Source organism: Vibrio pacinii DSM 19139 (genome assembly GCF_000711795.1).
In the GTDB taxonomy this organism is placed as follows: Bacteria; Pseudomonadota; Gammaproteobacteria; order Enterobacterales; family Vibrionaceae; genus Vibrio; species Vibrio pacinii.
This window is the reverse complement of record NZ_JONH01000016.1, coordinates 57,672-99,485: the sequence shown is the minus strand read 5'-3', so window position 1 is coordinate 99,485 and position 41,814 is coordinate 57,672. Positions and strand designations below refer to the sequence as shown.

37 protein-coding genes, 1 tRNA gene and 2 rRNA genes (1 of these 40 cut by a window edge) are annotated in these 41,814 nt (G+C 47.3%); 21 read left to right on the top strand and 19 right to left on the bottom strand.

Features of this window, described 5'->3' with window-relative positions; all coding sequences use genetic code 11:
* From BS19_RS11660 to BS19_RS11650, 3 genes are all read left to right on the top strand, one after another.
* A 23S ribosomal RNA gene (locus BS19_RS11660) occupies nt 1-121 on the top strand; the annotation flags it as partial.
* Nucleotides 122-209: 88 nt separating this feature from the next.
* Nucleotides 210-326, top strand: a 5S ribosomal RNA gene (gene rrf, locus BS19_RS11655).
* Between the two features lie 70 nt (nt 327-396).
* Nucleotides 397-487: transfer RNA gene (locus BS19_RS11650), tRNA-Ser, on the top strand.
* Nucleotides 488-566: 79 nt separating this feature from the next.
* Here the strand turns inward: BS19_RS11650 and BS19_RS11645 are convergent.
* The 9 genes from BS19_RS11645 to glnA form a co-directional block, all read right to left on the bottom strand.
* Entirely contained in the window at nt 567-995 is a 429-nt protein-coding gene (locus BS19_RS11645) for a YqaA family protein (protein WP_245609278.1), read from the bottom strand.
* Nucleotides 992-1,657 (bottom strand): gamma-glutamyl-gamma-aminobutyrate hydrolase family protein, encoded by a 666-nt coding sequence (locus BS19_RS11640; RefSeq protein ID WP_038175462.1) that lies wholly within the window; start codon nt 1,655-1,657, stop codon nt 992-994. The genes BS19_RS11645 and BS19_RS11640 overlap by 4 nt, the downstream gene beginning before the upstream one ends.
* Complete coding sequence (locus BS19_RS11635) at nt 1,630-2,604, bottom strand: amidoligase family protein (protein ID WP_038175461.1); 975 nt, start codon at nt 2,602-2,604, stop codon at nt 1,630-1,632. Before BS19_RS11635 ends, BS19_RS11640 begins: the two co-directional genes overlap by 28 nt.
* Before the next feature lie 260 nt (nt 2,605-2,864).
* The gene (gene add, locus BS19_RS11630) at nt 2,865-3,866 is read right to left on the bottom strand and encodes an adenosine deaminase (protein WP_038175460.1); all 1,002 of its coding nucleotides are present in this window, start codon (nt 3,864-3,866) and stop codon (nt 2,865-2,867) included.
* A 98-nt stretch (nt 3,867-3,964) separates the two neighbouring features.
* Entirely contained in the window at nt 3,965-6,505 is a 2,541-nt protein-coding gene (gene gepA / locus BS19_RS11625; protein WP_038175459.1) for a phosphodiesterase GepA, read from the bottom strand.
* A 154-nt stretch (nt 6,506-6,659) separates the two neighbouring features.
* Nucleotides 6,660-8,063 (bottom strand): nitrogen regulation protein NR(I), encoded by a 1,404-nt coding sequence (glnG, locus tag BS19_RS11620; RefSeq protein WP_038175458.1) that lies wholly within the window; start codon nt 8,061-8,063, stop codon nt 6,660-6,662.
* A gap of 26 nt (nt 8,064-8,089) precedes the next feature.
* A complete protein-coding gene (gene glnL, locus BS19_RS11615; protein ID WP_038175456.1) occupies nt 8,090-9,142 on the bottom strand; it encodes a nitrogen regulation protein NR(II) in 1,053 nt (350 codons plus the stop codon).
* 124 nt (nt 9,143-9,266) lie between these two features.
* Complete coding sequence (locus tag BS19_RS11610; protein WP_038175455.1) at nt 9,267-9,791, bottom strand: DUF4124 domain-containing protein; 525 nt, start codon at nt 9,789-9,791, stop codon at nt 9,267-9,269.
* 133 nt (nt 9,792-9,924) lie between these two features.
* Complete coding sequence (glnA, locus tag BS19_RS11605) at nt 9,925-11,334, bottom strand: glutamate--ammonia ligase (protein ID WP_038175454.1); 1,410 nt, start codon at nt 11,332-11,334, stop codon at nt 9,925-9,927.
* A gap of 475 nt (nt 11,335-11,809) precedes the next feature.
* Here glnA and typA point away from each other — a divergent pair, with 475 nt between their 5' ends.
* Complete coding sequence (typA, locus tag BS19_RS11600; RefSeq protein WP_038175453.1) at nt 11,810-13,642, top strand: translational GTPase TypA; 1,833 nt, start codon at nt 11,810-11,812, stop codon at nt 13,640-13,642.
* A gap of 66 nt (nt 13,643-13,708) precedes the next feature.
* Here the strand turns inward: typA and BS19_RS11595 are convergent, their stop codons facing one another.
* A complete protein-coding gene (locus BS19_RS11595; protein WP_038175452.1) occupies nt 13,709-14,350 on the bottom strand; it encodes a DUF2959 domain-containing protein in 642 nt (213 codons plus the stop codon).
* Between the two features lie 35 nt (nt 14,351-14,385).
* Here BS19_RS11595 and BS19_RS11590 point away from each other — a divergent pair, with 35 nt between their 5' ends.
* Genes BS19_RS11590 through BS19_RS11580 form a run of 3 tightly spaced genes read left to right on the top strand, consistent with a single transcriptional unit; the run spans nt 14,386 to nt 16,722 of the window.
* On the top strand, nt 14,386-15,330 hold the full coding sequence (locus BS19_RS11590) for a virulence factor BrkB family protein (RefSeq protein ID WP_391088772.1): 945 nt from the start codon (nt 14,386-14,388) through the stop codon (nt 15,328-15,330).
* The gene (gene dtd / locus BS19_RS11585; RefSeq protein ID WP_038175451.1) at nt 15,302-15,736 is read left to right on the top strand and encodes a D-aminoacyl-tRNA deacylase; all 435 of its coding nucleotides are present in this window, start codon (nt 15,302-15,304) and stop codon (nt 15,734-15,736) included. Before BS19_RS11590 ends, dtd begins: the two co-directional genes overlap by 29 nt.
* A gap of 56 nt (nt 15,737-15,792) precedes the next feature.
* Nucleotides 15,793-16,722, top strand: a complete 930-nt coding sequence (locus tag BS19_RS11580) for a bifunctional GNAT family N-acetyltransferase/hotdog fold thioesterase (protein ID WP_038175450.1) — start codon at nt 15,793-15,795, stop codon at nt 16,720-16,722.
* Here BS19_RS11580 and BS19_RS11575 read toward each other — a convergent pair.
* The 4 genes from BS19_RS11575 to hslR all read right to left on the bottom strand — a co-directional run bounded on the left by BS19_RS11575 (nt 16,719) and on the right by hslR (nt 21,996).
* Nucleotides 16,719-18,626 (bottom strand): AsmA family protein, encoded by a 1,908-nt coding sequence (locus BS19_RS11575; RefSeq protein WP_038175449.1) that lies wholly within the window; start codon nt 18,624-18,626, stop codon nt 16,719-16,721. The two genes, BS19_RS11580 and BS19_RS11575, sit on opposite strands and share 4 nt — an antisense overlap.
* A gap of 113 nt (nt 18,627-18,739) precedes the next feature.
* On the bottom strand, nt 18,740-20,368 hold the full coding sequence (pckA, locus tag BS19_RS11570; RefSeq protein WP_038175447.1) for a phosphoenolpyruvate carboxykinase (ATP): 1,629 nt from the start codon (nt 20,366-20,368) through the stop codon (nt 18,740-18,742).
* 337 nt (nt 20,369-20,705) lie between these two features.
* Nucleotides 20,706-21,581 (bottom strand): Hsp33 family molecular chaperone HslO, encoded by an 876-nt coding sequence (hslO, locus tag BS19_RS11565; protein WP_038175446.1) that lies wholly within the window; start codon nt 21,579-21,581, stop codon nt 20,706-20,708.
* A 28-nt stretch (nt 21,582-21,609) separates the two neighbouring features.
* Entirely contained in the window at nt 21,610-21,996 is a 387-nt protein-coding gene (hslR, locus tag BS19_RS11560) for a ribosome-associated heat shock protein Hsp15 (protein ID WP_038175445.1), read from the bottom strand.
* 248 nt (nt 21,997-22,244) lie between these two features.
* Between hslR and gspC the strand changes: the two genes are divergently transcribed.
* The 12 genes from gspC to BS19_RS11500 are packed head-to-tail and all read left to right on the top strand — an operon-like array spanning nt 22,245 to nt 33,466.
* Nucleotides 22,245-23,132 (top strand): type II secretion system protein GspC, encoded by an 888-nt coding sequence (gspC, locus tag BS19_RS11555; RefSeq protein WP_038175443.1) that lies wholly within the window; start codon nt 22,245-22,247, stop codon nt 23,130-23,132.
* Between the two features lie 42 nt (nt 23,133-23,174).
* Entirely contained in the window at nt 23,175-25,205 is a 2,031-nt protein-coding gene (gspD, locus tag BS19_RS11550) for a type II secretion system secretin GspD (protein ID WP_038175442.1), read from the top strand.
* Entirely contained in the window at nt 25,205-26,695 is a 1,491-nt protein-coding gene (gene gspE, locus BS19_RS11545; protein WP_038175441.1) for a type II secretion system ATPase GspE, read from the top strand. Before gspD ends, gspE begins: the two co-directional genes overlap by 1 nt.
* Nucleotides 26,695-27,912 carry a type II secretion system inner membrane protein GspF gene (gspF, locus tag BS19_RS11540; protein WP_038175440.1) on the top strand — a complete coding sequence of 406 codons (1,218 nt, stop codon included), beginning with the start codon at nt 26,695-26,697 and terminating at the stop codon, nt 27,910-27,912. The genes gspE and gspF overlap by 1 nt, the downstream gene beginning before the upstream one ends.
* A 59-nt stretch (nt 27,913-27,971) precedes the next feature.
* Nucleotides 27,972-28,415, top strand: a complete 444-nt coding sequence (gene gspG / locus BS19_RS11535) for a type II secretion system major pseudopilin GspG (RefSeq protein WP_038175439.1) — start codon at nt 27,972-27,974, stop codon at nt 28,413-28,415.
* A gap of 14 nt (nt 28,416-28,429) precedes the next feature.
* Complete coding sequence (gspH, locus tag BS19_RS11530) at nt 28,430-29,014, top strand: type II secretion system minor pseudopilin GspH (protein WP_038175438.1); 585 nt, start codon at nt 28,430-28,432, stop codon at nt 29,012-29,014.
* A complete protein-coding gene (gene gspI / locus BS19_RS11525; protein WP_038175437.1) occupies nt 29,001-29,357 on the top strand; it encodes a type II secretion system minor pseudopilin GspI in 357 nt (118 codons plus the stop codon). Before gspH ends, gspI begins: the two co-directional genes overlap by 14 nt.
* On the top strand, nt 29,344-30,012 hold the full coding sequence (gene gspJ / locus BS19_RS11520; protein ID WP_425425013.1) for a type II secretion system minor pseudopilin GspJ: 669 nt from the start codon (nt 29,344-29,346) through the stop codon (nt 30,010-30,012). Before gspI ends, gspJ begins: the two co-directional genes overlap by 14 nt.
* Complete coding sequence (gspK, locus tag BS19_RS11515) at nt 29,999-31,015, top strand: type II secretion system minor pseudopilin GspK (protein WP_425425012.1); 1,017 nt, start codon at nt 29,999-30,001, stop codon at nt 31,013-31,015. Before gspJ ends, gspK begins: the two co-directional genes overlap by 14 nt.
* Nucleotides 30,984-32,195 (top strand): type II secretion system protein GspL, encoded by a 1,212-nt coding sequence (gene gspL / locus BS19_RS11510; protein ID WP_038175436.1) that lies wholly within the window; start codon nt 30,984-30,986, stop codon nt 32,193-32,195. The genes gspK and gspL overlap by 32 nt, the downstream gene beginning before the upstream one ends.
* Nucleotides 32,196-32,205: 10 nt before the next feature.
* Nucleotides 32,206-32,697, top strand: coding sequence for a type II secretion system protein M (locus tag BS19_RS11505; RefSeq protein WP_038175435.1), 492 nt, complete (start codon nt 32,206-32,208; stop codon nt 32,695-32,697).
* 4 nt (nt 32,698-32,701) lie between these two features.
* Nucleotides 32,702-33,466: a type II secretion system protein N gene (locus BS19_RS11500; protein WP_038175467.1), complete on the top strand. Its 765-nt coding sequence runs from the start codon at nt 32,702-32,704 to the stop codon at nt 33,464-33,466.
* A 117-nt stretch (nt 33,467-33,583) separates the two neighbouring features.
* Here the strand turns inward: BS19_RS11500 and envZ are convergent, their stop codons facing one another.
* Both envZ and ompR read right to left on the bottom strand, forming a co-directional pair.
* Entirely contained in the window at nt 33,584-34,891 is a 1,308-nt protein-coding gene (gene envZ / locus BS19_RS11495) for a two-component system sensor histidine kinase EnvZ (protein WP_038175433.1), read from the bottom strand.
* Nucleotides 34,892-34,968: 77 nt separating this feature from the next.
* Complete coding sequence (ompR, locus tag BS19_RS11490; RefSeq protein ID WP_038175432.1) at nt 34,969-35,688, bottom strand: osmolarity response regulator transcription factor OmpR; 720 nt, start codon at nt 35,686-35,688, stop codon at nt 34,969-34,971.
* 168 nt (nt 35,689-35,856) lie between these two features.
* Here ompR and greB point away from each other — a divergent pair, with 168 nt between their 5' ends.
* The gene (gene greB, locus BS19_RS11485) at nt 35,857-36,336 is read left to right on the top strand and encodes a transcription elongation factor GreB (RefSeq protein ID WP_038175466.1); all 480 of its coding nucleotides are present in this window, start codon (nt 35,857-35,859) and stop codon (nt 36,334-36,336) included.
* A 95-nt stretch (nt 36,337-36,431) separates the two neighbouring features.
* Here greB and BS19_RS11480 read toward each other — a convergent pair whose 3' ends face one another.
* Entirely contained in the window at nt 36,432-38,330 is a 1,899-nt protein-coding gene (locus tag BS19_RS11480; protein ID WP_038175431.1) for a putative ATP-dependent zinc protease, read from the bottom strand.
* 238 nt (nt 38,331-38,568) lie between these two features.
* Between BS19_RS11480 and BS19_RS11475 the strand changes: the two genes are divergently transcribed.
* The gene (locus BS19_RS11475) at nt 38,569-40,887 is read left to right on the top strand and encodes a Tex family protein (protein ID WP_038175429.1); all 2,319 of its coding nucleotides are present in this window, start codon (nt 38,569-38,571) and stop codon (nt 40,885-40,887) included.
* A 107-nt stretch (nt 40,888-40,994) separates the two neighbouring features.
* Here the strand turns inward: BS19_RS11475 and BS19_RS11470 are convergent, their stop codons facing one another.
* Nucleotides 40,995-41,465: a hypothetical protein gene (locus tag BS19_RS11470; RefSeq protein WP_038175428.1), complete on the bottom strand. Its 471-nt coding sequence runs from the start codon at nt 41,463-41,465 to the stop codon at nt 40,995-40,997.
* Nucleotides 41,466-41,571: 106 nt separating this feature from the next.
* Nucleotides 41,572-41,814, bottom strand: partial view of a pimeloyl-ACP methyl ester esterase BioH gene (gene bioH / locus BS19_RS11465; RefSeq protein WP_038175427.1) — the 3' end only. Its footprint extends 576 nt past the window's final position; only the last 243 of its 819 coding nucleotides appear in the window; the start codon falls outside the window, past its right edge — the gene reads right to left on this strand; it ends in the stop codon at nt 41,572-41,574.

Genomic DNA, 41,814 nt, shown 5'->3' with positions numbered 1-41,814 from the left:
CTTCCCTGGCACTTTAAGTGTCCTAAAGGGTTGTTCAAGACTAGAACGTTGATAGGCAGGGTGTGTAAGTGCTGCGAGGCATTGAGCTAACCTGTACTAATTGCCCGTGAGGCTTAACCATACAACACCCAAAGGGTTTTGATTGGACTCAAAGCAAGAATATTGAATGTGTGACGAATTTTTACAGCTTTCCGAATTTTAAGAATTTGCTTGGCGACCATAGCGATTTGGACCCACCTGATTTCCATGCCGAACTCAGAAGTGAAACGAATTAGCGCCGATGGTAGTGTGGGGTCTCCCCATGTGAGAGTAGGACATCGCCAGGCTTTAAATATCGTTACTCGTATATACGCGTAACCACATCATCAGTGTACTAATCTGTTGATGACAATTTGTGGAGAGATGGCTGAGTGGTTGAAAGCACCGGTCTTGAAAACCGGCGTACGTTAATAGCGTACCTAGGGTTCAAATCCCTATCTCTCCGCCACATTAAAAAACCCACTGCTTGCAGTGGGTTTTTTTGTATTTGTATTGATTAGAATTTACTGCCAATCAAAGCATACGATTTAAGTCAGTGAACCTGCTAGGTAAACTACCGCAATATAACGTACGCATTTTCCGAGCCCAACTAACAACAAGAATGGTGCCAGCCGTACTTTTAAAATCCCTGCAATTAGAGTTAATGCATCGCCGCCGATTGGTAGCCATGCCAGCAGAAGGCTCCATACTCCATAACGTTGAAACCAACGCTGCGCTTTATCAATTTGATCTTGGCTAAAATAGAACCATTTCCTATTTTTAAAGTGCAGCAAGTAGCGTCCCAATACCCAGTTGACCACTGAGCCTAAAGTATTACCCAAGGTAGCAACCCCGATCAGTACCAGTGGATCGGCTCCTTGTTGTAGTAACAGGAATAACAGTACTTCAGAATAAAAAGGCAATATGGTCGCGGCTAAGAAAGCGGAGCCAAACAGCAGTAGATAACTAGTAATCACTCGCCAGCCTGCCTAAGCCAACGAAAGAGAGCGAATTGTGCTGGTAGATAGAACAAATATTCAGGGTGCCATTGAACACCAATAATCAGTTCTCCCTCTGAGCTCTCAATGGCTTGAGTTAAATTATCCAAGTCATGCCCCACCGACTTTAGCCCAATACCAAGACGCTTAACCGCCTGATGGTGGAGGCTGTTAACACGGAGATGATTTTTTCGACATAAGGTCGCGAGATGAGAAGTGTTTTTCAGGCGCACCTGTTTGGTTGGCAATAACCCGGGTCGATTGTAAGTTAACTTGCGTAGGTGACGAATATCGGAGTAAAGCGTGCCTCCTTTTACGACATTGATGAGTTGAGCACCTCGGCAAATACCAAGCAATGGGACGTGATGTTCTAAGGCCCACTCTATCCACTGTATTTCTAATTTGTCGCGTTCAGGATCGAGGCGCACTTTTTGATTGAGATCACCGCCGTAATGTTCAGGGCTAATGTCATCGCCGCCACTAATAATTAGCGCATGTAAGGGGACGCCTGACCACGGATGTCGGACACTGATTCGTACCGGTTCTGCCCCTGCTAACCGCAGAGCTATTTTGGTGCACCACCATGACGGTGACCACCTTCTACCATTTCCTGTTACACCCACTCGTGGTCGACGAGCCATTGTGATACCTCCTTAAGCCAAGCTTCGCGACTCACCCCGATTACAGGGCGTGTCATCTCGATAAATTTTTGTGATAGCGCTTCAATAGCCTGTGGATCGGCCGCTAAACGCTCGATTACACACCATAGGTTCCAACTATTGGCTAAGCTCCAGTCTTTGTCTTCTATTTGGCAATCTGGTAAACGGTAATGGAACGTCGGCCGAGAGTTGATGAGTTGGTCATTGACCACATCGAGCACACGGTCTTGGTTGATTTCAGTTAGCAATGGCAACAGATCGAGGGCGCGATTACGTGTCGGATTGTGCTTAAGGTAATGATCAGTCAGAGCGTTGATATTTGGGTATGACTGACTGAGTAGTTCATAAATATAGGTTTCTGGGTAGAGGTTAACATAGGGGCTTAGCTTTCGGGTTGGATCCACTTGATGCGCTTCGACTAACCACCACTGCAATAAAGAAAATGCTTTAACAAAGCGTTCAATTGTCGCGACATCAAGTTGTGGTAGCTCAGGGTTGATGTGAACACCATAAGCCGCAAGCAGTGAGCTGTCAGTGCCTTTTGCGCCAGCTTGTCGCAAGTTCGGTATTAACTCATTGAGGTGAGAAAGCTGCTTCATCGAGACCGGAGGACAGATGATTTCCAAAGGGACGATGGCTTGAGCGCCTTGCTGTAAAAAGTCGACCCATTCATGGCCGTCATCTTGTTGCTGCGCCTCGCTTGCTTTGCGTTTCAAGTAGTCCCAATCTAATTCAATTGTGAAGGTACCAAGCTGGTCGCTATGGAGTAAATATTCAACCGCTGAGCTCTGTTCGAGCTGCCCGCCAAACGTGGCTTGTACTTGTTTGGCTGCTTCTTCAAGAGTCAGTCCAGTAAATTCTAGTTCGAAGCCAACTCGTCTGGTTGCGTCATCTTGGGTTGTGAGGTGTGCTGGGAGAGTAAATTTCATTGATGGACACCGAGTTAGAGAATCAACTTATCAGTGTAGCAGACTGAGACAACGAGCTAAAACTGCTCACAATAACCAATGATGATGGGCCTAAAACTAATGATGCTCTAACTTACAGCGATTGATACTGGGTTGGAGCGCGATAAAAAAGAAAAAACCTCTTTGCCCGATTCTCGTGGGAGAGACAAAGAGGTTGCTGTGGTTGATGCTACTTTGACTGGGGCACTCTATAAGGAGCGCTCCGCTCAGCGTGTGCGCGGTTAACGTTGGCTTGCTTTGTCTTTAAGAGTTTGCTTTTCTTGTTCGGAAAGGAAAGCGAGCTCAAGGCCATTGATCTGCGCCTGACGGATTTGCTCTTGAGATAAGCCTGCTTGCGGCGCTGCGACTTCATATTCATATGGTAGCTCGATACCTTCCACCGCAGGGTCGTCAGTATTTAAACAAGCGAGAACACCGTGCTCAAGGAATTGCTTAAGAGGGTGGCTCGTCAGTGACGCTACTGTGCTGGTTTGGAAGTTTGAGGTTAAGCATGACTCGATACCGATGCGGTGCTCTGCAAGGTAATCCATCAGTTTCGGATCATGAACCGCTTTGACGCCATGACCGATACGTGTCGCTCCAAGCTCTTGGATCGCTTGCCACATGCTCTGTGCACCAGCGGCCTCACCTGCGTGAACCGTGACCTTAAGACCTGCATCTTGCACTTGTTTGAAGTGCTTAACGAAGCGTTCACCGGGTTGACCGAGTTCATCGCCAGCTAAATCTACGGCCACGATTTTATCTTTCTGAGTGAGGATCGCATCCAACTCTTGTTGGCAAGCGTCAGTGCCAAACGTGCGGCTCATAATACCAATTAGGTTTGCCTTGATACCGAAATCACGTACACCCGCTTGCACTCCATCGACAACAGCTTCAACCACGCCAGCAACAGGTAGCTTGTGCTTCATCGCCATGTAGTAAGGTGAGAAGCGCAGCTCTGCGTAATCGATTTGTGCATTGAGTGCATCTTCGACGTTCTCGTAAGCGACCCGACGACAGGACTCAAGATCACCCAGAACCGCGACTCCCCAATCAAGCTTAGAAAGAAATGCAACCAACGACGGTTCAGCTTCGACGATTTGAACGTGTGGGGTTAGGGATTCAACGTCATAAGCTGGTAACGCAACACCAAATTTCTGGCCTAACTCTAAGATGGTCTGGGTACGGATGTTACCATCAAGATGGCGGTGTAAGTCTGTCAGTGGAAGGTTCTTGGTTATCATTATCGTCATTCCAGTTAAATCGATTTTGCTAAGTATAAGAATCAATAAGACCAGTGTCAGTAGAATAAGCGCAGAAAGCCATCCATAAGCGTTGGTTTTTATTTCATGTTAACCAAATTTGTTGGCCATTCATCATAAGGCACAGGACGGCTATATAAGAAGCCTTGCCCTAATGGGCAGTTAAGATGAGCTAACATTTTTGCTTGTTCTTCGGTTTCAATGCCTTCCGCGACAATATTGACCTTCATACTGCGGGTCATATTAATGATTGCTGCGATGATAGAAGTGTCTAAATTATCAGCAGAGAGCTTATTGACGAAGGTTCGATCAATCTTTAAGCAGTTAAAAGGCAGCTTATGTAGATAAGCCAGAGAGCTGTAACCAGTGCCAAAATCATCTATCGCTATATGCACACCAAGATCATAAATAGCTTGCATATTTTCGAGAGTGATTGGGTCGTTATCGACAATGCGTGACTCTGTGATCTCTAAAGTCAGGTTGCTAGGTTGAAGTTGTGAGTCATCAAGTACCTTCATCAGAGTGTTGATAAAATCGGGCTGCGAGAGCTGATTTACCGACAGATTGACATGGATGTGAAAGTCTTTTGTCCACTTGCCTTCTTTAATGCCCCGCACCGTGTCTGTACAGGCTTGACGTAAGATCTGTTCACCAATGGCGCCAATGAGGCCACTCTCTTCGGCAATGCCAATGAACTCGATAGGTGGGGTCAATCCCGAGGATGGGGACAACCATCGAGCCAGTGCTTCGGCGCCGATGATCTCACCTGTTTTTAAATCAACCAGTGGCTGATAAAAGGGAATAAACTCATTGTGTTCAATCGCATCTTTGATCTTTGACTGCATTAAAGTACGTTTGCGCGAGACGTCAGCCATCTCTGGGCGGTAATAGCTAATGCCGGTAATCTCTTGCTTAGCATTACTCAAAGCGATACTGCCGTTGCGTAACCAATGCGTCATATTTGAGTCTGGGCCTTGTTCGACAATGCCAATGCAAACGCTAACCACTACACTCTCTTTTTCCATCAGAAACGGCGCTGCAAACATCTGCAAAATTCGATTCGCGGTCAGAATAGACTCCTGGTGGTCTTGCGTGTGTGGTAAATAGATCGCAAATTCATCCCCGCCAATACGTGCTAGGTGAACGTCCTCTGAAAATAATGACTGTAATCGCTGAGAAATAATCGTTAGCAGTTGGTCGCCTTTATAGTGACCTAGGCTATCGTTAATATCCCTAAATTTGTTGATACCAATAATCAGCAGTGTGCCGTCAATGTGTGCGAGCTTATCACAAGTATCAATCAACCCTTCTCGGCTATATAGCTTGGTCAGTGAGTCATAGAGCAGTTGTGAACGCAGTGCGCGAAAAGAGGCTTTGAGGTTGTTGGCCATTTCATTAAACGCATAAACCAATAGACTGGTTTCGTAAATATTACCTGGTTTAGGCATGTGACTTTCCCAGTCGCCTTTGGCCAGTCTTTTCGCTGCCGCTGCGGTTGTGGTTATCGGGGTCACAATGCGGTTAAAAGCCAGTAGCCCGAGTACGATGCCGATACCACTAGCGACAATACCAATAATCCAACTGTTGCGCTGAGACTTAGGAAGTTGACCAAGTAGATTGGATTCAGAAATCGCGACGCCGATAAACCATTTTAGGCCATGAGTATCAATATATGGTGTGAAGTGATTGAAATAACGTTCATTGTTGATATTGAGCGAGAAGCGTTGGGTTTGGTTTTCGGCAAAGAAATTATTTTGGACACCGTATTGAGCATTCGCTTCAATGATGGGATTGTCACTTTCAATCGCCAGTAGTCGATCGCCTTTTTTGCTCAGTGGCGTCCCCCAAGATACCACGCTACCACCAGTTGAGTGGGCGATTAAACGCTGTTGGTCATCGACGATATAAATGGTTGCATTGGTTTTGTTCTGTTGAGTGCGCAAGAAAGTATTAAACGTATCAATCTTTATATCCGTGACTACCACCCCCTGAAATGCTTGCTCGTAAAATACAGGTGTTAGTGCGGATAAGGTGATTTCTTGTCTTTCGTCTGCGTTGGCGTAAATCGAAGACCACATGGGTTCAAGGCTTTGTGCCACGGGGGCATACCAAGGACGAATTCGCGGATCGTAGTTGTCGAACACTGAACGAACATCATCACTGACTACTTGGCCTTTATAGATCACTAAGCGATTGTCGGTGCGCTCATCTTGAATCATTAACGTGTAATCGTTATTGGGTTCTTTACGAAAGCCAACATATTCAGCGGACTCGCCACCAAAACCAATCACATCAAGTTGCTGGATTGAGTTGTATAAGCCGCTAAATGAGGTAAGAAAAAAACGCTCAATGGCGCTGGTATCTCCAGGATGATAAAGACGATTGAAGCCGATCGAGTGGCTGAGGGCGAGGCTGGCTTGAAAAGGCTCTTCGAGAAAGCGATGAAGCTCAAGATCGACATTGTCGGTGAGTGCCGATAAGTGTTTGTCACTAATATCGGCAACCATCTCTTCGTAGTTGCTTTTTTGTACCGCAATGATAATGCCGATTGTAAAGATAAATATCAGTACAAAGGGTAGCACTACTGCTGTTCTCAGTGTTATTTGCGTCTTCGCTGGCATCTTTTCTTCAATTACGACAAGAGAGTGTATTTGTATATTCTAATAAAAGTCAGCGACTTTGCTGAGATATTTTCTGATTAACACTTCATTTTTAAATAATTTTTCTTTGTTCGTTTAACTAAAACAGGCTCTATCTTGAGCCTGTAATCAGTGGCTAGTAGAGCTCTTTGAGCTTACGAGTGAGCGTATTACGCCCCCATCCGAGCACTTTGGCAGCGTCTTGTTTGTGACCATTGGTATGTTCTAAAGCTGCTTCGAGCAGAATGCGTTCAAATTCAGGCAATGCATAAGCCAGTAATTCAGTGTCGCCTTGTGACAGAGCGGCTCTTGCCCAGCCTGAGAGTTGTTGTTGCCACGAACCGCCAACGGACGCGTCATTGTGTTTTTTCTCTTCGAGTAACTCGGTCGGTAAATCACTTGGCAGAACTTCGGTTCCGCTTGCCATGACCGTTAACCAACGACAAATATTTTCGAGCTGACGAACGTTCCCTGGCCAGTTGAGTCGGTTTAGTGTCTCGATCGTGCTTGGATGCAGTGTCTTCACGTCAACACTAAGCTCTTCAGCAGCGAGTGCTAAGAAGTGCAGGGTTAACTTTTTAATGTCTTGTTTACGTTCGCGCAGGGCTGGTATTTGAATGCGTATGACATTCAGGCGGTGGAACAAATCTTCACGAAATTTGCTTTTATGAACCAATGTTTCAAGGTTTTGGTGCGTGGCAGCCACGATACGGACATCAACTTTAATCGGAGAATGTCCACCAACGCGATAAAACTGACCATCGGCGAGAACCCGCAGTAAGCGCGTTTGAATATCAAGGGGCATGTCGCCGATTTCATCGAGGAACAGCGTTCCGCCATTTGCTTGCTCAAAGCGCCCTTGGCGCACGCTGTTGGCTCCGGTAAACGCGCCTTTTTCATGACCGAACAGTTCTGATTCGATCAAATCTTTTGGAATCGCTGCCATATTGAGAGCGATAAAAGGGTTACTCGCGCGCGGGCTGTGACGATGCAGTGCGTGTGCGACTAGCTCCTTACCTGTCCCTGATTCACCATTGATCAGTACCGAAATAGATGAGCGAGATAAACGCCCTATGGCGCGAAACACCTCTTGCATCGCGGGTGCTTCGCCAATGATTTCTGGTGGGGTGTAATTATCATCGACAAGGGATGCTTGCTCTTGTTTTTGCTCATGACGATGGGTGATGGCTCGCTCTACTAGGGTTAATGTTTCATCAACATCGAAAGGTTTGGGTAAATACTCAAAGGCCCCTTTTTGATAAGCATTAACCGCGGCATCAAGATCGGAGTGAGCGGTCATAATGATCACTGGTAAATCTGGAGAACGCTGGTGAACCTGCTTGAGCAGTTCGATACCATCAATGCCCGGCATGCGAATATCAGAGACCAGTACATCAGGCGTTTCTCGTTCTAGCGCCATTAAGACACTCTCCGCATCGGCGAAGGTTTCACATTTTATGTTGGCCGATGATAAGGTTTTTTCCATAACCCAACGGATGGAGCTATCGTCATCGACGACCCAAACGTATCCTTTACTCATAGTCTGCTTTCCTTACAGCAATGCCACTAACTTTGAATCGGCAAATAAATAGTAAATGTTGTTCGACCAGGCCAGCTTTCTACGTCTATTTTGCCTTGGTGTTGGTCGATAAGGTTTTGCGCAATTGATAGTCCTAGCCCGGTTCCGCCCTCTCGGCCACTGACCATAGGGTAGAACAGGGTGTCTTGTAGGTCGGTGGGAATGCCCGGGCCGTTATCGATAATCTCAATGCGCGCTGCGAGTTTGCAGCGTTGGCCATGAATATTGGCCTGGTGCACCGTTCTGGTGCGAATTGTAATTTGGCCGTCATCTTGGTTTTTGAGTATTTGCCCTGCGTTGCTGACAATGTTGAGCAGTGCTTGCTCTATTTGATCAGCGTCCATCACGATGTCTGGTAAGCTCGGATCGTAGTCTCGCTCGATCTGCACGCTTTGGTTGGCTTCGAGATCTACCAGTTGGCGTATTTTTTCTAAGATGAGGTGTAAGTTGGCTGGCTTTTTTTTGCCCGGTTTTTGCGGGCCAAGTAAGCGGTCAACCAAGGCGCGTAGGCGATCAGCTTGTTCAATAATGATTTGAGTGTACTCGGCTAAGCTGGCGTCAGGTAAGGCTCTTTCGAGCAGTTGCGCGGCGCCCCGCAGCCCGCCTAGCGGGTTCTTGATTTCATGAGCCAAGCCTCGCACTAACAGTTTCGCCGCTTGCTGCTGAGCATATTGGTTGAGTTCTTGCGACAGCCGACGTTGTTGGCCTATCTTGCGCATTTCGATCAGAAGCATTAGCTCTTTATTCCAAGAGATAGGGCTGACTGTCACTTCAAGCATTAAAGGTTTGCCATCGACCACAAACGTCACATCACTATCTGTAATGCTTTGACCACTCTGAAGCGGCTGAGACAAAAGCGCTAAATCCATCGAAGCATGCTGAATAAGGTGAGAGAGTGGGTGGTCAATGATGCGCTTGGCACTTTGCGAGAACAATTGCTCGGCAGAGGGATTAGCATAACGAACTTGCAGCGCTTCGTTCATGATTAAAATCGCGGTGACTTGGTGATTTAAAATAATGTCGTTGAGTTCGCTATCCACTGCTTTACCCTTTCCTTGAACCTGAATTGTGCAACGCACCAAAATGGTGCGTGAAAAAACTCAAGTATGGCGCATTGAATCAGATAACTGAAGGGAAATAGTCGCAGAGCGTAGTCTGAGCTGTTTATTTCACCGTATTGGCAGTTACTCGCAATAAATGCACCGTAATAGGTTGTGATAATGCAATAAGCTTGCCGTGTTGAAACGCTTGTACCTCTAATTTATGGGTTCCACGAGAAACATTGTTCAAGTGCCAGTTGGAAGCGGTTTGAGGTTGATTAATTGGTTGATTATTCATCATAAGTTGCAGTTTTTCATCAAGTTTAAGGGCTCGGTTTAACGCAACCATTATACTAAGTTGGCCAGAGTTGCTGCGGATAGCTTGTTCTTGAGTCGGCGCCTTAATCGTGATGGTTAATTTGCTATATTCGTGTTGTGATGCGATAGGTGAAGGGCGCAGTGGATTGGGTAAAGCCTGCGTCGACACCTGTGGGGGATCAGGAAAATGGATGCTACGTTGGCTGCGTGGTGTCGGCTGGTCGCTAAAATGTTCGACCCCTTGTTCATCGGTCCAATGGTAGATTGTCTTAGCTAAAACCTGAGCGGGAAAGAGGCTAAGGCAGAGTAGTAAAATAAACAGATTGCGCATTGGTTATCTCCAATCTTCGCCTTTAAGCTCCTATATTAACGCCAGTTCTATGTACTCTAAAATACAAAAGGCTCGCCTGAGAGGCGAGCCTTAAATTTATGCAACACAGTTGTGGACTGCGTAGGAGTATCGATTATACCGAGTAGTATAGTTCGAACTCTAGCGGGTGAGTTGCCATGTTCACGCGTTGTACATCGTCAGATTTCAGAGCGATGTAAGAATCGATAAAGTCGTCAGAGAATACGCCACCAGCGGTCAGGAATTCACGGTCTTCGTTAAGCGCAGCTAGAGCTTGTTGCAGTGATTCTGCAACTGTTGGGATTTCAGCTGCTTCTTCTGCAGGAAGGTCGTATAGATCTTTATCCATCGCTTCGCCTGGGTGGATCTTGTTCTTGATACCGTCAAGGCCAGCCATAAGCATTGCTGAGTAGCATAGGTATGGGTTAGCTGCTGGGTCACCAAAACGTAGCTCGATACGACGTGCTTTCGGGCTTGGTACTACTGGGATACGGATAGAAGCTGAGCGGTTACGTGCTGAGTAAGCAAGCATTACCGGTGCTTCGAAGCCAGGTACAAGACGCTTGTACGAGTTAGTTGATGGGTTAGCAAATGCGTTGATTGCGCGAGCGTGCTTGATTACACCGCCGATGTAGTAAAGTGCCAGTTCAGATAGGCCGCCGTACTTGTCACCAGCAAACAGGTTTACACCGTCTTTTGCTAGAGATTGGTGAACGTGCATGCCGCTGCCGTTATCACCTACAAGAGGCTTAGGCATGAATGTCGCTGTTTTACCAAACGCGTGCGCAACGTTGTGTACCACGTACTTGTAGATTTGAGTTTCATCAGCTTTTGCTGTTAGCGTGTTGAAGCGAGTTGCGATTTCGTTTTGACCCGCAGTTGCTACTTCGTGGTGGTGAGCTTCAACAACTAGGCCCATCTCTTCCATTACTAGACACATTGCTGAACGGATGTCTTGAGATGAATCTACAGGAGCTACTGGGAAGTAACCGCCTTTCACGCCAGGACGGTGACCTTTGTTACCGCCTTCGATGTCAGAACCTGTGTTCCAAGCTGCTTCTACGTCATCAATCTTGAAGAAAGAACCAGACATATCGTTTGAGAACTTAACGTCGTCAAATAGGAAGAATTCTGGCTCAGGGCCAACTAGAACTGTGTCTGCGATACCAGTAGAGCGTAGGTATTCTTCAGAACGTTTAGCGATAGAGCGTGGGTCACGATCATAGCCTTGCATAGTGGCAGGCTCAAGAATGTCACAACGTACGTTTAGTGTTGCATCTTCTGTGAACGGGTCAAGAACAGCTGATGATGCGTCTGGCATCATTACCATGTCTGATTCGTTGATGCCTTTCCAGCCAGCAACAGAAGAACCATCGAACATCTTACCTTCTTCGAAGAAGTCTGCGTCAACTTGGTGAGAAGGTATAGAGATATGCTGCTCTTTACCTTTAGTATCAGTAAAGCGTAGGTCAACAAACTTAACTTCGTTTTCTTGGATCAGCGATAGAACGTTTTCTACTGACATGTTGGATAACCTCCAGTGTTGTTAAATCGGTATTTAGCGTGATTTGCAATAAACCCAGCATTGATTAATTTCATTTCAAACTTATTAATCGATGCCAATTTTATTAAAGCTAAAACCATGCCAAAAAAATTAATCCATTAATTTCAATAAATTAGCGGGCTTGGTAACAAGATGGTGCAGACTATTGCACCAAAATGATCTTATTTCGCACTCATTTGGTGCGATGGTGGTATATTGCACCAAGATAAACAAAATCATCAGCCATTCAGCCCAGATTTAACGCTTATGTCAATGGGGATTTGCGTACACCTGGCTTACTATTGTCTTCAATCAAAAAATATCTGCTAATATTGAGCGAATCAGATCACATATTTCTGGGTTTTTCGCTAGAATCTGGTACATTATGGCCGTTTTTTTAATCAAATAGGTTTGCTGAAATTTTCGGCGAGCTGCTTATATCGAGTGAATCAAATCCATGGCTACTCCACAGATTGATAAATTAAGAAATATCGCGATCATCGCGCACGTTGACCACGGTAAAACTACACTGGTTGATAAACTACTACAACAATCAGGTACTTTAGAGTCTCGCGGCGAAGCTGAAGAGCGAGTCATGGACTCAAACGACATCGAAAAAGAGCGTGGCATTACTATTCTTGCTAAGAATACCGCGATCAACTGGAATGATTACCGTATCAACATCGTCGACACTCCGGGACACGCGGACTTCGGTGGTGAAGTTGAACGTATCATGTCGATGGTTGACTCTGTACTACTTATCGTTGATGCCGTTGACGGCCCAATGCCGCAAACTCGTTTTGTAACACAAAAAGCGTTTGCGCACGGTCTTAAACCAATCGTTGTAATCAACAAGATCGACCGCCCAGGTGCTCGTCCTGATTGGGTTATGGACCAAGTGTTTGACCTATTCGACAACCTAGGTGCTACTGACGAACAGCTAGACTTTAAAGTCGTTTACGCATCAGCACTTAACGGTTGGGCAACGCTTGAAGAAGATCAAACGGGCGAAAACATGGAACCGCTGTTCCAAGCCGTTGTTGATACCGTTGAAGCGCCAAACGTTGACCGCGAAGGTCCACTGCAGATGCAAATTTCTCAGCTAGACTACAGCTCTTACGTTGGTGTTATCGGTGTTGCACGTGTAACTCGTGGTAGCGTGAAATCAAACCAACAAGTTACCGTTGTTAGTGCTGATGGTAAGAAGCGTAACGGCAAAGTCGGTACGGTTCTTGGTTACCTAGGTCTTGACCGTCATGAAGTTGAGCAAGCTAACGCCGGTGATATTGTCGCCATTACAGGTCTTGGCGAGCTGAAAATTTCAGACACTATCTGTGACCAAAACCACATTGAAGCAATGACGCCTCTGTCTGTTGATGAACCAACCGTAACCATGACTTTCCAGGTCAACACTTCACCGTTCGCCGGTAAAGAAGGTAAGTTCGTTACGTCACGTAACATTCTTGAGCGTCTAGAGAAAGAATTGGTACACAACGTAGCGCTGCGCGTTGAAGAAACCGATAACCCAGACCGTTTCCGCGTATCAGGTCGTGGTGAACTTCACCTGTCTATCTTGATCGAGAACATGCGTCGTGAAGGCTTCGAGCTAGCAGTGTCTCGCCCTGAAGTTATCATCAAAGAAGAAAACGGTCAGAAGATGGAACCGTTTGAAACGGTAACGATCGATGTTCTTGAAGAGCACCAAGGCGGTATCATGGAAAACATCGGCTTACGTAAAGGTGAGCTGACTGACATGGCACCTGACGGTAAAGGTCGTGTACGTATGGACTTCATGATGCCTTCACGTGGTCTGATTGGTTTCCAAACTGAGTTCATGACACTGACTTCAGGTTCAGGTCTTCTTTACCATACGTTTGATCACTACGGCCCACACAAAGGCGGTAATATCGGTCAACGTAACAACGGCGTATTGATTTCAAACGCAACAGGTAAAGCACTGACTTACGCCTTGTTTAACCTACAAGAGCGCGGTCGTCTGTTTGCAGAGCACGCGGATGAAGTCTATGAAGGCCAGGTTGTTGGTATCCATAACCGCTCAAACGACTTAACGGTTAACTGTCTTAAAGGTAAGCAGCTAACCAACGTTCGTGCCTCTGGTACCGATGAAGCTCAGGTTCTGACTCCTGCTATCAAGTACACACTTGAGCAAGCACTAGAGTTCATTGATGATGATGAGCTAGTAGAAGTGACTCCAGAAAGCATTCGTATCCGTAAGCGATTCTTGAGCGAGAACGAACGTAAACGTGCAAGCCGTCCTGCGAAAGCTTAATTAGCGACGGGCAATTGCCAATAATAAAAAGGGTGAGAAGTTAACTTCTCACCCTTTTTTAATGCCTTATTTTTGACTCAGTTTTTGCAAAAATTTATCGGACTCTGCAATGGCTGCGTTCATTTGTTTAATTGCATACTGAATGTCTTGTTCTAGGCTTGAAAATTCGCCCTGCAGTGAGCCTATCGCGCTGGCATTAAGGTTATGCTTCAAATATAGGGTATTATCGCGCAGCGTGTTCAATACTGGCGTCATTTTGTTTTCCGCGCGCTTCATGGCATTGAGCATGGTCGTGTAAGACGTTTTGGTTTCGCGCAGTTTCTGTTCGCTAGAGCGACGCAGTTTGCTGCTGGTGTAGAGTTCAAGTTCGTCTTGCCACTCACTGAACAGCGCGCCAGAGACATCTTCAATGGCTGCAATTCGGTCTCGTACATCTTGCGCTGCGTTCTCGCTGTCTTGGTATTTTTCATTGATCTGGTTGTAAACGGTTTCCAGTTCACCACCGTCAAAGTTGGTCAAAGCTGACAGCGCCTCAAGTGCACTGGAAAACTCTTGTTGTGCGTCCTGTTGTGACTGTTTGGCGTCTTCAACGCGATCCACCATGATGTCACGTTTGTGATAGCCTACTTGTTCCATTGCAGAGTAATAGGCAGACTGGCACCCCGTTAAGGTGAAAATCGACAATACAATAGCCAGTAAGTGCGGCATGATGGGATCCTTTCCTTTAGAATTAGATTGTTAGGATGACTGAGTTGTTAGGGAGTTACAAGTTGAAAATCGAACCCTTGATCACGCAAGTGGTGTTGTTTACCCGTTATCTTTTCACACGAATGAAATATGACAGAGTGAATGTTAATGCCGGTTATCTGGCTTACATTACTTTGTTGTCCATTGTCCCTATGCTGACGGTATTGTTGTCGGTGTTGTCGTCGTTTGAAGTCTTTGATAACGCAGGTGACGCGTTGCAAAACTTTGTTATTACCCATTTTGTCCCTGCGGCTGGCGATGTGGTTCAAAAGGCACTGCTCGAATTTGTCGGTAATACGGGCAAAATGAGTGCGGTCGGGGGCGGCTTTTTGTTTGTTGCAGCATTAATGCTGATCTCCAATATCGATAAGAATCTCAACTATATTTGGCGAGTAGATAAAAAGCGCCGAGCGGTGTTCTCTTTTTCGATGTATTGGATGGTGCTGACTTTAGGGCCGATTCTAGTCGGTGCCAGCATTGCAGCAACGTCGTATGTCACTTCACTCAACATTATCGATAACGAAGCGATTTCAGGTGTCTATAATCAACTGTTACGCTGGTTGCCATTTTGGCTGTCATTCTTTGCTTTTGTCGGGCTCTATCTATTGGTGCCAAATAAGAAGGTGCGTTTTTCTCATGCTGCATTAGGTGCTATTGTGGCGGCGCTGCTGTTCGAAGCAAGCAAGAAAGGCTTTGCGGTTTACATCACTCAATTTCCATCTTACCAGTTGATCTATGGCGCTTTAGCGGCGATTCCAATCTTGTTTGTTTGGGTCTATTTATGCTGGCTTATTGTGTTGATAGGGGCGGAAGTGACCGCCACGCTCGGTGAAAGAGAGCGCTGGAGCGAGATGCCAGAAATGGTAAACTCACCCTCAATCATTAATCGATTATTGGCAAAAGGAAAACGCAGTGATAGCACTGATTCAGAGAGTGAGTGAAGCGGCCGTCCACGTAGAGGGTGAAGTGGTCGGACAAATCGAGCAAGGTTTACTAGTGCTACTCGGTGTTGAAAAAGACGATGACGAGGCGAAAGCCAAACGCTTAATGGAGCGCGTTACCACTTATCGCGTATTTGGCGATGAACAAGATAAAATGAACCTCAACGTAAAACAGGTCGAGGGTAAAGTGCTGGTGGTTTCGCAGTTTACATTACCGGCCGATACCAAAAAAGGTACTCGCGCTGGCTTTTCTCGCGGTGCACACCCGGCGGATGCTGAACGGTTATATGACTATTTTGCAGACCAGTGCGCGCAGGTGTTACCGACCGAACGTGGTCGTTTCGCGGCTGATATGAAGGTGTCGTTGGTCAATGATGGCCCGGTGACTTTCTGGTTGCAGGTATGATGAAAGGCAATGGATTTGACGTTAAGTATCATGCCAAAAATTAAAAAAGGACTTTTATGTTTAAGCTGATCACGCCGAAAACAGACAATCAACTCAATAAATATTATCACTTCCGTTGGCAGATGCTGAGGGAGCCTTGGCAAATGCCGATTGGATCTGAGCGTGATGAGTATGACCCGATGAGCCATCATCGTATGATCGTTGATGGCCGCGGGCGACCAATCGCGATAGGTCGCTTGTATATTACCTCTGATAGTGAAGGTCAGATCCGTTTTATGGCGGTAAAAAACAACCGTCGTAGCAAGGGGATGGGGTCTTTGGTGCTGGTGGCTCTAGAGTCTCTGGCGCGCCAAGAAGGCGCCAAACGTCTGGTGTGTAATGCTCGTGAAGATGCAATTTCATTTTACGAGAAAAACGGTTTTGAGCGTCGTGGTGAATTAGACGACGGACGCGGGCCGATGCGTCACCAACAAATGGTCAAACAGCTTGATCCGATGGCCAACGTATTGCGTAAACCTGAATGGTGCACCGAGCTACAAGAGCGCTGGGAGAATCAAATCCCGATCAGTGACAAGATGGGCATTAAGATCAACCAATACACAGGTTATCAATTTGAGTGCTGTGCGCAACTCAATCCCAACCTCAATCCCCATAACACTCTGTTTGCCGGATCGGCTTTTACATTGGCGACCTTAACGGGGTGGGGCATGACTTGGCTGTTGATGAAAGAGCGCAATTTAACTGGCGATATTGTCTTAGCGGATAGTCGAATTCGTTATCGACATCCAGTGACATCAACCCCGGTAGCGTCGACTTCTCTTGATGGCATTAGTGGCGATTTAGACCGTTTAGCCGCGGGACGTAAAGCGCGTATCGTGATTCATGTCACCATACACAGCGGCGATTTACCGGCGGTCGAGTTCATCGGTACCTACATGTTAATCCCAGATTACAAAGCGGTGATTGACAGCGATGCTAAGTCTTAATCGGCGTTCTGCGGCACTGCCTTGCTAGTATCACCGCAGGTGACGTTAATCACATTGGTTTTACTGATAACATCTGACCAAAGTTCAAGGCAGCGCTGCTGACTTTGCATCAACAAACTAGCATATTGGGGCTTGGTCAGATCAACCTGCCCCGCTAATTGAGTTTGGTTATTGCCACCTGTGATGGTGACTCTCCCTCGATCGGCGTTAAGTTGGATATTGTCCATATCAAAACCCTGCTGGAATTGCTGTTCGCCATCGGCGCTATTGGCGATGATCTCAGCCTGACGTAAGCTCGCTGACATGCGCCCAGAGACACTGTGCGCTAACATTGAGTAGTCACCAGAAAGTCCTGATAACTGCGCGTCGAGTTCCGCCAGTCCTGACAGCTCAAACGGTAACGCTTGTTGGCTGAAATAGTGCTTAAGCGGTAGGCCGTCGGCATGCAAAGTCAGCTGCCAAGGCACGCTAGGTTGTGTTCTATCCAATTGACCACTGGCTTCGATATAGCCTTGTTCAAGAGGAATGAATGCGCGTTGTATCACTAACTTGCCTTGGTTGGCACTGGCGTTCATTTTAGCTTGAGTGGTGATTAAACGGTCGATGTTGGCAGCACTGACACTTATCATCAGATCCCCCTGCCAAAGCCCGAGTCTTCCCTGTTTAATTAAATGCAGTTCACGGCCCTCAATACCCAGACCTGACACTTGCCAAAAAGGTTTACTCTCAACTTGAATCATTTGGCTGTTAGCAATGTCGAGTTCGTCTATCGTCAGGCTATTTATCGGCGTCATAAGAGCGCGGATATCGGCGAGTAACGGTTGGGTCTCTTCTAGCCACTTAACGCCGTCAATTTTGAGCTGTCGTAACGCAATGTTATGTTCGGAGACTGCTCCTTGCAGCTGAACTCTGCCCTGTTTGAAATCAGCATCGAATTCGTCAATCGACAAGGTGCGCTGCGCAAGACCGAGCTTGGCGCGTGGCGAGAGTAGCACAAAGCGCTTATTGCCTATGCTGTCAGCGTCAAATGACGCGTAGCCTGAAGATTGTTGCCACAATGCTTGAGCGGGTGAAATGTTTTCTAACGAAGCGTTGAGGTTCTCAAAGCGCCACTGATGGTAGCTAAACGAGCCGTTAAGTATGTCTAGACTGTTGATATGATGAATCGGTAGCGATAGGTTGCCTAAGGTTGTCAGCAGCTTCTCCAGCGATGTTGACGGGGGGAGCATCAGTTTGTCGATAGTGACATTGACCAAAGACCATCCTTCGCTATATTGCTCCGCTTGGCCAGAAAATTCGCCGCCACGCCAGTTAAATGAGGCGCCAAATAAGGTACTTTGCTGCGCTTGATAGCGCATATCGACCAGCAGGTTGTTGAGCGCTTCACCTTGCATATAAAATTGATCGGCAGACAGCTGAATGTCAGCGAAAGGAATCGACTGAGTGTCGTTGACCCAGTGCGGTTGCTCGATTTGCACATTGACGCCACGGGCGGACCATTTAGGTGCACTAATATCGACGTATTGCAATGCCAATTGATGGAGCTTAATTGATTTGAATAGCGGGTTGCCGAGCTGTTCTAGGTCAAGAGTTGCCCCCTCAACTAGGATTGAATCGAACGAGAGTTTTCCCTGTTGCCAGGGCATTTGGCTTAACCAAAGTGTGAGTTTAGGAATTTGCAGGTTGTGGTCACCTTCGCTCAGCTCGACGTTTGCTAACGTTAACTGCAATGGTGGTGTGTAGTGAGCTTGTGTGGTTGTGATGGTGTAGGCCGTCAATTGATTGACCGCAGTCGTTACGATTTGGGTGGCATAACGACTTTGCATTAGGCCGTACAATGAAGCTAACGACAAAACAACGGCCGACACGACCAAGATAACCAGCCACCACAGTGCTTTTTTCACCTTCACTCCCTGAACGAACCGAACCACGTTACTAGCTTGGAATACTTTTGCCTTTCAAGCAACAAAAAGCCCCTCACAAGAGGGGCTTAGCTAAACAAATGGTGCAGATATCACTAATCTAGCTGAGGTCCTGCACTGATCAAGGCTTTGCCTTCATCATTATCGGTGTACTTTTCAAAGTTGTTGATAAAGCGTCCCGCAAGATCTTTGGCTTTGCTTTCCCACTGCAGTGGATCAACGTACGTGTCACGAGGGTCAAGAATCGATGGGTCGACATCGTGAAGCGCAACAGGAACTTCCAAGTTAAAAATAGGGATGTGCTTGGTTTCAGCGTGTTCGATAGAACCATCAAGAATCGCATCAATGATCGCACGCGTATCTTGGATAGAGATACGTTTGCCGCTGCCATTCCAACCAGTATTAACCAAGTAAGCTTGAGCACCCGCTTGCTCCATTCGTTTCACCAATACTTCAGCGTATTTAGTTGGGTGAAGTGTTAGGAAAGCGGCACCAAAACATGCTGAGAAGGTTGGTGTTGGCTCTGTGATACCACGTTCAGTACCTGCCAGTTTAGCGGTAAAGCCTGACAAGAAGTGGTACTTAGTTTGCTCGGGCGTAAGTTTGGAAACCGGAGGTAAAACGCCGAAGGCATCAGCAGAAAGGAAGATCACCTTGTTGGCGTGGCCACCTTTTGACACAGGCTTAACGATATTTTCGATATGCTCGATTGGGTAAGAAACGCGAGTATTCTCGGTTTTCGAACCATCGTCGAAGTCGATAGAGCCGTCAGAACGTACGGTTACGTTCTCTAGTAGAGCATCACGACGAATCGCGTTGTAGATGTCTGGTTCTGCTTCTTTCGACAGTTTGATGGTTTTTGCGTAACAGCCACCTTCAAAGTTGAACACACCATCATCGTCCCAACCGTGCTCGTCATCGCCGATAAGAGCGCGTTTAGGGTCCGTGGATAGTGTGGTTTTACCAGTGCCAGAGAGACCGAAGAAAACCGCCACATCACCCTCTTTGCCCATATTGGCACTGCAGTGCATAGACGCGATGCCTTTAAGTGGCAAGAAGTAGTTCATCATCGCGAACATACCTTTCTTCATCTCGCCGCCGTACCAAGTACCGCCGATCAGTTGGGTGCGCTCAGTGAGGTTGAACACCGTGAAGTTTTCAGAGTTCAGACCATGCTCTTTCCACTTCTGGTTGGTACATTTCGCACCGTTCATCACCACGAAATCTGGTTCGAATGTCGCGAGTTCTTCTTCACTTGGACGGATAAACATGTTTTTAACGAAGTGCGCTTGCCATGCCACCTCAGTAATGACACGAATGCTCAAGCGTGTATCTGGGTTCGCACCACAGTAACCATCGATAACAAACACGCGTTTGCCTGAAAGTTGGTTGGTTACCAACTCTTTCAGATCGTTCCACACGGCTTGAGTGATCGGTTTGTTATCATTTTTTACCGTATCTGAAGTCCACCACATGTGTTCTTCAGTGGTGGCATCTTTAACAATGTATTTATCTTTTGGTGAGCGGCCGGTAAAGATTCCAGTATCAACAGCGACTGCGCCTAGCTCGGTGACGACACCTTTTTCATAGCCTTCGAGATCCGCGCGAGTCTCTTCTTCGAACAACACTTCGTAGCTTGGGTTGCGTAGAACCTCTTTTACGTCATGAAGTCCATGTTGGGTAAGATCAATTGTTGCAGCCTTTGTATGTTCCATAACGGTCATAGGTGCTCCTTGTAGGAATATTTTGTAGGGATTTTGTAATAATTTTTTTAATTTTATCTGCTCACCATGCTAGCAATGGGCTTTGAAGAAAACAGGGATATAGCTCAAAATTTATCCGTAATTTTCACAGGGGTTTAAGCGACACATCACATATTGGTGCAGTTAGTTTATCGTGCGCGCAAAGCTTTGCGCTAGAGCAAAGTTATTAATAATCGATTAAAATTAACAGGTTAGTTTATTACGAGAAAATTGAGGTTTATCGCGGGGTTGGTCACAAAAAGGCCCGCATGTGCGGGCCTTTTGATTGGTAAATTACGGGCTTGGTGTGCCGTAAAAATTAATGCAGCTTTTTATGTTCAGAATCAGCGTCATCAAACAGTTGTAAGACTTCGGTTTTGTTGAACGAATAATCCGTACCGCAGTAATCACAATGTAAAGAGATTGAACCCACCTCGGCTAAGATGTCATCTACCTCAGAGCGATCGATGGTGATGATCGCAGCGCCACTGCGCTCACGTGAACAACCACAATGGAACTCAACGGGTTGGGGATCAAATAGGCGAACTTGCTCTTGGTTATAAAGGCGGTAAAGTAACTCAGTGGCTTCAAGACCAAACAGTTCTTCATCTTTTACTGTATTGGTCAACTGCTCTAGATGCTCGAAATCTTCGGGCGTCCCAGTACCATCAGGCATGACCTGAATCAGCATCCCCGCCGCATGTGCTTGACCATCGTGCTCACCGCTACGCAGCCACAAGCGAGTTTTAAGCTGTTCAGAGTTGGCGAAGTAGCCTTCGAGAATTTCTGATAAGCTATCGCCTTCTAAGCCTACGATACCTTGGTAGCGTTCGCCTTTCTTCGGATCGATGGTGATGACCAAGTAACCTTTACCCATCATGTCATGAATGGTCGCGTCATCGGCGATATCGCCTTCGTAACGAGCAACACCGCGTACCTTCTGGTCGTTATCACCGTTAATTACGACCAATGACACCGGACCATCACCTTGCAGTTGCATGGTAATTGAACCTTCAAACTTAAGTGTTGCAGTCAGAAGTGTGGTTGAAACTAATAGCTCACCAAGCAGCTTTTTTAGCGGCGATGGGTATTCCTTGCTAGAAATCATACGTTGGTAAGCTTGATCCAGTTGTACCAACTCACCACGAACTGAAAGGTCTTCAAATAAGTAGCGGTTCAAAACATTGCTTGCCATGTGGCGGGTCCTCGTTAATTTTCCAGCTTTATTGATGCTTAAATTTCAAGATATCGCGACGCTGTTTTTTGTCAGGGCGACGCTCTGGGCTTGGGTTGTGCGCATGAAGTTTACGGCGTATCGCGTTTTCTTCTCGTTTACTCACGCTGTCGGCTGTTTCTGAGTATAATTCCTGGGCTTCTGGTGCCCCGCGTCGTTGATCTGAGATCTTTTCAATTACGACAGTTTTCTCTTCATTGCCTTGTCTTAACGTGATCTGAGCACCCAATTCGACCACCTTACTCGGTTTACTGCGTTGGCCATTATAATGAACTTTTCCACCATCGACCATATTTCGAGCAATGGATCGCGTTCTGTAAAAACGGGCGGCCCACAGCCATTTGTCGAGTCTCACTGCTTCAGTTTGGGAGCCCATGATGATTTTCCCTCTAAGGTATTGGTGCTGATTGTGCTTAGTTGGTGTAACAATGGTGACGTGTGTGGCATTTTTCAAGCGAAATGATAAAAATTATGCTCTGTTAAAGTGACGTGTAGCTGTTTAATGTATAGGTTGTTTCATGGTTTGCTACAATCTTTGCTTTCCATTTTATAAGGACAAAAGTAGCAAGCTTTAACGATGAAAAACGAAGATCTTGTAGAGAAATCAATCAATAAGGACTGTGAGTGAAACAACGTAGCGTCAATGCACTATACCGGTTTGGTGAAGCGTTCAAGGATGTGGGAGTTCAACAGCGAGTGAGCTATGCCGTCATGCTGCTCTTATTGGCGATGTGTGCATGGATTGCAGGTCAGATGATTTGGCAACCGTGGAGTCAACCAGTAATTTCGTCATGGCAACCTGCAAAAGTGACGTTAGTTGGCGGTCAGTCATCGCGGCTTGATATTTCTCAACTGCTTGACAGCAATATTTTTGGTCAATATCAGAACTCGGTTCCGGTTATCAAGCAACCCAAGGTGCAAGATGCGCCAAAAAGTCGCCTTAGCGTAGTATTGGTTGGCATAGTAACCAGCACTGAAGCGAATAAGAGCTTAGCGGTGATTGCTAACCGAGGTCAACAAGCGACCTATGGCTTAAATGAAGTGATTGAAGGCACGAGAGCTAAACTGATACAAGTGCAAGCGGATCGAGTCATTATTGATAACTCGGGGCGCAATGAAACCATTATGCTAGAAGGACTTAAGTACAGTACGCCAACGCAAACAGCGCCTGTGACCCAACAAATAACCCGCGGTCAAGTTTCGACGGATTCATTGGAGCAGATTCAAGAAGAAATTCGTCAAGACCCGAAACAAATCTTCCAGTATGTGCGTATGTCGCAAATCAAGCAGGATGAAACGGTCGTCGGTTATCGCCTTACACCAGGAAAAGACCAAGCGCTGTTTGAATCGGTGGGTTTGGTGTCGGGAGATATTGCGGTGTCGATAAACGGGTTAGATTTGACCAATCCCGACGTAATGGGGGAGATTTTCCAGAGCTTATCTGAGCTGACGGAATTGACATTGACGGTTGAGCGTGATGGTCAACCACACGAAATATATATTGAATTATAAGACAACTGTTTTAAAAGGCAGTTGGATCCTAGGAGTTAAGAAGTGAACCATTGGCTTAAGAAAAGCGCATGGCTTTTAACGGCAAGCTTGCTGACCTCACCAATAACGGTGATGGCAAATGAATACAGTGCTAGTTTTAAAGGCACCGACATTCAAGAGTTTATTAATATTGTTGGCCGAAATTTAGAAAAGACCGTGATCGTTGACCCCTCGGTACGTGGCAAAGTCGATGTACGCAGCTATGACATGTTGAGTGAAGAGCAATACTACAGTTTCTTTCTCAACGTACTCGAAGTCTATGGTTTCGCCGTGGTGGAAATGGACAATGGCGTGTTAAAGGTGATTAAGTCCAAAGACGCCAAAACATCAGCGGTTCCTGTGGTTGGCGATGGCAACATCAACGGCGATGAAGTCGTGACTCGTGTGGTCGCGGTGCGTAACGTGTCGGTGCGTGAGCTTTCTCCTCTACTACGTCAACTCAATGACAATGCCGGTGCTGGTAACGTGGTTCACTATGATCCGGCCAATATTATCCTTATTACTGGTCGCGCCGCCGTGGTCAATCGCTTAGCCGACATCATTAAGCGAGTTGACCAAGCAGGCGATAAAGAAATTGAGGTGGTTGAGTTAAATAATGCCTCCGCCGCTGAAATGGTGCGTATTGTTGAGGCGTTAAATAAAACCAATGACGCCAAAAACACACCGGCCTTTTTACAACCTCAACTGGTCGCCGATGATCGAACTAACTCAATTTTGCTTTCTGGCGACCCACAAGTACGTCAGCGTCTACGTCGCTTGATCCAACAGCTTGATGTAGAAATGGCTTCGAAAGGCAATAACCGTGTGGTTTACCTTAAGTACGCTAACGCAGAAGACTTGGTCGATGTGCTCAAAGGGGTGTCTGACAACTTGCAAGTTGAGAAGTCTTCGAGCTCAAAAGTCTCTTCAGGCTCTCAACGCAATGACGTCATGATCGCTGCTCATCCAGAAACGAACGCCTTGGTCCTCGCTGCTCCGCCAGATATTATGATTGCGCTGCAAGATGTGATAGCTCAGTTGGATATTCGTCGTGCTCAGGTGTTGATTGAAGCGTTGATCGTCGAAATGGCCGAGGGTGATGGTATTAACCTCGGTGTGCAGTGGGGTTCACTAGAAAGTGGTGCGGCGATTCAATACGGTAACTCTAGCGCGCCAATTGGCCAAGTGATGGTTGGTTTGGAAGAAGCCAAAGATACCACTGAGAAGAAGCCTATTCGGGACTCTGATACTGGTGCTATCAAGTATTATGAAGAAACAACAACGAAAGGTGACTACAGCACACTTGCATCTGCACTGTCAGGGGTCAATGGCGCGGCGTTAAGTGTCGTGATGGGTGATTGGACGGCGTTAATTAGCGCGGTATCGACCGACTCTAACTCGAACATTCTGTCATCTCCGAGCATTACCGTGATGGATAATGGCGAAGCGTCGTTTATTGTTGGTGAGGAAGTGCCGGTATTAACCGGGTCAAGTGCTGGCTCGAATAACGACAATCCATTCCAAACCGTTGATCGTAAAGAAGTCGGTATTAAGCTCAAAGTGATGCCGCAAATCAATGAAGGTAATTCGGTTCAGCTCGACATCGAGCAAGAAGTCTCGAATGTCCTTGGCGCAAATGGAGCGGTTGATGTGCGTTTTGCTAAACGTCAGCTTAATACTTCAGTCATGGTTGAAGATGGTCAAATGATCGTCCTTGGTGGTTTGATTGATGAACGCGCGCTTGAGAGTGAATCAAAAGTGCCACTTTTAGGTGACATCCCTTATCTTGGACACCTGTTTAAATCGACCAGCACTCAAGTTGAAAAGAAAAACCTAATGGTATTCATCAAACCGACCATTATTCGTGATGGCATGACGGCGGATGGTATAACTCAGCGCAAGTACAACTTTATTCGTGCCGAGCAGCTGTATAAAGCGGATCAAGGTCTGAAGTTGATGGATGATGCCCATATTCCTGTGTTGCCTGAATTTGGCGATGACATTCGTCACTCTGCTGAAATTCAAGCGTTTCTTGATCAGATGGAAACACAGTAATGGATTTAGCGGTAATACCGAATGTGAAGCGCCTGCCGTTTAGCTTTGCCAATCGTTTTAAGTTGGTATTAGAGCAAATTGATGGCGATCTGGTGCTCTACTATATTGAGCCGATGTCGATGCAAGCGCTGCTAGAAGTCAAACGGGTGTGTGCGCAGCCGTTTCGCTTGCAAGCTATGAATACCGAGGCTTTTGAGCGTAAGCTAACTCAAGCCTACCAACGTGACTCATCTGAGGCGCGTCAGTTGATGGAAGACATTGGTGCTGACAGTGATGACTTTTTCTCATTAGCCGAAGAGTTACCACAAGACGAAGACTTGCTCGAGTCAGAGGACGATGCGCCGATCATTAAACTGATTAATGCCATGCTCGGTGAAGCGATCAAGGAGGGAGCGTCAGATATTCACATTGAGACCTTTGAAAAAAGCCTCTCTATTCGCTTCCGGGTCGATGGCGTGCTGCGTGATGTCCTCGCACCAAGTCGTAAATTGGCCCCCTTGCTAGTCTCGCGGGTTAAGGTCATGGCCAAATTAGATATTGCCGAAAAACGCGTCCCTCAAGACGGTCGTATTTCGCTGCGTATTGGTGGCCGAGCGGTTGATGTGCGTGTGTCGACTATGCCTTCTTCTCATGGTGAGCGAGTGGTGATGCGCTTACTCGACAAGAATGCGACCCGTTTGGATCTGCACAGTTTGGGTATGACGCCAAATAACCAAGCCGCTTTTCGCAACATCATTCAACGCCCGCACGGTATTATTCTGGTGACGGGTCCTACGGGGTCCGGTAAGTCGACCACGCTCTATGCTGGTTTAACGGAAATCAACAGTAATGAGCGTAACATTCTTACGGTTGAAGACCCGATTGAATTTGATATCGATGGCATTGGTCAGACGCAAGTCAACCCCAAAGTCGAGATGACCTTTGCTCGAGGTTTGCGTGCCATTTTGCGTCAAGATCCAGATGTGGTGATGGTGGGTGAGATTCGTGATCTAGAAACCGCACAAATTGCCGTACAAGCCTCATTGACCGGACACTTAGTGATGTCGACTCTGCACACTAACACCGCAGTGGGTGCGATTACGCGTTTGCGTGATATGGGCATCGAACCTTTCTTGATTTCATCGTCGTTATTGGGTGTGCTGGCTCAGCGCTTGGTTAGAACCTTATGCTCTGATTGTAAAACGCCGTATCAAGCTGATGATGAAACTAAAAGACTGTTTGATGTGACTAACCAGCAAGAACTGACGCTTTATCGTCCGTGTGGCTGTGAAAAGTGTAATTTTAAAGGCTATCGCGGCCGGACGGGTATTCATGAACTGTTACTGGTCGATGATGCGGTGCAAACCTTAATTCATAGTGAAGCGGGCGAACAGGCGATAGAGAAAAGTATTCGCGAGAAAACCCCGAGCATTCGCCAAGATGGGCTAGATAAAGTGTTAGCGGGAATTACCTCACTCGAAGAAGTGATGCGAGTGACCAAGGAAGCATAATGGCGGCATTTGAATATCGGGCGTTAGATGCCAAAGGCAAAACCAAAAAAGGGGTGATTGAGGGCGATAACGCGCGTCAGGTACGTGCTCGTCTTAAAGAGCAAGGCTTAATTCCGATTGAGGTGATGGAGGGCAAAGTAAAAACGGCCAATTCTTCTGCTTCTGCCGGGTTTAAGCGTGGTATTAAAACGGTCGAGCTCGCCTTGATCACTCGCCAACTTTCGACCTTAGTTCAATCGGGTATGCCGCTCGAAGAGTGTTTAAAAGCCGTCTCTGAGCAGGCAGAAAAACCGCGAATTCGCTCAATGATGGCAACGGTGCGCTCCAAAGTAACGGAAGGTTATCCACTGGTCGAAAGTTTGGGGCAGTATCCGCATATTTTTGATGAACTTTACTGTTCTATGGTCGCCGCGGGCGAAAAATCGGGTCACCTAGATACTGTGTTAGCGCGTCTGGCTGATTATGTAGAAAATAGGCAAAAAATGCACTCTAAGCTACTGCAAGCGATGATCTACCCTGTCGTATTAGTGGTTTTTGCTGTGGGTGTGGTGGCTCTGCTGCTCTCTTCCGTGGTGCCTAAGATTATCGAACCCATTCTTCAGATGGGTCAAGAGCTACCGACGTCGACAAAAATGTTGCTGTCTGCCAGCGACTTTGTGCAAGAGTGGGGCATGGTCATTGTGGTGGTGGTGATGGTGCTGTTTTATGGCCTTAAACTGGCGCTGAAAAAGCCGAATTTTAGGCTTGCTTGGGATCGAAAAATACTGAATGTGCCGTTGCTAGGTAAAATCTCTCGCGGTTTGAATACGGCTCGATTTGCACGCACTTTGTCGATTTGTACTTCCAGTGCAATTCCGATTTTGGAAGGGATGCGTGTTGCGGTCGATGTAATGTCGAACCGTTACGTCAAGCAGCAAGTTTTGTTGGCCGCAGATAATGTCCGAGAGGGCACCAGTTTGCGCAAAGCACTGGCTCAGACCCGGTTATTCCCTCCGATGATGTTGCACATGATTGCCAGTGGTGAGCAAAGTGGCGAACTGGAGAGTATGTTGACGCGCTCAGCCGATAACCAAGAACAAAACTTTGAATCGACGGTCAATATTGCGCTAGGTATTTTTACCCCAATGCTGATCGCACTAATGGCCAGCCTGGTACTGTTTATCGTTATGGCGATATTGATGCCGATGTTGGAAATGAATAATTTAATGAGCGGATAAGAGCTGATTAAGATGTATCTATTGAAAATATAGATTGAAGTAAACTTTCGGAGAGAACAATGAAATTTAAACGCAGTAAGCAGCAAGGCTTTACACTGTTAGAAGTGATGGTTGTTGTGGTTATTTTAGGTATTTTGGCCAGTGTGGTTGTACCTAACCTTTTGGGTAATAAAGAGAAAGCCGACCAACAAAAAGCGATTGCTGATATTGTGGCGCTAGAAAACGCGCTCGACATGTACAAGCTCGATAACAGCGTTTATCCATCGACGGATCAGGGCCTTGAGGCATTGGTGACTAAGCCATCAAGTCCTGAGCCACGCAACTACCGTAGCGGTGGTTATATCAAACGTCTACCGACTGACCCATGGGGTAACGACTATCAATTCTTGAGTCCTGGCGATAACGGCAACGTTGATATCTTCACTCTTGGTGCTGACGCTCAAGAAGGTGGAGAAGGGGCGAATACCGATATTGGTAACTGGAATATTCAAGATTTCCAATAATTGAGTAGCAAACAATGCGCCATCACTCGGGGTTTACCCTACTAGAGATACTGTTGGTGTTGGTCGTGATGTCTTTAGCAGCGGTGGCGGTTATCTCTACTTTGCCACAGAGTGCCGAGGATGGCGCGAAGCAGCAAGCGCAATCGCTTTACCATCGCCTTCAATTACTTAATGAAGAAGCGATCTTAAGTGGCAAAGATTTTGGCTTGCACGTCAACGATAAAACATCGCAGTTACGCTTTATGACTTTGCAAGCGGAAGGTTGGCAGGCGCTACAAGACACCAAACTTCGCGCTCAATCTGAACTGCCTGATAACTTAGCGCTGCAGCTCGATCTTGGTGGCGATGTGTGGAATGACAAACAACGATTGTTTAAACCGGGCAGTTTGTTTGATGAACAGATGTTTGCTGATGAGGAAGCCGATAAGCGTTTGCCCCCGCCGCAGATCTTGATCATGTCGAGTGGTGAACTAACGCCATTTTCGCTTGCGATTTATCCTCAGCAAGGCGATAGCGAACAAGATAGCTGGCGAATTATCGCCAAAGAGAATAGTCAGATAGTGTTACTGGCACCGGGAGAAAGCGATGAGGCGAACTAACAACGGTTTTACACTGCTCGAAGTGTTGGTCGCGTTAGCCATATTTGCTACTGCGGCGATTGCAACAATTCGTTCGGTCAGCCAGCACCTTAATACGCTTAACTATCTTGAAGAGAAAACTTTTGCGGCGATGGTGGCCGATAACCAGATGGCCAAAGTCATGTTAACTGGGCAAAAACCGAGTAAACAAAAAGGGCAAGAACAGTTGGCGAGTCGTGAGTGGTTTTGGAGCGTTGAACCTGTCAATACTGCTGGTGACATGTTGCAAGCGTTTGACGTTAGTGTGGCAACCACTGCTAAAGGTTCACCTGTGGTCACGGTCAGAAGTTATGTCGCCAAGTAAAATGCAGCGCAGCAGGCTCGCTCGTCAGCACGGTTTCACCTTAATCGAAGTGCTGTTATCGATTGCGATTTTTGCCAGTTTGAGTGTTGGTGCCTACCAAGTATTGAGCCAGGTTCAGCGTAGCAACGAAATTTCCCTTGAACGTAGTGCTCGCCTTAAGTCTTTGCAGAGAACTTTGGTGTTTATGGATAGTGACTTTCGCCAGATGGCGCTGCGTCAATCGCGCACCAATGGTGAAGACCCAGCTCCTTTGCTGATCGAGTGGAAAGACTATTTGCTCGACTCCGATGCTAAAGGCGTGATGTTTGTCCGCTTGGGTTGGCACAATCCTCAGCAACAGTTTCCACGTGGTGAGGTGAGTAAGGTCGGTTATCGGATTAAAGATAACACGTTAGAACGTCTGTTTTGGCGCTACGCCGATACGCCCGCGGGGCAAGAGGCTATCGTCATGCCACTGCTTGACGACGTTGAGGCGTTTGAACTGCGCTTTTTTGATGGCAAGGAGTGGCAAAATGAGTGGCAGACCAAGCTGGCGCTACCTCAAGCGGTCGCGGTCAAGATGACGCTGAGCGATTACGGTGAGATTGAACGTCTCTACCTCACGGGGGGCGGTAGTATTGATGCCACTGAGGAACAACGCAATGATGCCAGCTAAGAAGCAGCGTGGTGTCGCACTGATTGTTGTGCTGTTGTTGTTGACGGTGATGGTCAGTATCGCCGCGAGCATGACTGACCGCTTATTTGGCCAGTTTCGCCGTGCAACCAATCAGATCAATTACCAACAAGCGTATTGGTACAGTATTGGCGCTGAAGCTTTGGTTAAATTCGGCCTTGAGCAGAGCTTTCAAGACTCAGATACGATTAACCTGTCCCAGCCGTGGGCATTAGAGGAGCAAACGTATCCGCTTGACTACGGTACGTTAACTGGGCGTTTAGTCGACAAACAGGCATGCTTTAACCTCAATGCGCTCGCTGGGCAAAGCGTGCAAGCTGGCTCTGGAACAACGCCTTATTTGGTTGATACTTTTCAGCACTTACTCGAAGAGTTAGAGGTTGAAAACTACCAAGCTGAGACCATTGCTCAATCGCTGTGGGAATATGTGGATAGCAATACTAACGTCGACTCAGCCGCCGGTGCGGAAGACAGCTTGTATGAGTCAATGTCGCCAGCTTATCTGAGTGCCAATGTGCTACTTGCTGATAGCTCAGAGCTCAGAGCGGTGCAGCAAGTCTCTGGAGAGGTGATGGAGAAAGTCGCGCCGATGATCTGTGCGCTACCGGTGTCGGATCTGCGCCTCAACGTCAATACGATTGATGTTGAACATGGCGCTTTGCTTGCGGCTCTTTTCTATCCCACGTTAGGCGTTGATGCGGCTAAGCAGTTACTTAAGGATCGCCCTTTTGATGGTTGGGCGTCGATTGATGACTTTTTAAATGAAAGTGCGCTGAGTACGGTTCCACCTGATGCTCGCGATAATATTAAAGGCTACTTGTCGGTGACAAGCAGCTACTTTGAACTTGATGCACAACTGTTGGTGGGCGAATCACGTATTCGACTCCGTAGTTTGCTTTACAGTAACAATAAAGAAACTGCGACGGTGATTCGCCGCCGCTTCGGAGGTATCGGTGAACGAGTTTCTGATCGTTCGACTGAGTAACAACTTAGATCAAGCGGTGCAATGGCTAGTTTGGTCACAAGTGCAAAAGGCAGTGATTGCCAGTGGTGAGCTCGCCAGTCAGCATGAATTAGTGCAACTGGCGACGTACGCTGAGCAGCGCCGTACGTTGGTGTTATTAGCCGCAGACAGCTTAGTGTTAGCGGATGTCGCAATTCCGTCAGGCGCCAGTCGTCAGCTCGAAACCATGCTACCTTATGTGCTAGAAGATGAACTGGCTCAGGATGTAGATCAGCTCCATTTTACCATTTTGCACCAAGCACAAGGCCGTGCACAGGTTTGTGCGGTTGATAGTGAATGGTTTGAAAGCGTGTTAATGCGCTTAAGGGATATTGGCTGCCAGATCTACAAAGTGATGCCGGATGTGTTGGCGTTGCCTAATGTCGAGGGTATTGCTGCGGTTGAGTTAGATGGCAACTGGTTGTTAAAGAAATCGCCTTATCTAGGTATGAGTATCACCGCGGATTGGTTGGCACTGGTTACTGAGTCAGATTGGGTTAAGCAAGATGATGAGCCTTTACCAGTCTCTGCCTACTCTGCTTTACCCTCTTTGCCGTCAGACCAACTGCAACAGTGGCAGTTAGCCGAACCTGTGCTGGTGATGGAGTTACTGGCTGAGCAAGCGGTGACGAGTAAGCTCAATCTGCTGACGGGGCAATTTAAACCGAAGTCATCGTTAAGTCGCTATTGGAAAGTGTGGCAGAAAGTGGCAGTGGCGGCGGTGTTGTTACTGGCTGTGGTGGTGGTGAATAACGTACTGAAAATCCAAACGTATGAAGCGCAGGCGAATGCCTATCGCACTGAGAGCGAACGCATTTTCCGTCAATCATTGCCGGGCAAAGTAAAAATTCCTACCGTGAGCTATTTGAAGCGCGAAATGGAACGCGAAGCGTCACGTCTATCCGAGGGTGGCGCGCAAAGTGCACTACTTGAGTCGATGATTGAGATGACGTCACAGCTTGCCAAAGTGCCGGCACTAAATCTCACTAGTTTTAAATATGACAGTGGGCGTGGCGAAATTCGAATACAAGCGCAAAGCAAAGATTTTCAAACCTTTGAGCGCGCGGCGCAGTTGTTATCTGAACAATTTACTGTCGAGCAAGGTCAACTTAATCGCTCAGGCGAGGCGGTGATCGGTTCGTTTGTTTTAAAACCATTGTGAGGCAACGAAGATGAAGCAAGTAATAAGTTCCTTACAGAATTGGTGGATGAGCATTTCGGTTCGTGAACAGCGCTCCGTGGTGGTGTGTGTACTCGTGTTGGTGCTCGGTGGCTTATATTGGGGGATTGTTCAACCTGTCAGTGAACGCGCCGCCAATGCGCAAATGCGCATCCAAAGCGAAAAGCAGTTGCTCTCCTGGGTTAAAGAGAAAGCGGATGACATCAACCAATTTCGCGGCCAAGGCGGCAAGAGTGTCTCAAGCCTGCCGATCAATCAGGCGATTTCCTCAAGTGTGGGTCAATTTAACGTTGAGTTGATTCGGGTTCAGCCGCGCGGTGAAGAGTTCCAAGTGTGGATCTCGCCGATGCCGTTTAATCAGTTTATTAGCTGGCTGTCTTTTTTGCAGGAGACGCACGGAATTGGTGTGGTTTTCCTCGATATCGACAAAGCCGAACGTGATGGCATGGTTGAAATCAACCGTCTGCAATTGAGTCGAGGGTAGTGTGGTGAGAAAAATCCTGTTGTCGACACTGCTGCTAGTAGGTGTGTTAGTGGTTAGTGCCATGGTTCATTTACCCGCGCAGTTTATTGTTATGTATGCGCCTCTGCCCGCGCCACTGACGTTAACTGGCGCTCAAGGTACGCTATGGCAAGGCTCGGTGCATCAAGTGAACTGGCAAAAGCGCAATTACGGCTCACTGAACTGGCAGCTGAATGTGATTAAGTTACTGACTGGTAAATTAGAAGCGCAAGTTCGTTTTGGTCGCGATAGTGATCTCGGCGTGCTTGGGCGAGGTGTGGTCGGTGTCTCTATTCAGGGCGCCTACGCGCAAAACTTTATCGCGTCATTGCCCGTCGAGCAGGTGATGCAGTTTGCACCGACTCTGCCTGTGCCCGTTGAATTAACAGGGCAAGTCGAGTTGAGTGTGCGTGACTATCGCTATGGTGAGCCTTATTGTGACAGTGCTGAGGGGAGCCTAGTCTGGAATACTGACAAGGTGGTGGTGCCAATGGCAGAGATTGCCCTTGGTCCTGTGGTAGCCAACTTTACCTGTCAGCAAAACCAAATTGATGCCCAAGGTGAGCAGCGCAGTGATGCCGTCGAGAGTGGTTTTGTTGCCAGTCTGAATCCAGACAGCAGCTATTCAACGTCGGCGTGGTTCAAGCCATTGGCTGAGTTCCCAGACAGTTTGCAACAGCAACTTAAATGGTTGCCCGAGCAAGCCGACGCTGAGGGTAAATATCAGTTTCGCTATCAAGGGCGTCTTTAGTTTTCCCGCTTAAGTTTGTTCACTCAGGGCCGCATGATGCGGCCCTGATTTTATTATTGGGCAGGAATGCTTGCTGTAGGAATCGGTGTTGTAGGGACCCCATTTTTTGCATGAAAACTATTTGCTCGCAGGGAAACTGATTTGTACTTTTAGCCCGCCGCCACTGCGGTTGTTCACAATCACTGAACCATTGTGTTGACTAAGAATACGTTTGACTATCGCTAGGCCCAATCCGGTGCCTTCACTGCCTCGCGCAGTGTCTCCGCGCGTGAAAGGTTCAAACAATTTGCTTATCTGGCTCTGCTCTATACCTGGTCCATTGTCTTCAACACACACCCAAACTAATTTGTTGTCTGCCGTCATGCCGGTGCTTACTCGTATCCAACCGTTGCCGTAGCGAATCGCGTTCACCACTAAATTGCTTACCGCACGTTTGATCGCAATCGGACTGCCCAGTGTGCCTTTAAGTTGCTGGTGGAGTTTGGTTTCAATCTGAACTTCATAGCCACCCTCGGATGAAGCAACCTCATTGGCAATCTCGTTCAGGTCAACGTGTACAAATGACTGGCGGTTGACTGGCTTGAGGTAGTCCATAAACTGACTGATGATCTCGTTACATTCTTCGGTATCGCTAATAATACTTTCGGCGAGATAACTCTCTTCCGGTGACATCATTTCGGTCGCTAAGCGAATCCGCGTCAGTGGCGTGCGTAGATCGTGACTGATACCTGCCATCAGCAGTGCCCGGTCTTCTTCTAGGGCTTGTATGCCCTTAGACATCTGGTTGAAGGCTCGGGTGACTGAGCGGATCTCAGAGGCGCCTTTTTCTGGCAGCGGCGCGGGGATCTCTCCGCGGCCAACACCTTTTGCTGCTTTTTCTAGAGCCATCAAAGGGCGATTTTGCAAGCGAATAAACAACCAACCACCCGCGACAATCAACATCGCCATGATGAGACTATTACGAAACAGTGGCGTAAAGTCCTCTTCTTGCAACTCAGACAGTGGAATTCGTAACAAAGAGCCCGGCAAAGAGTCGATTTTCATCCACAAAATGTAGCTCTGTTCACCCAACATCATGCGTACATCGGTGGGCGAGCCTAGCTCGTTGGTCATCTCTTCACTCATTAGATCGATCGTCACGGCATGATGATATTCATCTGCAATGGCGCTGTCTTGAGCATGAATAGTCACCCCAAGTTGTTCGAGGACCCGCTGGCGCAATGGAGCGTCCATGTCAAGTTGATCGCCGAGGCTGGCGGAGTCATCAAGCATCAAGTTGATTTCGTGGCCTAGAATCTTGTTGAACTGCTGCAAACTGGGCATTAATGCGTAGTTAAAGACCGCATAGTAAGAGTAGACCTGGCTGGCGATCAGAAGTGTGAGGAAGATAAAAATTGATTGAGTAAATGAGCTGCGAATACGCATAACACCTACCTTAAAAAAGGACCGATAAAAACCAACAGTGCGAGCTGTAGGCTCGCACTGGGGAATGGGTTGCTGAGTTAGGCTTCTCTGCCATCTGGGACAAACACATAACCTAGTCCCCAAACGGTTTGAATGTAACGAGGTTTGCTTGGATCGACCTCAAGCATACGGCGTAAACGAGAGATCTGAACATCAATCGAGCGCTCCATCGCCGAGTACTCACGCCCACGTGCCATATTCATCAGCTTATCACGCGACATCGGTTCACGGGCATTGGTCACTAACGCTTTGAGTACGGCAAACTCACCCGATGTCAGTGGCATAGCTTCGTCGCCGCGGAACATCTCACGCGTTCCGAGATTTAAACGGAAGTCGCCAAATTCAACCGTCGACTCTTCACTACTAGGCGCGCCAGGTAGCTCAATCGTTTGACGACGCAGTACCGCTTTGATGCGCGCGAGCAGTTCGCGTGGATTAAATGGCTTCGGCAGGTAATCGTCTGCGCCTACTTCAAGGCCGACAATGCGGTCGACCTCGTCGCCTTTAGCGGTGAGCATTAAAATCGGTAAGGTGTTATTGGCGTTGCGCAGGCGGCGGCATATAGACAAGCCATCTTCACCAGGCAGCATCAGATCGAGCACCATTAAATGGAAAGTTTCGCGCGTGAGTAGACGGTCCATTTGTTCGCTGTTCGCAACGCTACGAACTTGGAAGCCTTGTTCCGATAAGTAACGTTCCAATAGAGCACGAAGTCGTGCGTCATCATCGACAACTAATATCTTGTGATTTTCTTGCATGTAGTAGGTCCACCTATTCAATCAGCTTGCGCGAGACTCGGATACCAGATCCAATTGCACAGTGTAAAATGTAACACTGTTCGGGCGCAATTGGCGCAAAGAATTGTTAACGTTTATTTCTTTTTTAGCTAATGTATGTCGCAACTGCAATTTAAACTCGTCAGAATTATGAAAACGAACCTAATAACACGCGAAGGCTTTGATCGACTTAAAAAAGAGCTCGACTTTCTCTGGAAAGAAGAGCGCCCTGAAGTGACCAAAAAAGTGACTTGGGCGGCGAGTCTTGGCGATCGAAGTGAAAACGCAGATTATCAATATAACAAGAAGCGTCTCCGTGAGATCGACCGTCGGGTGCGCTATTTACGCAAACGCTTAGAGCAAGTTAAAGTCGTCGATTACTCGGCGCAGCAAGAAGGCAAAGTTTTCTTTGGTGCCTGGGTCGAGATCGAAAACGAAGCGGGCGAAGTGAAGGTGTTTCGTATTGTCGGTCCTGATGAGATTTACGGTGATGCTAAAGGGTATATCTCGATAGACTCACCAATGGCCCGCGCGCTATTAAAAAAACAGGTCGACGATGAATTTGTCGTCAAAACACCACAAGGTGAAAAAGAGTGGTTTGTGAATAGCATCCGTTATCACGCTGATTAACCACCATAATCAAACATCCCGCTCAAGGCGGGATGTTGTGTGATTGTGCTAGAAGAGAGTTATGGCTCTGAAGAAGGTTATTGTTCTGAAGAAGATTATTGCTCTGAAGCGGGTTTTTGGGTCAGAATATAGTCTTCATCACTTGATACCACCGCGCCATATTTCAAGAAGTTCTTACCTAAAATCATACTGTAATGGAATCGGCTGCGATCTTGTAAGTTGACCCGAACCTTTTTCTCTAGTGTGCCGAGTTTAACGAACATTTCTACCACGGGTCTTACGGTGGCTTTCTCACCTGCTTTGGCGGTCACTGTCATGTTATCCACCACCGGTAGGGTGAAACTCTGCTCCATACCTAAGTCATTTTGATAATCAAAGCTGACCATTTGCTGTCCCGCTTGTTTGAAGCGTCGAATATTTTGTGCATTGATAGAGCTAATGTCAGCACCGGTATCGAGTTTGACCGGGAAGCTAAGCTGATCGATTTGCGCTACTTCAATATAACCGGCTTTAAATAGAGGATAGCCGTCGAGTAAGTTATCGCTGCGAGTGTTAATCAACACCCCTTGATTCGACATCTTCTGACCAATGACGAAGTATTCATTGTCCTCATTCTCATCAAGCACATCAATCGCGTAGGCAAGTTCAATCTCTTGACCGTGAAGAATAAAGGTGCCAAAAACCACTGGGCGGATAGAGTCACCCACTTTGAGCTTTTTGTTGATCGGCTTTGAGAACTGTTTGGCATCGCCATCAGCGGTAGAGAGATAATAGGTGACCCAATCTTTACCGCGATCTTGATAGATTTCAAAACTCGGTACTTTTAATAGCGGTGTTTTTACTACCAGCGATGGCTCGGCGTTGAGCGTGATACCGTCTAAGCTAAGAGTTTCTTGCCCCGAGACTTGCAGTGCTTTCGATTTTGAGTCAAAGGTTTTACCTGAGGTAGAGAGTAAGCCTGTGGCGCTCGGATCGATCATAAAGTGTTGGTTGAGCGTCTCTTGGCCAAGGCGAATTTGACTGTGAAACTGACTACGATCGCTCAAATATACTAGCCAGTAGTGGCGTTTTTGGTTGTATATGGTGACCGGGACATACACCATTGGGCGCTGCTGACCTGCAACTTTAATCATTCTTTCTAGTGGTCGAGTCAATGCAGTCGTATTGCCGTCAGAGTCGCTGATCTCAAAGCTGACTTGCTGTGTTTTGCTATCGACCTTGATATTGGTTGCGTGCAGCGAAGTGTAGTTATTGCTCATAGAGTAGGAGATGTTTTGGCTGATGCCGCCAATGTTGACCTGCTCTTTTCTACCGATTAATTGGGCTTGTTTTTGTTGTTGTAGATAGTCGTAGCCAGCAAAAACCCAAGCATTATCTTTTAAGAAGGTTTTGCCAATTAACACCGGGGCAGAAAATTGACTACGATCGGTTAAGTTCACCTCTGTCATCACTGTGGTGTCGGCAATGGTCATTGGCAACGTCACTGTTGGGCGTACGATGGGCTTTTTACTGGTGCGACTGCGGATCACCCCAACACGTGTCAACGGTGAATTAACACTAACCATCTCATTATTGTAAGGGTTTTCTAGCTCAAAACTGACGGTGACTTGATAAGGTGCAAAAAGCTCAGCATTCCAGTCATCATAGGCCACATCATCAATTTCCGGGGTATTGATCAAAGCTTGCATTAATGCATTATCTTGCAAGTCTTTGAATTCTGGATGGCTACTGGTGACATGAATATTGCTGGCATGAATTGACGTTGTATCGGCACCGGTATCAATTTTTCCTGCAAAGGGAATGTGTTGCAGTGGTTCGATGCTATTGAGGTAAACATTTTCCACTCGGCCCAGTACGGGTTTATCGTCGAGGGCGTAAATGGGCGCATACGTTGTTGCATTAATGGTCGTGTTTTGTAAGTTGCTGTCGGCGAATGCCAAGCCAGAGAGGACAGAACAAGACAGCAGAGAGAGAGCCAGTAACAGTTTTTTCATAGCGGTTCCATAGACGCATTAGCGAGTGAAGTAGTTATACTACATTAGTTATTTGCTTAGATTTTAGGTTCTTGTCTATCTCTAGTTTTGACACAATAATCACACAATTGCCAATCTATTGGCCAAACAATGGTGCAAGCTTGCTAGTGAGGGCTAAAAATGTTGGCTTTTTGTCTCAAGACCCCAATATAACCAATAGCCGCAATTAAATGTTTAATTCAAAAAAGAGATTCAACGGATGAGCCAAGCTATCTGTAAATTGATTGCTCAGGAACTCAATGTTCGCCCTGAGCAAGTCACCGCCGCAGTCAACCTGATTGATGATGGTAATACCGTTCCGTTTATTGCCCGTTACCGCAAAGAGGTGACAGGAGGCCTAGACGATACACAGCTGCGTAATTTAGATAGCCGCTTATCTTACTTGCGAGAGCTTGATGATCGCCGCCAAACCATCCTTAAATCGATTCGAGACCAAGGTAAATTGAGCTCGGAGCTTGAAGCTGAAATCCATCAAGCTGACAGTAAAACCCGACTTGAAGATCTGTATTTACCCTACAAACCTAAACGCCGAACGAAAGGCCAGATTGCCATTGAAGCCGGGCTAGAGCCTTTGGCCGATACCTTGTGGAATCACCCTCAGACTGACCCGGAAATCGAAGCGAAGCAGTATATTAATAGTGACAAGGGCATTGCCGACAGTAAGGCCGCCTTAGATGGTGCGCGAGCTATCCTCATGGAGCGCATTGCTGAAGATGCTAACTTGCTAGAAAAAATTCGGTCCTATCTAAATCGTCACGCCGAGCTTGTATCGCGAGTGGTGGCGGGGAAAGAACAACAAGGCGAGAAATTCAAAGATTATTTCGAGCATAACGAAGCATTAAGCAAAGTGCCATCGCACCGCGCTTTAGCCATGCTGCGAGGCCGCAATGAAGGCTTCTTAACGTTAGCGATGAATGCTGACCCAAGCCAAGAAGAGGGGGTACGTCAGTCGCATTGCGAAAGTATCATTAGCGATCACTACGGCGTCTCTTTGAGCAGTGCCCCGGCTGATGGTTGGCGCAAGCAAGTGATCAGTTGGGCGTGGCGCATCAAGGTGTCGATGCACATGGAAACCGAGCTGATGGCGGCGATGAAAGAGCGCGCTGAGATTGAAGCGATCGACGTGTTTGCCACCAACCTAAAAGATTTGTTGATGGCCGCGCCAGCGGGTCCGCGTGCAACGCTGGGTCTTGATCCTGGGTTGCGCACTGGTTCAAAAATTGCGGTGGTTGACTCAACGGGTAAAGTGCTCGCGACCGAAACGATTTATCCGCACCCACCGCAAAAGCAGTACGATCAGTCAGCGCAAGTGGTCGATGCACTGGTGCGTCAGCACAATGTTGACTTGATTGCGATTGGTAATGGCACCGCTTCACGCGAAACCGATAGTTTTGTCGCGGATGTTATTCAGCGTGGCAACCTAAAAGTGCAAAAAATCATGGTGAGCGAGGCTGGGGCGTCGGTCTATTCAGCGTCTGAACTGGCGGCCAACGAGTTTCCGAATCTGGATGTCTCTTTACGCGGCGCCGTGTCGATTGCGCGCCGACTGCAAGACCCTCTGGCTGAGCTAGTGAAAATCGACCCTAAGTCGATTGGTGTCGGCCAATATCAGCACGATGTGAGCCAGTCAATGCTCGCCAAACGTCTCGATGCGGTGGTTGAAGATTGTGTTAACGCGGTCGGTGTCGATGTCAACACTGCCTCACCCGCATTGCTGATGCGTGTGGCTGGCTTATCAAGCACGATTGCGCAGAATGTCGTTGACTATCGTGATGCCAATGGCCGTTTTGAAAGCCGTACTACGCTGAAGAAAGTCGCGCGGCTTGGGCCAAAAGCGTTTGAGCAGTGTGCTGGATTCTTACGCATTATGGATGGTAAAAACCCGCTTGATGCCTCTTCCGTGCACCCAGAAGCCTATCCAGTAGTAAAAGCGATCGCCGCCAAGAATCAAAAACCGATTCAAGCCTTGATTGGTGATACCACTTTCTTGCGTGGTTTGCATGCTATCGATTACACCGATGAGAACTTCGGTGTGCCGACGGTGAGCGATATTATCAAGGAGTTGGATAAACCAGGCCGTGACCCACGTCCTGAGTTTAAGACCGCCACGTTCTCTGATGGCGTCAATTCGGTCTCAGATCTAGAGCCGGGAATGATTCTTGAAGGTGTGGTGTCGAATGTGGCGAACTTTGGCGCCTTTGTTGACATTGGCGTGCACCAAGATGGCTTAGTGCATATCTCTGCGCTCACTGACCGTTATGTCTCTGATCCGCGCGAAGTGGTCAAGGCTGGTGATATTGTTAAAGTCAAAGTGATGGAAATTGATGTCCAACGTAAGCGCATTGGTTTGTCGATGCGCCTTAATGATGAACCCGGACAAGATAACCGCGCTCAGCGTTCGAGTGCGCCGCGCAGTCAGCCGCGTCAAGCTCAAGGCGGACAACGCCGCCGCGAAGAGTCGCAAGACAGTGCTATGGGCGGCGCCTTCGCCCAGGCGTTTGCAAAGGCCAAGCGCTAAGACTGATAAGCGTTAAACTTATCAAAACAAAAGTAAATCCCCGTGAGTAGTGATACTAACGGGGATTTTTTTGGGCATTACCTCATCAATGATAAACTCGATGAGGACTACAACACCGCAATGACATCAGAAGGAGTGTTGGGTGCAACGGCATCACCGTAATGAAATTTAATCACAGTGCGTCTTTTCTCCATGGTTCCTTCTGTTATCGCCGCATCGATTATGCGTCTCGGCAAGCGAAAACGCATGGCGTAGCCTTTACCTTGATGTTCGCTATAACTATCGAGTGCCAACAATTGAAATAGCCTATCGAGTGTCTCTTGAGGCTCTTCCTGAGAAACGGAGATCGCGTCACCACTTTGATCGGTCTCATAGCTTGGGTGCTCTGAGGGATCCCATGATGATTGTTTGCGCCGTTTTTCATCTGCAGTCACTTTCCGTTCTGCGTTACTCTTGGTCAATGCAAGCGTTGGGGCAATTGGCTCACGGACTTTATTGTCCCTGGCGGCTTGCTCCGTTTGCACATTAACCGATGGGGCGATGAGTGGAACACTTACGTTCGTAGGTGATACGAGCATCGTTTAGTCTCCTCACGCCCAACCGGCAGAGTGGTCACTCTTTCGGTTAGTTTATTTATCGACCAACCATCTGAAACATTTAGCACATTTTACAGTTTGTTACCCATTATCGCTTATTGCACAATGGCGACGAGTTATCGATAAATCGCTTCACTTGTTCACAGAACGATTCAAATTCGGTCATAAAGGGGGCGTGAGATGACGCCGCAAACACAACGCTTTCACTATCTGGAGTCAGAGTATCAACATCACTGGCGACTTTGACGGGTACTAAGCCATCAAGGCGACCGTATAAACGCAGCATCGGCATGGTTAACTGAACAAGCTGGTGGCGATAGTCGATCTCTGC

Bases quoted from the DNA above. Each gene is read 5' to 3' on its own strand.
- BS19_RS11640 (WP_038175462.1), bottom strand. From the start codon at position 1,657: ATGGCTCGTCGACCACGAGTGGGTGTAACAGGAAATGGTAGAAGGTGG.
- BS19_RS11635 (WP_038175461.1), bottom strand. From the start codon at position 2,604: ATGAAATTTACTCTCCCAGCACACCTCACAACCCAAGATGACGCAACC.
- add (WP_038175460.1), bottom strand. From the start codon at position 3,866: ATGATAACCAAGAACCTTCCACTGACAGACTTACACCGCCATCTTGAT.
- gepA (WP_038175459.1), bottom strand. From the start codon at position 6,505: ATGCCAGCGAAGACGCAAATAACACTGAGAACAGCAGTAGTGCTACCC.
- glnG (WP_038175458.1), bottom strand. From the start codon at position 8,063: ATGAGTAAAGGATACGTTTGGGTCGTCGATGACGATAGCTCCATCCGT.
- BS19_RS11610 (WP_038175455.1), bottom strand. From the start codon at position 9,791: ATGCGCAATCTGTTTATTTTACTACTCTGCCTTAGCCTCTTTCCCGCT.
- glnA (WP_038175454.1), bottom strand. From the start codon at position 11,334: ATGTCAGTAGAAAACGTTCTATCGCTGATCCAAGAAAACGAAGTTAAG.
- typA (WP_038175453.1), top strand. From the start codon at position 11,810: ATGGCTACTCCACAGATTGATAAATTAAGAAATATCGCGATCATCGCG.
- BS19_RS11595 (WP_038175452.1), bottom strand. From the start codon at position 14,350: ATGCCGCACTTACTGGCTATTGTATTGTCGATTTTCACCTTAACGGGG.
- BS19_RS11590 (WP_391088772.1), top strand. From the start codon at position 14,386: ATGACTGAGTTGTTAGGGAGTTACAAGTTGAAAATCGAACCCTTGATC.
- BS19_RS11580 (WP_038175450.1), top strand. From the start codon at position 15,793: ATGTTTAAGCTGATCACGCCGAAAACAGACAATCAACTCAATAAATAT.
- pckA (WP_038175447.1), bottom strand. From the start codon at position 20,368: ATGACCGTTATGGAACATACAAAGGCTGCAACAATTGATCTTACCCAA.
- hslO (WP_038175446.1), bottom strand. From the start codon at position 21,581: ATGGCAAGCAATGTTTTGAACCGCTACTTATTTGAAGACCTTTCAGTT.
- hslR (WP_038175445.1), bottom strand. From the start codon at position 21,996: ATGGGCTCCCAAACTGAAGCAGTGAGACTCGACAAATGGCTGTGGGCC.
- gspE (WP_038175441.1), top strand. From the start codon at position 25,205: ATGGATTTAGCGGTAATACCGAATGTGAAGCGCCTGCCGTTTAGCTTT.
- gspF (WP_038175440.1), top strand. From the start codon at position 26,695: ATGGCGGCATTTGAATATCGGGCGTTAGATGCCAAAGGCAAAACCAAA.
- gspG (WP_038175439.1), top strand. From the start codon at position 27,972: ATGAAATTTAAACGCAGTAAGCAGCAAGGCTTTACACTGTTAGAAGTG.
- gspH (WP_038175438.1), top strand. From the start codon at position 28,430: ATGCGCCATCACTCGGGGTTTACCCTACTAGAGATACTGTTGGTGTTG.
- gspI (WP_038175437.1), top strand. From the start codon at position 29,001: ATGAGGCGAACTAACAACGGTTTTACACTGCTCGAAGTGTTGGTCGCG.
- gspJ (WP_425425013.1), top strand. From the start codon at position 29,344: ATGTCGCCAAGTAAAATGCAGCGCAGCAGGCTCGCTCGTCAGCACGGT.
- gspK (WP_425425012.1), top strand. From the start codon at position 29,999: ATGATGCCAGCTAAGAAGCAGCGTGGTGTCGCACTGATTGTTGTGCTG.
- BS19_RS11505 (WP_038175435.1), top strand. From the start codon at position 32,206: ATGAAGCAAGTAATAAGTTCCTTACAGAATTGGTGGATGAGCATTTCG.
- envZ (WP_038175433.1), bottom strand. From the start codon at position 34,891: ATGCGTATTCGCAGCTCATTTACTCAATCAATTTTTATCTTCCTCACA.
- ompR (WP_038175432.1), bottom strand. From the start codon at position 35,688: ATGCAAGAAAATCACAAGATATTAGTTGTCGATGATGACGCACGACTT.
- greB (WP_038175466.1), top strand. From the start codon at position 35,857: ATGAAAACGAACCTAATAACACGCGAAGGCTTTGATCGACTTAAAAAA.
- BS19_RS11480 (WP_038175431.1), bottom strand. From the start codon at position 38,330: ATGAAAAAACTGTTACTGGCTCTCTCTCTGCTGTCTTGTTCTGTCCTC.
- BS19_RS11475 (WP_038175429.1), top strand. From the start codon at position 38,569: ATGAGCCAAGCTATCTGTAAATTGATTGCTCAGGAACTCAATGTTCGC.
- BS19_RS11470 (WP_038175428.1), bottom strand. From the start codon at position 41,465: ATGCTCGTATCACCTACGAACGTAAGTGTTCCACTCATCGCCCCATCG.